Origin of the sequence: Macrococcus capreoli (genome assembly GCF_025628935.1) — a bacterium.
In the GTDB taxonomy this organism is placed as follows: Bacteria; Bacillota; Bacilli; order Staphylococcales; family Staphylococcaceae; genus Macrococcoides; species Macrococcoides capreoli.
In genome coordinates this window covers 57,672-115,342 of sequence record NZ_JAOTIS010000008.1, presented here as the reverse complement: position 1 = coordinate 115,342, position 57,671 = coordinate 57,672, and the positions used below count along the sequence as shown (strand labels likewise).

At 34.5% G+C, this 57,671-nt stretch carries 63 protein-coding genes (2 of these 63 cut by a window edge); 10 read left to right on the top strand and 53 right to left on the bottom strand.

Features of this window, described 5'->3' with window-relative positions; all coding sequences use genetic code 11:
- Positions 1–51, top strand: partial view of a hypothetical protein gene (locus tag OCL94_RS07635; protein ID WP_262996167.1) — the 3' portion only. 177 nt of this gene lie to the left of the window's left edge; the window shows 51 of its 228 coding nt (coding positions 178–228); the start codon falls outside the window, past its left edge; it ends in the stop codon at positions 49–51.
- On the opposite strand, the gene OCL94_RS07630 is transcribed toward OCL94_RS07635, so the two are convergent.
- Positions 38–859, bottom strand: coding sequence for an inositol monophosphatase family protein (locus OCL94_RS07630; RefSeq protein WP_262996165.1), 822 nt, complete (start codon positions 857–859; stop codon positions 38–40). The genes OCL94_RS07635 and OCL94_RS07630 overlap by 14 nt on opposite strands.
- A 121-nt stretch (positions 860–980) precedes the next feature.
- On the opposite strand from OCL94_RS07630, the gene OCL94_RS07625 reads away from it, so the two are divergent.
- Positions 981–1,592: a YktB family protein gene (locus tag OCL94_RS07625; RefSeq protein ID WP_262996163.1), complete on the top strand. Its 612-nt coding sequence runs from the start codon at positions 981–983 to the stop codon at positions 1,590–1,592.
- Positions 1,593–1,645: 53 nt separating this feature from the next.
- Here the strand turns inward: OCL94_RS07625 and OCL94_RS07620 are convergent, their stop codons facing one another.
- From OCL94_RS07620 to OCL94_RS07565, 12 genes are all read right to left on the bottom strand, one after another.
- Positions 1,646–2,509: a DUF4064 domain-containing protein gene (locus OCL94_RS07620; protein ID WP_262996161.1), complete on the bottom strand. Its 864-nt coding sequence runs from the start codon at positions 2,507–2,509 to the stop codon at positions 1,646–1,648.
- Positions 2,510–3,115: 606 nt separating this feature from the next.
- The gene (locus OCL94_RS07615) at positions 3,116–4,189 is read right to left on the bottom strand and encodes an ABC transporter substrate-binding protein (protein ID WP_262996159.1); all 1,074 of its coding nucleotides are present in this window, start codon (positions 4,187–4,189) and stop codon (positions 3,116–3,118) included.
- On the bottom strand, positions 4,186–4,998 hold the full coding sequence (locus tag OCL94_RS07610; RefSeq protein WP_262996157.1) for an ABC transporter permease: 813 nt from the start codon (positions 4,996–4,998) through the stop codon (positions 4,186–4,188). The genes OCL94_RS07615 and OCL94_RS07610 overlap by 4 nt, the downstream gene beginning before the upstream one ends.
- Positions 4,995–5,801 carry an ABC transporter permease gene (locus tag OCL94_RS07605; RefSeq protein WP_262996155.1) on the bottom strand — a complete coding sequence of 269 codons (807 nt, stop codon included), beginning with the start codon at positions 5,799–5,801 and terminating at the stop codon, positions 4,995–4,997. Before OCL94_RS07605 ends, OCL94_RS07610 begins: the two co-directional genes overlap by 4 nt.
- A gap of 1 nt (position 5,802) precedes the next feature.
- Entirely contained in the window at positions 5,803–6,885 is a 1,083-nt protein-coding gene (locus OCL94_RS07600; protein ID WP_262996153.1) for an ABC transporter ATP-binding protein, read from the bottom strand.
- Positions 6,886–6,894: 9 nt separating this feature from the next.
- Positions 6,895–7,437, bottom strand: coding sequence for a helix-turn-helix domain-containing protein (locus OCL94_RS07595; protein WP_262996151.1), 543 nt, complete (start codon positions 7,435–7,437; stop codon positions 6,895–6,897).
- 102 nt (positions 7,438–7,539) lie between these two features.
- Positions 7,540–7,821: a UPF0223 family protein gene (locus OCL94_RS07590; protein ID WP_262996150.1), complete on the bottom strand. Its 282-nt coding sequence runs from the start codon at positions 7,819–7,821 to the stop codon at positions 7,540–7,542.
- 67 nt (positions 7,822–7,888) lie between these two features.
- Complete coding sequence (gene lpdA / locus OCL94_RS07585) at positions 7,889–9,295, bottom strand: dihydrolipoyl dehydrogenase (RefSeq protein ID WP_262996148.1); 1,407 nt, start codon at positions 9,293–9,295, stop codon at positions 7,889–7,891.
- Positions 9,296–9,299: 4 nt separating this feature from the next.
- Positions 9,300–10,586: a dihydrolipoamide acetyltransferase family protein gene (locus OCL94_RS07580; RefSeq protein ID WP_262996146.1), complete on the bottom strand. Its 1,287-nt coding sequence runs from the start codon at positions 10,584–10,586 to the stop codon at positions 9,300–9,302.
- A gap of 112 nt (positions 10,587–10,698) precedes the next feature.
- Entirely contained in the window at positions 10,699–11,676 is a 978-nt protein-coding gene (locus tag OCL94_RS07575) for an alpha-ketoacid dehydrogenase subunit beta (protein ID WP_262996144.1), read from the bottom strand.
- A 3-nt stretch (positions 11,677–11,679) separates the two neighbouring features.
- Positions 11,680–12,795, bottom strand: a complete 1,116-nt coding sequence (gene pdhA / locus OCL94_RS07570) for a pyruvate dehydrogenase (acetyl-transferring) E1 component subunit alpha (RefSeq protein ID WP_262996142.1) — start codon at positions 12,793–12,795, stop codon at positions 11,680–11,682.
- A 192-nt stretch (positions 12,796–12,987) separates the two neighbouring features.
- Positions 12,988–13,620 (bottom strand): YkyA family protein, encoded by a 633-nt coding sequence (locus OCL94_RS07565; protein WP_262996140.1) that lies wholly within the window; start codon positions 13,618–13,620, stop codon positions 12,988–12,990.
- A gap of 121 nt (positions 13,621–13,741) precedes the next feature.
- Between OCL94_RS07565 and def the strand changes: the two genes are divergently transcribed.
- Positions 13,742–14,296, top strand: coding sequence for a peptide deformylase (gene def / locus OCL94_RS07560; protein ID WP_262996138.1), 555 nt, complete (start codon positions 13,742–13,744; stop codon positions 14,294–14,296).
- A gap of 100 nt (positions 14,297–14,396) precedes the next feature.
- Here the strand turns inward: def and OCL94_RS07555 are convergent, their stop codons facing one another.
- On the bottom strand, positions 14,397–15,173 hold the full coding sequence (locus tag OCL94_RS07555; RefSeq protein ID WP_262996136.1) for a Cof-type HAD-IIB family hydrolase: 777 nt from the start codon (positions 15,171–15,173) through the stop codon (positions 14,397–14,399).
- A 234-nt stretch (positions 15,174–15,407) separates the two neighbouring features.
- On the opposite strand from OCL94_RS07555, the gene OCL94_RS07550 reads away from it, so the two are divergent.
- A complete protein-coding gene (locus OCL94_RS07550) occupies positions 15,408–15,620 on the top strand; it encodes a DNA-dependent RNA polymerase subunit epsilon (RefSeq protein ID WP_262996134.1) in 213 nt (70 codons plus the stop codon).
- Positions 15,621–17,309 (top strand): ribonuclease J1, encoded by a 1,689-nt coding sequence (gene rnjA, locus OCL94_RS07545; protein WP_262996132.1) that lies wholly within the window; start codon positions 15,621–15,623, stop codon positions 17,307–17,309.
- Between the two features lie 182 nt (positions 17,310–17,491).
- Here the strand turns inward: rnjA and OCL94_RS07540 are convergent, their stop codons facing one another.
- Genes OCL94_RS07540 through OCL94_RS07530 form a run of 3 tightly spaced genes read right to left on the bottom strand, consistent with a single transcriptional unit; the run spans position 17,492 to position 20,529 of the window.
- Positions 17,492–18,154, bottom strand: a complete 663-nt coding sequence (locus OCL94_RS07540) for a potassium channel family protein (protein WP_262996131.1) — start codon at positions 18,152–18,154, stop codon at positions 17,492–17,494.
- A 12-nt stretch (positions 18,155–18,166) separates the two neighbouring features.
- Entirely contained in the window at positions 18,167–19,186 is a 1,020-nt protein-coding gene (locus OCL94_RS07535; protein ID WP_262996129.1) for a cytochrome d ubiquinol oxidase subunit II, read from the bottom strand.
- Positions 19,186–20,529 carry a cytochrome ubiquinol oxidase subunit I gene (locus tag OCL94_RS07530; RefSeq protein ID WP_262996127.1) on the bottom strand — a complete coding sequence of 448 codons (1,344 nt, stop codon included), beginning with the start codon at positions 20,527–20,529 and terminating at the stop codon, positions 19,186–19,188. The genes OCL94_RS07535 and OCL94_RS07530 overlap by 1 nt, the downstream gene beginning before the upstream one ends.
- 168 nt (positions 20,530–20,697) lie before the next feature.
- Between OCL94_RS07530 and OCL94_RS07525 the strand changes: the two genes are divergently transcribed.
- Together OCL94_RS07525 and OCL94_RS07520 are read left to right on the top strand one after the other, a co-directional pair.
- Entirely contained in the window at positions 20,698–20,964 is a 267-nt protein-coding gene (locus OCL94_RS07525) for a glutaredoxin family protein (RefSeq protein ID WP_262996125.1), read from the top strand.
- Entirely contained in the window at positions 20,957–21,787 is an 831-nt protein-coding gene (locus OCL94_RS07520; protein WP_262996123.1) for a metallophosphoesterase, read from the top strand. The genes OCL94_RS07525 and OCL94_RS07520 overlap by 8 nt, the downstream gene beginning before the upstream one ends.
- 45 nt (positions 21,788–21,832) lie before the next feature.
- Here OCL94_RS07520 and ptsP read toward each other — a convergent pair whose 3' ends face one another.
- The 5 genes from ptsP to auxA form a co-directional block, all read right to left on the bottom strand.
- Entirely contained in the window at positions 21,833–23,542 is a 1,710-nt protein-coding gene (gene ptsP / locus OCL94_RS07515; RefSeq protein WP_411268492.1) for a phosphoenolpyruvate--protein phosphotransferase, read from the bottom strand.
- The gene (locus OCL94_RS07510) at positions 23,542–23,808 is read right to left on the bottom strand and encodes a phosphocarrier protein HPr (protein WP_262996121.1); all 267 of its coding nucleotides are present in this window, start codon (positions 23,806–23,808) and stop codon (positions 23,542–23,544) included. The genes ptsP and OCL94_RS07510 overlap by 1 nt, the downstream gene beginning before the upstream one ends.
- A gap of 198 nt (positions 23,809–24,006) precedes the next feature.
- Entirely contained in the window at positions 24,007–24,546 is a 540-nt protein-coding gene (locus OCL94_RS07505; protein WP_262996119.1) for a DUF697 domain-containing protein, read from the bottom strand.
- Between the two features lie 83 nt (positions 24,547–24,629).
- On the bottom strand, positions 24,630–25,799 hold the full coding sequence (locus tag OCL94_RS07500) for a class I SAM-dependent rRNA methyltransferase (protein WP_262996117.1): 1,170 nt from the start codon (positions 25,797–25,799) through the stop codon (positions 24,630–24,632).
- A gap of 238 nt (positions 25,800–26,037) precedes the next feature.
- A complete protein-coding gene (gene auxA, locus OCL94_RS07495; protein ID WP_262996115.1) occupies positions 26,038–27,312 on the bottom strand; it encodes a lipoteichoic acid stability factor AuxA in 1,275 nt (424 codons plus the stop codon).
- Positions 27,313–27,450: 138 nt separating this feature from the next.
- Between auxA and OCL94_RS07490 the strand changes: the two genes are divergently transcribed.
- The gene (locus OCL94_RS07490; protein WP_262996113.1) at positions 27,451–27,603 is read left to right on the top strand and encodes a hypothetical protein; all 153 of its coding nucleotides are present in this window, start codon (positions 27,451–27,453) and stop codon (positions 27,601–27,603) included.
- A 99-nt stretch (positions 27,604–27,702) separates the two neighbouring features.
- Here OCL94_RS07490 and purD read toward each other — a convergent pair whose 3' ends face one another.
- The 11 genes from purD to purE are packed head-to-tail and all read right to left on the bottom strand — an operon-like array spanning position 27,703 to position 38,829.
- On the bottom strand, positions 27,703–28,938 hold the full coding sequence (gene purD, locus OCL94_RS07485; RefSeq protein ID WP_262996111.1) for a phosphoribosylamine--glycine ligase: 1,236 nt from the start codon (positions 28,936–28,938) through the stop codon (positions 27,703–27,705).
- Positions 28,939–28,947: 9 nt separating this feature from the next.
- A complete protein-coding gene (gene purH / locus OCL94_RS07480) occupies positions 28,948–30,426 on the bottom strand; it encodes a bifunctional phosphoribosylaminoimidazolecarboxamide formyltransferase/IMP cyclohydrolase (RefSeq protein WP_262996109.1) in 1,479 nt (492 codons plus the stop codon).
- A 10-nt stretch (positions 30,427–30,436) separates the two neighbouring features.
- The gene (gene purN / locus OCL94_RS07475; protein WP_262996107.1) at positions 30,437–31,003 is read right to left on the bottom strand and encodes a phosphoribosylglycinamide formyltransferase; all 567 of its coding nucleotides are present in this window, start codon (positions 31,001–31,003) and stop codon (positions 30,437–30,439) included.
- Position 31,004: 1 nt separating this feature from the next.
- On the bottom strand, positions 31,005–32,036 hold the full coding sequence (gene purM, locus OCL94_RS07470) for a phosphoribosylformylglycinamidine cyclo-ligase (RefSeq protein ID WP_262996105.1): 1,032 nt from the start codon (positions 32,034–32,036) through the stop codon (positions 31,005–31,007).
- 2 nt (positions 32,037–32,038) lie between these two features.
- Positions 32,039–33,457, bottom strand: a complete 1,419-nt coding sequence (gene purF / locus OCL94_RS07465; protein ID WP_262996103.1) for an amidophosphoribosyltransferase — start codon at positions 33,455–33,457, stop codon at positions 32,039–32,041.
- A complete protein-coding gene (purL, locus tag OCL94_RS07460) occupies positions 33,436–35,616 on the bottom strand; it encodes a phosphoribosylformylglycinamidine synthase subunit PurL (protein WP_262996101.1) in 2,181 nt (726 codons plus the stop codon). Before purL ends, purF begins: the two co-directional genes overlap by 22 nt.
- Before the next feature lie 2 nt (positions 35,617–35,618).
- Positions 35,619–36,281: a phosphoribosylformylglycinamidine synthase subunit PurQ gene (gene purQ / locus OCL94_RS07455; RefSeq protein ID WP_262996099.1), complete on the bottom strand. Its 663-nt coding sequence runs from the start codon at positions 36,279–36,281 to the stop codon at positions 35,619–35,621.
- Complete coding sequence (gene purS, locus OCL94_RS07450; protein ID WP_262996098.1) at positions 36,281–36,541, bottom strand: phosphoribosylformylglycinamidine synthase subunit PurS; 261 nt, start codon at positions 36,539–36,541, stop codon at positions 36,281–36,283. The genes purQ and purS overlap by 1 nt, the downstream gene beginning before the upstream one ends.
- A 2-nt stretch (positions 36,542–36,543) precedes the next feature.
- Complete coding sequence (gene purC, locus OCL94_RS07445) at positions 36,544–37,245, bottom strand: phosphoribosylaminoimidazolesuccinocarboxamide synthase (protein ID WP_262996096.1); 702 nt, start codon at positions 37,243–37,245, stop codon at positions 36,544–36,546.
- Positions 37,242–38,360 carry a 5-(carboxyamino)imidazole ribonucleotide synthase gene (gene purK / locus OCL94_RS07440; RefSeq protein ID WP_262996094.1) on the bottom strand — a complete coding sequence of 373 codons (1,119 nt, stop codon included), beginning with the start codon at positions 38,358–38,360 and terminating at the stop codon, positions 37,242–37,244. Before purK ends, purC begins: the two co-directional genes overlap by 4 nt.
- A complete protein-coding gene (gene purE / locus OCL94_RS07435) occupies positions 38,347–38,829 on the bottom strand; it encodes a 5-(carboxyamino)imidazole ribonucleotide mutase (RefSeq protein ID WP_262996092.1) in 483 nt (160 codons plus the stop codon). Before purE ends, purK begins: the two co-directional genes overlap by 14 nt.
- Before the next feature lie 210 nt (positions 38,830–39,039).
- Here purE and folD point away from each other — a divergent pair, with 210 nt between their 5' ends.
- Positions 39,040–39,891 (top strand): bifunctional methylenetetrahydrofolate dehydrogenase/methenyltetrahydrofolate cyclohydrolase FolD, encoded by an 852-nt coding sequence (gene folD, locus OCL94_RS07430; RefSeq protein ID WP_262996089.1) that lies wholly within the window; start codon positions 39,040–39,042, stop codon positions 39,889–39,891.
- A 145-nt stretch (positions 39,892–40,036) separates the two neighbouring features.
- On the opposite strand, the gene OCL94_RS07425 is transcribed toward folD, so the two are convergent.
- The gene (locus OCL94_RS07425) at positions 40,037–41,185 is read right to left on the bottom strand and encodes a globin domain-containing protein (protein WP_262996087.1); all 1,149 of its coding nucleotides are present in this window, start codon (positions 41,183–41,185) and stop codon (positions 40,037–40,039) included.
- Positions 41,186–41,359: 174 nt separating this feature from the next.
- On the opposite strand from OCL94_RS07425, the gene OCL94_RS07420 reads away from it, so the two are divergent.
- A complete protein-coding gene (locus tag OCL94_RS07420; protein WP_262996085.1) occupies positions 41,360–41,770 on the top strand; it encodes an RrF2 family transcriptional regulator in 411 nt (136 codons plus the stop codon).
- A 149-nt stretch (positions 41,771–41,919) separates the two neighbouring features.
- On the opposite strand, the gene OCL94_RS07415 is transcribed toward OCL94_RS07420, so the two are convergent.
- From OCL94_RS07415 to OCL94_RS07325, 19 genes are all read right to left on the bottom strand, one after another.
- Positions 41,920–42,525, bottom strand: coding sequence for a PIN domain-containing protein (locus tag OCL94_RS07415; protein ID WP_262996083.1), 606 nt, complete (start codon positions 42,523–42,525; stop codon positions 41,920–41,922).
- The gene (locus OCL94_RS07410) at positions 42,515–42,670 is read right to left on the bottom strand and encodes a hypothetical protein (protein WP_262996081.1); all 156 of its coding nucleotides are present in this window, start codon (positions 42,668–42,670) and stop codon (positions 42,515–42,517) included. Before OCL94_RS07410 ends, OCL94_RS07415 begins: the two co-directional genes overlap by 11 nt.
- Positions 42,671–42,675: 5 nt before the next feature.
- Positions 42,676–43,251 carry a hypothetical protein gene (locus OCL94_RS07405; RefSeq protein WP_262996080.1) on the bottom strand — a complete coding sequence of 192 codons (576 nt, stop codon included), beginning with the start codon at positions 43,249–43,251 and terminating at the stop codon, positions 42,676–42,678.
- 235 nt (positions 43,252–43,486) lie between these two features.
- Positions 43,487–44,188 (bottom strand): papain-like cysteine peptidase, encoded by a 702-nt coding sequence (locus OCL94_RS07400; protein ID WP_262996078.1) that lies wholly within the window; start codon positions 44,186–44,188, stop codon positions 43,487–43,489.
- An 18-nt stretch (positions 44,189–44,206) separates the two neighbouring features.
- Entirely contained in the window at positions 44,207–44,689 is a 483-nt protein-coding gene (locus OCL94_RS07395) for a YdcF family protein (RefSeq protein WP_262996077.1), read from the bottom strand.
- Between the two features lie 121 nt (positions 44,690–44,810).
- Positions 44,811–45,950 (bottom strand): DegT/DnrJ/EryC1/StrS family aminotransferase, encoded by a 1,140-nt coding sequence (locus OCL94_RS07390; protein WP_262996075.1) that lies wholly within the window; start codon positions 45,948–45,950, stop codon positions 44,811–44,813.
- Positions 45,951–45,982: 32 nt separating this feature from the next.
- On the bottom strand, positions 45,983–47,026 hold the full coding sequence (locus OCL94_RS07385; RefSeq protein ID WP_262996073.1) for a GNAT family N-acetyltransferase: 1,044 nt from the start codon (positions 47,024–47,026) through the stop codon (positions 45,983–45,985).
- On the bottom strand, positions 47,019–47,660 hold the full coding sequence (locus OCL94_RS07380) for a sugar transferase (RefSeq protein WP_262996071.1): 642 nt from the start codon (positions 47,658–47,660) through the stop codon (positions 47,019–47,021). The genes OCL94_RS07385 and OCL94_RS07380 overlap by 8 nt, the downstream gene beginning before the upstream one ends.
- Before the next feature lies 1 nt (position 47,661).
- Positions 47,662–48,102, bottom strand: a complete 441-nt coding sequence (locus tag OCL94_RS07375; protein ID WP_262996069.1) for a GNAT family N-acetyltransferase — start codon at positions 48,100–48,102, stop codon at positions 47,662–47,664.
- A 15-nt stretch (positions 48,103–48,117) separates the two neighbouring features.
- Positions 48,118–49,278, bottom strand: a complete 1,161-nt coding sequence (locus tag OCL94_RS07370; protein WP_262996067.1) for a glycosyltransferase family 2 protein — start codon at positions 49,276–49,278, stop codon at positions 48,118–48,120.
- A gap of 78 nt (positions 49,279–49,356) precedes the next feature.
- Entirely contained in the window at positions 49,357–50,520 is a 1,164-nt protein-coding gene (locus OCL94_RS07365; RefSeq protein WP_262996065.1) for a hypothetical protein, read from the bottom strand.
- On the bottom strand, positions 50,504–51,484 hold the full coding sequence (gene rfbB, locus OCL94_RS07360; RefSeq protein ID WP_262996063.1) for a dTDP-glucose 4,6-dehydratase: 981 nt from the start codon (positions 51,482–51,484) through the stop codon (positions 50,504–50,506). Before rfbB ends, OCL94_RS07365 begins: the two co-directional genes overlap by 17 nt.
- A complete protein-coding gene (rfbD, locus tag OCL94_RS07355; protein WP_262996061.1) occupies positions 51,484–52,335 on the bottom strand; it encodes a dTDP-4-dehydrorhamnose reductase in 852 nt (283 codons plus the stop codon). The genes rfbB and rfbD overlap by 1 nt, the downstream gene beginning before the upstream one ends.
- On the bottom strand, positions 52,332–52,898 hold the full coding sequence (rfbC, locus tag OCL94_RS07350) for a dTDP-4-dehydrorhamnose 3,5-epimerase (RefSeq protein WP_262996059.1): 567 nt from the start codon (positions 52,896–52,898) through the stop codon (positions 52,332–52,334). Before rfbC ends, rfbD begins: the two co-directional genes overlap by 4 nt.
- Before the next feature lie 11 nt (positions 52,899–52,909).
- Positions 52,910–53,788, bottom strand: coding sequence for a glucose-1-phosphate thymidylyltransferase RfbA (rfbA, locus tag OCL94_RS07345; RefSeq protein WP_262996056.1), 879 nt, complete (start codon positions 53,786–53,788; stop codon positions 52,910–52,912).
- A gap of 17 nt (positions 53,789–53,805) precedes the next feature.
- Entirely contained in the window at positions 53,806–55,218 is a 1,413-nt protein-coding gene (locus tag OCL94_RS07340; protein WP_262996054.1) for an MATE family efflux transporter, read from the bottom strand.
- The gene (locus OCL94_RS07335) at positions 55,208–56,107 is read right to left on the bottom strand and encodes a glycosyltransferase (RefSeq protein ID WP_262996052.1); all 900 of its coding nucleotides are present in this window, start codon (positions 56,105–56,107) and stop codon (positions 55,208–55,210) included. Before OCL94_RS07335 ends, OCL94_RS07340 begins: the two co-directional genes overlap by 11 nt.
- A gap of 12 nt (positions 56,108–56,119) precedes the next feature.
- Positions 56,120–57,388, bottom strand: a complete 1,269-nt coding sequence (locus OCL94_RS07330) for a UDP-glucose dehydrogenase family protein (protein WP_262996051.1) — start codon at positions 57,386–57,388, stop codon at positions 56,120–56,122.
- Positions 57,385–57,671: the 3' end of a glycosyltransferase family 2 protein gene (locus OCL94_RS07325; RefSeq protein WP_262996049.1), read on the bottom strand. It continues 511 nt past the right edge of the window; 287 of the gene's 798 nt are visible here — the last part of the coding sequence; the start codon falls outside the window, past its right edge; it ends in the stop codon at positions 57,385–57,387. The genes OCL94_RS07330 and OCL94_RS07325 overlap by 4 nt, the downstream gene beginning before the upstream one ends.

The window sequence follows — 57,671 nt, the reverse complement described above, 5'->3', positions numbered from 1 at the left end:
TTATTTCCGAAATCACGAAAAAAGCAACTGCAACAGTTTAACGTTTCATGAATTTGTCTTGATGTAATTGCTCTAATTGTGCCTGATACGGACTTAAATATTGCGTTAACAGTTCATGATGTAATGCTTTATTGGCCACAACGATTGAGTTGGCATTTAACATGTTGAGTGGCTGGCCTAACTGATTCGTAACTACACCGCCTACTTCTTCAACGATAATTAATCCGCCGGCAAAGTCCCATGGATGAAGACGTAATGTAATATAAGCGTCAATCTTGTTCGAAGCAACGTAAGCAAAGTCGAGTGCTGCTGAACCATAACTTCTGGCACTTCTTGCATCTTTGACGATTGGAATGTACATATCACGTGTGAAATCTTTCGTTAACCAGTTTGGATTCATCGAAATAATAGAAGTGCTTAATGGTGTGTCATTAATCGGTGCTAACTTTTCTCCATTTTTGTATGCACCACGTCCTGCTTTAGCTTCGTATAATACGTCACGCATAACATCATAAACGACGCCGGCATATTTATTACCATCGATAAATATACCGATTGAAATGGCAAAGTTCTCTTGTTGATGGACAAAGTTTAATGTCCCGTCAATGGGATCTATAATCCAGATAACACCATCCAGTGATTCAATATCTTTACCACTACCTTCTTCACCAATAATACGGTGTTCTGGATAAGTGGACTGGATGCGTTCAAATAAAAATTGCTCAGTCGCTTTATCCATGTTCGTTACTAAATCATTCGCGTTAGATTTCGTTTCAATTTCGAGTGGCTCATTTAACTGTGTTCTAATATTTTCTCCAGCCTGTAAAGTAATCTCTTTTAAAAATTCATATAATGCCATATGCACTCCTCCTGTTGCATATATTATACACAAGAACAAAACGATGCAAAAATGTTTTCTCTTGTCATACATTCGTGTAATGTAATAGTTAAGATTAAAGAATTAGAATGTGAGGATTAATATGACAAAATATAAATTTACTAAAAAAGATTTCGATGTATTTAAAGTCGACGGATTAGCACCTCGAATGGAAGCATTAATCAATACGACACGACCAAAACTTGAAGCGCTTGGTGATCATTTCAGCGGATATTTATCTGAACAGACAGACGAAACATTTTATCCGCATGTAGCGAAACATTTACGCCGTAAAACAAATCCACCGAATGATACGTGGGTTGCGTTTGCGACGAATAAACGCGGCTATAAAATGTTGCCCCATTTCCAGATTGGATTATTTGGCAGTCATGCTTTCGTGTTGTTTGGTGTCATTTATGAATCGCCTGATAAAGACCGTATGGCTAAAAAATGGAAGAAGCAAATGAAAGCGATACAAGCATTAAATGATGACTATATTATTAAAGGCGATCATATGAAAGAAGAATTTACGTACATTAAAGATCTAAAAAAGAAAGATATTGAAAGCTATATCAATCGTTTAGTAGACGTGAAAAAAGGCGAATTAATGTTTGGTAAAGTATTTTATCCTGGGGATGAAGCATTAAAAACAGATAAGGCATTTATTAAAGAAATTGAACAGACATTTTTTGAAATGTTACCGCTCTATCAATAAATAAAAGCAGGATCTCTGAATTAACCAGAAATCCTGCTTTTATTTATTATTGATTATTGATTACGTTTATTATAATTGTCACGACGCTCGTCAACTGCATCTTTAGTCTTATCAACATACGTTACACGATCATGGTCATTGACAAGATTTTTGTCAAATGAATCACGCGTATTAGCTGCGTTGTAATCGTGGTCAATATTCGTTTGTTCATGATGTTCTTTAATTGTTTCTTTGTCAATTTCAACAGTTGGGCTATTATCAACAAAAGTGTTGTCATTGTTTCGTTGATTGTACACCGCTTCACGATCATTTGCATCATAAACATAATCGTTGTTGCGTTCACGTTCGATATGCTCATCGCGCTCTACATACTCAGGCGCTGCATTTCTAGGACGATTTACTGTTTCAACTTCACGGTGATTGTCATAATAATCAGCGTTTGTAATCACTTTATCTTTACGCGCAAATAATAAAATTGCTGCGATAAAGAAGAATAATGGGATGAAACCGAAAATAAATGTAAAGAATAAAGGTGTAGTAAGTAATCCTGCAATAAGTAACATCACACCAGCTAAAATACGTTTTTTCATTTTAAGTAATCCAATTAAACCAAATATTAATGGTAAAATTAAATAAGCAAGGATACCCCAAATTGCATTCATGATTTGTGGAATAATTTGATCAACTGTTAAATTATTTGTATCTAAATAATCTTTAAATTCTTGATTTTTCTGTATAGCTTGATTAAATCCTTCTTTTAACTGCGCAATAAAATCTGGGTTATTACCATTTACTAATAACTGATAAAGACCTAAAATTGCACCTACAAATAATGATAACCATGCAAGCCATCCAAATATTTTTTCTGGAACACGACTCACGGGTTGAACGGTTTGCGTATACTCTCTGCGACTCATATATTCATCTCCTTGTAACTGTATTTATGTTCATTATACCCTAATGTAACTTATATATGCATGATTGAACGATTTAATTGATATTTATTTAATAAGGAGATCGCTTATGTTTTAGTTCATAATACTCTGAAGTATTGCGAACTAACTCAGCATATTTCTAGTCTTTTTGGACTATTTACCCTCCATTCTTACACCGTTAGTTCGCGATACTATGCAGTATTGCGAACCAACGCAGTATATTTCTACTCATTCAGCACTATTTTCCTTCATTCTTATACCATTAGTTCGTAATACTATGCAGTATTGCGAACTAACTCAGCATATTTCTAGTCTTTCTGGACTATTTACCTCCATATTAATCCGTTAGTTCGCGATACTATGAAGTATTGCGAACCAACACTCATCCACAAAAAAAATCACCCTAAACCCATAAAGGATTTAGAGTGATAAACACCCTTTCGACTGCCTCTCTTAAACGGCCTCTCAAGGGCAGACGCATGTTAAACTTCAACAAATCCATCGAAATCAAAGAACGATTTCTTGGATTTGTCTCCAGTTTACTTGCGTCTTAACACCCTTTCGACTGCCTCTCTTAAACGGCCTCTCTTAATTCAAGCTCATTTTAAATCTCAAGAACAGCTCGTTATATTTTTTAATATTTTCATAGCCTAAATCTTTATAAACTTCTAATTTCTTCTGTACTTCTTTATCTGGATAGAATCGTTTATCTTTACGCGTTTCTTTATCTAACAATTGATAACTTGCAGCGTTCGGCGTAGCATATCCTACCCATTCGGTATTTTGTTTACCAATTTTAGCATCCAGCAAGAAATTAATAAATTCATGTGCACCGTCAATATTTTGAGCGGTCTTCGGAATAACGATATTATCAAACCATAAGTTCGATCCTTCTTTCGGTACAACGAAATCAAGCTTTTCATTCTCATTCATAATATCAGCACCCATACCACTCCATACAACAGCAACATCGGCTTCTTTCTGAACCATCATCGTATTAATTTCATCCGCGACGATTCCTTTAACATTCGGCCCTAATTTTTCGAGCTTTTTCTCTGCTAATTCTAATTTATGCGGATTCGTTTCATTTAATGATTCTCCCATACTATTTAAAGAAAATCCTAACGCTTCACGCGCGCCATCAACAATTAACACGTTATCTTTCAACCGTTTATCCCATAAACTGTTCCAGCTTGAGAAATCAATACCTTTCGTTTTCTCAGGGTTATACAGTATTCCTACTGTTCCCCAGAAATAAGGTATTGAATATTGATTGCCTTTATCAAACGGTAAATTCAAATAATCCGGATTGATATTTTTTAAATTCGGGATTTTTTTATGATCAATCGGAATCAGCAAATGATCTTTTTTCATCTTTTGAATCGCATATTCACTCGGTACTGCAACATCATAATGCGTGCCACCATTTTTAATTTTAGCGAGCATCGATTCATTCGAATCAAATGTTTCCAGTATTACACGAATCCCATGTTCTTTCTCAAATTGCTTTAGTAAATCGGGATCGATATACTCTCCCCAGTTATACACATACAATATATTCCCTTTACCACTTTTCGGTGGTGGATCGATAAATCGTGTAGAGAAAAGTAAAAGCACTGCAACAACGAGTGACGTAATAATAAGCTGCATTAATTGTTTCATTTCGCTACACCTGCCTTTATCTTTCTTTTCTTCACATGATTATTCGATACAAAGTAATATACTAATATAATCGTCATCACAAGTAAGAATAACAATGTACTAATCGCGTTAATTTCCATTGAAATCCCTTTACGCGCCATCGAATAAATTTCAACTGATAATACGCTAAAGCCGTTTCCGGTAACGAAGAAACTCACCGTAAAGTCATCTAAGCTATACGTTAATGCCATAAAGAATCCAGCAAACGCTCCAGGTAATATATGCGGAATAATCACTTTCGTAATCGTTTGATACGTACTTGCACCTAAATCATAACTCGCATTAATCAGTGATTGATTCATGTCATACAGTTTCGGCAATACAAGCAACACAACAATCGGTACACAAAACGCAATATGTGAAATCAATACAGACCAGAACCCTAATCCTAGTCCCGTAAAGTGACCAATCACTGTAAATAATATTAAAAATGATGAGCCAATAACAACGTCACTGCTAACCATTAATATATTATTTAATGTAAGTAAACCTACTTTTAACTGCTTATTGCGCATGTAATGAATCCCTAACGCTCCACAAATACCAATTACTGTGGATACACTTGCTGCAATCAGTGCAACTGCTAACGTATTAACGATGATAACCATTAATCGTTTATTCTGAAACACCGCTTTGTAATGGTCTAACGTAAATGACTTAAAGTGGTTCATATTCCCAGCCGAATTAAACGAATAATACATTAAATAGAAGATCGGAAAATATAAAATGAAAAGTGCGACCGCTAAAAATAGTTTAGATCTTAATTTCATTTGACTTCCTCACTTCCTTCTTTCGACTTCGTAATTATCATAACGAGCGCCATCGCTAAAATTAAGAACACCGCAATCGTAGAACCCATACCAAAGTTCTGCGTTACTAAAAATTGCTCTTCAATTGCTGTCCCTAAATTGACCACTTTATTCCCGGCAATTAAACGGGTAATCATGAATAGGCTCAATGCAGGAATAAACGTGACTTGTATTCCTGTCTTAACCCCTTCCCATGATAATGGCATAATAACTTTCCTGAACGTCGTCATTTCTGTCGCACCTAAATCACGAGATGCCTGCAGTAAATTCTCTGGAATAGCATTCATACTATTGAAGATTGGCAATATCATAAACGGAATATAAATATAAACCGATACAAAGATAAATGCTGCATTTGTAAATAACAGACTTGTTGCCGGCAAATGCATCCAGTTTAACAAATCATTAATCGTCCCTTGTTTACTGAAAATACCGATAAATGCATACGTTTTAAGCAATAAATTTATCCACGTCGGCAATATAATAATCAGTAACCAGAATTGCTTGTTTTTCGTACTGCGTAACACCATCGCTATCGGATACGAAATAATAAGACAGATCAATGTGATAATGAACGCATAAACAAATGAACTGAGCGTCATTTTAAAATACGCCATCGAGAAAAAATCTTGATAATTTTGAAGCGTAAAATGCCCGCTGTTATCCGTAAAGCTTGTGTAAAAAATCATAACGAGTGGTGCAATGATAAAAATAACAATCCATATCATATACGGTATTAAAAAATATTTTTTCGCTTTATCCATATTACACCTCGTATGACTCGATACGCGCATCAAATTCTTCTTCTGTCTCACCCGGTAACATAATATGAATCGCTTCTTCATCAAACGTTAAGCCAACGTGTTGACCAGGTTGAGCGCTTTTCGTTGATTGAATAATCCATTCATTACCCGCTTCGTCGAAACAACAAATTTCGTAATGTACGCCTCTAAATAATTGAGAATCCACGACTGCTTTCACTTTCCCTGCTTCTGGCGTCGTAATTTCAATATCTTCAGGACGGATCACTACATCGACTTTCGCATTCGGTTTAAACCCTTTATCGACACATGCATATTCATTACCGTACATTTCAACAACATAATCACGTTTCATAATGCCCGACACAATATTCGACTCGCCAATAAAGTCAGCGACATAACGGTTAATCGGCTCATCATATATATCAGTCGGCGTCCCACTTTGTTCAATCTTCCCTTTATTCATAACAAATATATAGTCACTCATCGCAAGTGCTTCTTCCTGATCATGTGTCACGAAGATAAACGTCTTCCCTAAACGTTGCTGAATTTCACGTAATTCATACTGCATTTCAGTTCTTAACTTTAAGTCTAATGCTGATAACGGCTCATCCAGTAAGATGATTTCAGGCTCATTCACAATCGCACGGGCAATTGCAACACGTTGACGTTGTCCCCCACTCATATCTTTGATTTCACGATGTTCAAAGCCTTCTAACTTTACAAGCTTTAATGCATCCATTACTTTCGTCTGAATATCTTTCTGATTCACTTTCTTAATGCGCAAACCGAACGCGACATTTTCGAATACATTTAAATGTGGAAATAACGCGTAATCCTGAAACACCGTGTTCACACGACGTTTGTTCGCCGGAATATCATTAATACGATTGCCTTCAAAGAATATATCACCATTTGTTGGTTTTTCGAAGCCAGCAATTAATCTTAAGATTGTCGTCTTACCACAGCCAGAAGGTCCTAACAACGTATAAAATTTACCTTCTTCAATTTCAAAATTAATATTATCTAAAACTTTATTGTCGCCGTAAGATTTTGATACATTGTTAAATTGAATAAATTCTTTCATAGCACTCTCCTATAAGTAAGATTCCGTTGCAACGATTAATACACGTGCATCTTTTTTAAATTTATTAAACAGCTGATGCGATTCATTCGCTTTAAAATAAAAGGACTCCCCTTTACGTGCAGTAAATTCCTTTCTTCCGATACGAATACTTGCAATCCCGTCTAATACGTATATGAAACTGTCCGATAGACTCGGTTCAAACTTCTTATATTCAGAATCTGGCTTTAACGTAATAATGACAGGCTCCATATCAAATTCATTCGAATCCGGTACGAGCCACTGAATTAAATAGCCATTATCATATTCATCATAAAATGTTTGTTCCGATTTCGGATAATAAATACGTTGTTCATGCATCTTCTCGTTGAAAAAGTCTGATGGTTCTGAACCTAATACTTCAAGAATATTAAAAAACGTCTCCATAGATGGTGAACATAAATTACGCTCTAACTGCGAAATATATCCTTTTGATAAATCTGTTCGTTCGCCTAGCTCTTCCTGCGTTAAATTCTTTTGTCTTCTTAAATCTTTAATTTTTTTCCCTATATCCATTGCGTCACACCTTAGTTTAATAATTGTAAACATTTTGTTTAGAAGCATTTTTAATATAGCAGAAAAAAAGTCAAAAAACAACAGTCATACTAAATTTTTATGTTATTTTGATACGCTAAATGTCTTTTCATTCGCTTTACGTGCCGCTTGAAAACGTTGTGTCACTAAGTATCCATCATAAGTCGATACTTCTTTAAATGCTTTATAAATTTTATTTTCATCGGACTTCATTGGTGCTACATTTTTAAATGCACGATACACGACTGCATAATCATCCGTGTTCACTTTCGACTCATATGCATCTTCTACTAAAGCAAGAAAATTCACGACATCAATGATTTCTTCCTGTGTCCAGTCCGGATCAATTGGATAACTATAACTCATCATTTGACCTCCGTAAAAAAAGCACTATTCATCTCTGAATAGTGCTTCGTATGTTATTGTATTGCAATTACATTGTGTGGATTGGGCTACCTAATGCAACTTCAGCAGCTTCCATCGTAATTTCACCTAAAGATGGATGTGCATGGATTGTTAAAGCGATATCTTCAACAGTCATACCTGTTTCGATTGCTAAACCTAATTCAGCGATCATGTCAGATGCACCAGAACCAGCGATTTGCGCACCGATTAATAAACCATCTTCTTTTAATGAGATTAATTTTAAGAAACCATCTGTTTCACCGATAGATAATGCACGGCCGTTAGCAGCGTATGGGAATTTAGATGCTTTGAAATCTAATCCTTCTTCTTTCGCCATTGCTTCTGTATAACCTACAGTTGCAAGTTCAGGCTCAGTGAAACATACAGCAGGAATCGCTAAGTAATCTACTTCAGATTTTTCACCCGCAATAACTTCAGCAGCAACTTTACCTTCGTAAGATGCTTTATGTGCTAATGGAGGACCAGCAACGATATCACCGATAGCGAAGATGTTCTCAACTGAAGAACGTCCTTCTTCGTTAACTTCAACTAAACCACGTTCAGTTAATTTAACACCTAATGATTCTAAACCAATTTCTTCTGTGTTTGGACGACGACCTACAGTTACTAAACAGTATTCTGCTTCGATTGTATGCGTTTCGCCTTTCGCTTCATAAGTTACTGTAACACCAGTTTCAGTCTCTTCAGCAGATTTAGCCATTGCTTCTGTTACAATGTCAACACCTTTTTTCTTAAGACCTTTTTTAACCACTTGTGTCATTTGTTTTTCGAAGCCGCCTAAAATGTCTTTCGCACCTTCTAAAATTGTAACTTTCGTACCGAAGTTAGCATATGCAGTTCCTAATTCAGAACCGATGTATCCTCCACCAACAACGACTAAGCTCTTAGGTACTTCCGTTAATGATAAAGCACCAGTTGAATCGATTACACGTTTGTTGAATTTGAAGTTTGGAATTTCAATTGGACGTGAACCTGTTGCGATGATCGCGTGTTTGAAAGTGTATGTTTGAGATGATTTCTCAGTCATAACTTTTAAGTTGTTTTGGTCAACGAAGTAAGCTTCACCTTCAACGATTTCTACTTTATTACCTTTTAATAAAGCACCAACACCGCCTGTTAATTTTTGAACAACGCCGCCTTTGAATTCTTGAACTTTAGAGAAATCAACTGTAACGTTCTCAGCTTTAATACCGAAGTCTTCAGAATGTTTCGCAGTCTCATATTTATGAGAAGCTGATAATAATGCTTTAGATGGAATACAACCTACGTTTAAACATACGCCACCTAAACTACCTTTTTCTACGATTGTTACTTTTTGTCCTAATTGTGCTGCACGAATTGCTGCAACGTATCCACCAGGACCTGCTCCGATTACTATAGTATCTGTTTCAATAGGAAAATCTCCAACTACCATGTGCTTATCCCTCCATTAATAATAATTCTGGATTATTTAATAAACGCTTAATATGATTCATAGCATTTTGGCCTGTAGCACCATCGATTTGACGGTGGTCGAAACTTAATGATAATGCTAATACTGGTGCTGCAACGATTTCTCCGTCTTTAACGATTGCTTTTTGTGCAATACGACCGATACCTAAAATTGCAACTTCAGGGTGGTTGATGACTGGAGTGAACCATTGTCCACCAGCTGAACCTATATTACTAATTGTACATGATGAACCCTTCATTTCGCTAGGAGAAAGTTTACCATCACGTGCTTTTACTGCTAATTCGTTAATTTCATCAGAAATTGCGAAGATTGATTTACGATCTGCATTTTTAACAACAGGTACTAATAAACCACGTTCAGTGTCTGCTGCGATACCGATGTTGTAGTAATGTTTGTGTACTACTTCTTCTGTTGCATCATCTAATGAAGTGTTTAATGCTGGGTAAGCTTTTAATGCTGAAACTAAAGCTTTCACAACGTATGGTAAGAATGTTAATTTCGTACCTTGTTCAGCTGCGATTTCTTTAAATTTCTTACGGTGATCCCATAATGCTTGTACTTCAACTTCGTCCATTAATGTTACGTGTGGTGCAGTATGTTTAGAGTTAACCATTGCTTTCGCGATCGCTTTACGCATTGCAGGAATTTTCTCGCGTGTTTCAGGGAAATCTCCTTCTGGCGCTGCGATTGGTTGTGGTGCTGCTTTTGCTGCTGCTGGTTGTGCTGCAGGTGCTTCTTGTGCTGGTGCCGCTGCAGTTTGTCCACCTTCTAAGTAAGCTAAAATATCGTCTTTTAATACACGACCATTTTTACCTGTACCGTTAACCGCTTTAATGTTAACACCTTTTTCACGTGCAAGTTTACGAACTGAAGGCATTGCAATAACGCGACGCTTTTCATCCACTTCAACTGCTTCTGTTTTCGGTGCGTCTGCTTTTGGTGCTTCTGCAGTTACTTCTTCTTTCACTTCAGCAGGAGCTTCTGATTTCGCTGCTGCTTCTTGTGCATGTGCATCGTCAGAATCGATTGTTACGATAACGTCTCCTAAGTTTGCTACAGTACCTTCTTCAGCTACGATTGTGTTAATCGTACCTGATACAGGTGATGGAATTTCAACTACTGATTTATCATTTTGTACTTCACATAAAATATCGTCTTCTGCAATCGTGTCTCCAGCTGCTACGAACCACTTTACGATTTCACCTTCGAAAATCCCCTCACCAAGAGCGGGTAATTTAAATTCAAATGCCACAATAAATTCCTCCTAAGAATGTATTAATTTATTCTTTATTAATATAAATGATGAAAAGTAACAAAGGCAAAGCATTGTTACTTTTCATGTTGTGCGCGTCAAAGCTTAAATACTAGAATTCTAAAGTCTTTTTAGCTGCTGCAATGATGTCTTCTTTATTAGGTAACCAAACATGTTCAGCTTGTGTAAATGGGTAAGCTGTATCTGCTGCTGCTACACGTGCAATCGGTGCTTCTAATGAAAGAATCGCGCGCTCTGAAATTTCAGAAACAACATTTGCACCAACACCCGCTTGCTTTTGTGCTTCTTGCACAACAACAACGCGTCCTGTTTTTTCAACTGATGCAATAATTGTATCGATATCTAAAGGTTGAATTGTACGTAAGTCGATTACTTCGATTGAGTGACCATCTTTCGCTAATTCTTCTGCAGCTTTTAATGATTCCTGAACCATTGCACCGTAAGTGATGATTGAAAGATCTGTACCTTCTTGTTTCACTGCTGCTTTACCAATTTCAACAGTGTACTCTTCTTCAGGTACTTCTTCACGGAATGAACGGTATAATTTCATGTGCTCTAAAAATACAACTGGATCGTTATCACGAATTGCAGAGATTAATAAACCTTTTGCATCGTATGGGTTTGATGGGATAACAACCTTTAAACCAGGTGTTTGCGCCATTAATCCTTCTAAGTTATCCGCGTGTAATTCAGGTGTATGCACCCCACCACCAAATGGTGAACGAATAACTACAGGAGCTGATTTAGTACCACCTGAACGGAAACTTTGACGTGATAATTGCGCTGCTAACGAATCGAATACTTCGAATACGAAACCGAAGAATTGGATTTCCATAACTGGACGGAAGCCTGTTAATGTGAAACCAACAGCTAAACCACCAATACCAGATTCAGCAAGCGGTGTATCGAATACACGATCTTCACCGAATTCTTTTTGAAGTCCTTCAGTCGCACGGAACACACCACCATTGACACCAACGTCTTCTCCGAATACAAGAACGTTTTCGTCATTTTTAAGTTCAGTTTGAAGTGCATTATTTATTGCTTGAATCATTGTTAATTGTGCCATGACTTACTTCGACTCCTTCTCTTTATAAATTTCATATTGCTCTTTTAAGTTATAAGGCATTTCTTCTGTGTACATTAATTCAATTAATTGTGTCACAGTTTGCTTAGGTGCAGCATCTGCTTCTTTAATTGCATTTTTAATATCTTCTTTTGCTTTTTCGATGATTTCGTTTTCTTTTTCTTCAGACCATAAACCTTTGTTTTCTAGGAACTTACGGAAACGTACTAATGGATCTTTTTTCACCCATTCAGCATCTTCATCTGAAGTTCTGTAACGTGTTGGGTCATCCCCAGCCATTGTATGTGGACCATATCTATACGTAATTGTTTCGATTAATGTTGGACCTTCACCAGCAATTGCTCTGTCACGTGCTTCTTTCGTTGCAAAGTAAACCGCTAAAGCATCCATACCGTCTACAACGATACCCGGGATACCTGCAGCAACTGCTTTTTGCGCTAACGTTTTAGCTGCAGTTTGTTTGCTACGTGGTGTAGAGATTGCGTAGTTGTTGTTTTGAATAACGAATATTGCAGGTGCTTTATACGCAGATGCAAAGTTGATACCTTCATAGAAATCACCTTGTGAAGTACCACCGTCACCAGTGTACGTAATTGCAACAGCTTGTTTACCGCGCTTTTTAAGACCTAACGCAACACCCGCTGTTTGTACGTATTGTGCACCGATAATGATTTGAGGTGCTAAAGCATTCATACCTTCAGGCATTTGTGAACCTAAGAAGTGTCCTCTTGACCATAAGAATGCTTTTGTTAAAGGTAATCCTTGCCAGATTAATTGAGGTACATCACGGTAACCTGGTAAGATAAAGTCTTCTTGTTCTAAAGCATAGTGAGAAGCTAATTGAGATGCTTCCTGACCTGCTGTAGGTGCGTAGAATCCTAAACGACCTTGGCGGTTTAATGAGATTGAACGTTGGTCTAACACACGTGTCCAAACCATTCTCTCCATTAATTCTACTAATTGTTCGTCCGTTAATTCAGGCATATATGCATCATTAACTACATTTCCGTCTAAATCTAATACTTGAACTACTTCAAATTTTTCTTCGATTTCGCGTAAATTTGAAACAGCATCGAATGGGGCTTTTTTATTAAGAGCCATTCTGTTCACCAAACCTTTCGTTTATGTTTTAATTACATCATCTATCATATCACACATGTGTACTACAGATAAAGAAAAAGATTTTACATAAAAAACAGCGTCACAACAAGGGTTGTGAACGCTGTATTACCACAATATCAAAACTGTTATATATCAGAAAGCGTTTTCAAATTTACAATATTTGCAGTATATTTACGCTTCGTTTAATGTCTTTACAATTGGCTTTCTTGCCTGATCCACTTCGCGCTGTGCTTTCGTATAATCATCCGTTTTCTTCTGGAATCCTTCATATAACTTCGTCACAGCAGCAATCTTTTCATTTACAACTGCTTTATCAATCGTATCTTCTTTTAAGTAATCAAATAAAGCCTGCTCCTGTTTTAGGATTTCATGATATGCTTTCATTAATGAATCGTGCTTGTTGTACTTTTCATCTAAAGCTGTAACAAGTTTCTCAACTTGTTGTTTTTGTGTTTTATCATCGACTGATTTTGCTTCATCTTTAGCATCATCATATGTTTTCTTTGATTGCTCCATCACTTTAACTTCTTTGTCAGCGGCAGCTTTACGTTTATCTGTATTTTTCGTTAAATCTTCAGCAATACCTTTAAGCTGGTCTAGTTTTGCTTTATCAACTTTATTAAATAATTGAAGTTTGTCGTTTTCTAATTTTTCAAGCTCGCTACTTGTTTTTTCAATATCTTTTTCAATTTTACTACTTTCTTCTACTTGATTATAAAATGCTTCTAAGTTGGCTGTCTTATTCGAACATGCAACAAGTAATACCATTAAGCTCATCATAATGGCAATTTTAAATTTTTTCATGCGTCAATTCCTCCTCTATTCCTGGTTATTATGTTATCCCTTTTCCCTTTTTATTTCAATGTATATAATGCAAACCTACGCGTAATCTGATATATTTTAAAGTAATAAAGGAGTTGTTGTTATGTTAACGATGAATGATATTATAAGAGACGGACATCCGACATTAAGAGAAAAAGCACAAGAAGTCGCATTACCGTTATCAGATGAAGACCGTAAAACCATCGATGATATGTTATCATTTTTAAAAATGAGTCAGGATGAAGTATTAGCAAAAAAATATAAGTTGAGAAGTGGCGTCGGTATTGCAGCACCGCAAATCAACGTGAGTAAACGTATGCTAGTGATTTACTTCTTTGATGAAAAAACAAATCAATATGTAGAACATCAGTTAATCAATCCGAAAATTGTCAGCCACAGTGTTGAGAAAGCCTATTTACCGACCGGTGAAGGCTGTTTAAGCGTTGATGAAAATATTCCGGGACTAGTACATCGTTATGCACGTATTACAGTAAAAGCATTTAAACCAGATGGAACAGAAGTAAAACTACGTTTAAAAGATTTTACTGCCATCGTCGCTCAACATGAAATCGATCATTTAAATGGTGTAATGTTTTATGACCATATTAATAAAGAGCATCCAATGGAAGTACAACCGAATGCCATTGCAATTCAATAGAAAAGGTGAACCAGTTTGTTTTGGTTCACCTTTTTTACGTTGTAGGAATATCAAGCTGTCGAGTAAGTGTTAAACTTTATTTGTCGCTTACTCGCTACTATTAATCTATCAATTTATAATGTTGAAATGCTTTCGTTAACCCTTCTGAATGGACATCATCTGTTACATAATCCGCGACAGCTTTTAATGCATCAACACCGTTCCCCATAACAATTCCAAGGCCGACTCCTTCAATCATTTCAAGGTCATTCGCACCGTCACCAATAGCAATACAATCTGCTATCGGGATATTTACTGCTTCACTTACTTTCTTGATCCCTTCAAATTTAGATCCACCTGCAGGAACAACATCACGACTAACTTCATGCCAACGAATAAATTTAATCTTGTCGTATTGGTTATCGTACTTTACATCTTCATCTACTGTGTTGAAGATTAACGTCTGATAAATTGGTTTGTCTATATAGAAATCCGCTTCATGTCTCGGATGTTCAAACTTTAATGAACCCATACTTTCTTTAATATGGTCATGATATTCTATATTGGATACCATTTCGTGTTCATTCAGAAAGACTAACGGATGACCATTCGCTGCTGCATCTTTTTCAAGCTGCTGTAATGTCGCTAAATCTAATGGATTTTCATAAATCACTTTTCCGTTCATTTTTGCAAATTGACCATTAAATGAAATATAGTTCTCAATTCCTGTTTCGTTTAACACATCCTGCAACATAAACGGTGCACGTCCTGTCGCAATCGCGAGAATATGTCCCTTCTCTTTTAATTTTTGAAGCGTTAATTTCGTAGCTTCACTCATTACTTTATCATCATTATAAAGCGTACCATCAATATCAAAGAATATTAAATGCTGTTTCATCATTATGCCTCCGACCATTTATTTAATTTTAGTGTACCTTTTTCTACGCTTTAATTCAAAAATGTATTATTATATATAAAAGAAGTTGCATGCAAAGACTTTACACTACTATATTAATTCATGTAAGATAATAGTACTTATACATTTAATATAAATGTCTTGTACGGTTTATGTTTAGCCCTAGACTTCTAGGGCATTCTTTATGTATATAAAATTTGAGGAGGCTATTGATCAATGGCAATTTTTAAAGTATTTTTTCAAGAAGACAAAAGTGAAGTAATTATTCGTGAGAACACTAAAGTTAAATATTTCGAAGCTGTAAGCGAAGAGCAAGTAAGAAGATATTTATTAGATCGTCCTTATAACATTGAATTTGTTCAGGAATTAAAAGGTGCTCACCTTGAGTACGAACAAAAAGCTGAAAACTACAGCGTGGAGACTATCTAAATGAAGCCTTTACAAACGAATGAAGTCGGCGTATTTGCCCTCGGTGGTATGGGTGAAATCGGTAAGAATACTTACGCCGTTGAATATAAAGACGAAATTATCGTTATTGATGCAGGTATCAAGTTTCCCGAGGACGAGTTACTTGGTATCGATTACGTCATTCCTGACTATACGTATTTAGTACAGAATCAGGAGCGCATTAAAGGGTTGTTCATCACACACGGTCATGAAGACCACATTGGTGGCGTACCTTTCTTATTAAAACAATTAAATATTCCGATTTATGGCGGCCCGCTAGCATTAGGGTTAATTCGTAATAAATTAGAAGAACATGGTTTACTGCGTACTGCAAGTTTAAATCCGATTACTGAAGATAGTGTGTTTGAATTCAAACATTTAAAAGTCTCATTCTATTTAACAACACACTCAATTCCTGAAGCTTACGGTGTAATTGTAGATACACCTGAAGGTAAAATTGTGCATACTGGAGATTTCAAATTCGACTTTACACCCGTTGGAGAGCCAGCTAACATTGCAAAGATGGCACATTTAGGTGAAGAGGGCGTATTATGTTTACTTTCAGATTCAACGAACGCCGAAGTACCTAACTTTACAATCAGTGAACGTGAAGTCGGTCAAAATGTTGAACAGATATTTAGAAAATGTACAGGTCGTATTATTTTTGCGACATTTGCATCAAACATTTATCGTGTGCAACAAGCGATTGAAGCTGCCGTAAAATTTGATCGTAAAATCGTAATATTCGGTCGTTCAATGGAAAACAACATTAAGATTGGTACAGAACTTGGTTATATTAAAGTACCACCTGAAACATTTGTAGAAGCAAATAAAATTAACAGTATTCCAAAGCATAAATTATTAATTTTATGTACAGGATCACAAGGCGAACCGATGGCAGCATTATCTCGTATTGCGAATGGAACACACCGTCAAATTTCGATTATCCCGGATGATACGGTTATATTCTCATCTTCACCGATTCCAGGGAATACATTAAGTGTTAACCGTACTATCAATGCATTGTACAAAGCTGGCGCTGACGTTATTCATGGTAAATTATCAAATATCCATACGTCAGGACACGGTTCACAAGAAGAACAAAAATTAATGCTACGTTTAATGAAACCGAAATACTTTATGCCAATTCATGGTGAATATCGTATGCAAAGTTTACATGGCCAATTAGGTGTGGATTGTGGCGTACACCCTGATAACGTGTTTATTCATGAAAATGGTGATGTACTTGCTTTAACGAAAGATAGCGCACGTTTTGCCGGACGCGTAACATCAGGTAACATATTAGTGGATGGTAGCGGAATTGGCGATATTGGTAATGTCGTGATTAAAGACCGTAAAATCTTATCTGAAGAAGGATTGGTTATTGTCGTTGTAAGTATCGACTTCAATACAAACCAATTATTAAGCGGACCGGACATCATCTCTCGTGGATTTGTGTATATGCGTGAATCAGGTCATTTAATTTATGATGCAAGTCGATTACTGAAAAAGAAAGTCATCGAAAAATTAAATTCAGGTGAAGATTTAGAATGGCATCATATTAAAAATGTGATCTCTGAAACATTATCACCATATTTATACGAAAAAACGAAACGTAAACCAATGATCTTACCGATGATTATGGATGTTAACAAAAATAATGAACAATAAAAAAAGACCCGGCTGGGTCTTTTTTTATTGCGTTGACAATTGGTGGGTAATGAAAGTGAATCCGGCTGTATTTTTCGAATAAAGCCGCGTGCTCTGACACAATAACCAACAATAAGCGGTAGTATTACCAAAATACTACCGCTTGCGCCTTCTCACTACCCACTACGCGCTATAAACACTATCTAATCATTAATAATCTTCTTCTCAAATCGGTTCAGATCGTTGTCATGGCCGATCATAATCAGAATATCACCATTCTCAATTTCAACTGTTGGGTCTGGTGATACGATAATATCTTTACCACGTTTCACGGCGATAATATTAATCCCGTAATTCGCGCGAATGTCCATTTCTAATATCGTATTGCCTGCAAGGGTTTCACCCGCACGTATTTCCACGATTGAATGCTGATCCGATAACTCTAAATAATCTAACACTGAAGCACTTGCTACATTATGTGCGATACGTCTTCCCATATCACGCTCAGGATGTACGACAGTATCAGCCCCAATTTTATTTAACACTTTTGCATGATAATCATTCTGTGCTTTAGCAGTAACTTTCTTAACACCGATATCTTTTAATATTAATGTCGTCAATATGCTCGCCTGAATATTATCACCAATCGCTACGATGACATGATCAAAGTTACGAATCCCTAAACTTTTCAATACATTCTCATCTGTCGTATCTGCAATCACGGCATGTGTCGCGATATCTGCATATTCATTTACACGTGCTTCATCTGAATCGATGGCCATAACATCCATATCTAACGCATTTAATTCTTTAACGATACTGCCACCAAATCGGCCTAATCCAATGACTACGAATTCTTTCTCCATATTACCCCTCCATTATTTCTTCTTCCCTTTAACATATTCTTTATCAAATACGAATAGTCTCAATAATAAATATAAAGAAGGGAGTAATAAAAGTAAACCTAAAATAAACACAACGACTAATGCAAAGGCCATCGTATCATTGACGACTGCTTTATCGATATTAACATATGGATATAAAATGTACGGTAACTTCGATAATCCGTAGCCATAAAATGCCGAAGCAAACTGTAAAATAACCATAATTAACGCAATTTCGATATGTTTCTCAAAATAATACAATGCAAATGCAATCAGGAAAAATACTATACTTAAACCAAATATCCACCAGTATTGACCTGTCGCCACTTCAAAGTGAGATTGATTATGCTGACGTAAACTTAAGAACGTAAACTGACAAATAATCAACATCGGTAACGCCCAGATTAAAAACCACGTACGAATTATTTTATAGGCAGCGAAATCTTTCGCTTTATGCGCATATACTGTTAAAAATGCTGATGAAATATACAACACTGAAATGATACATAAAAATACGACACTCCATGCAAACGGACTCATCAGTAATTCAAACCACTTTAATTCGACACCTTTAGCCGTCTTCGTAATAAAGCCACCTTCAGATATTGTGAGTACTGTCGAAAAAGCTGCTGGAATTAATAAGCCCGAAATACCGTATAAGGCAACCCATGCAAGCTTAGAATCTTTACCATACGTTTCAAATGCATAAAACGAACCACGAATTGTTAACAACAATAACGCAACACTCACAGGTAGTAATAACGTTGATCCGAAATAATATGCTGTGTCAGGGAAGAATCCGACAATTCCAACGAAGAAGAACACTAAAAACACGTTTGTAACTTCCCACACTGGATTTAAATAACGCGAAATGACATCACGCAATTCATTCTCCTGTCCTGTGACTTTCGCATACAGAATAAAGAATCCTGCACCAAAGTCAATCGCACCTAAAATAAGGTATCCGAATAAAAATGTCCATAACACTAATATGCCGATATGTTGATAATCCATTATTCGGTACCTCCTTTAGCATATTGTTCAACATCAAGTTGTGCTGGTTTATCTTTATACATACGTATCAATACGTAACAACATGAGAACCCTAATATTAAATAAAGGACACCAAATGCTACGAGCACTAAACTTACACCATCTGCATGCGTCGCACCTTCAGCGACTTTCAAATAGCCGCGTAACAACCATGGCTGACGTCCCATTTCTGCAAGGAACCATCCAAATTCAATCGCTAACATACATAACGGTCCGCATAACGCAATAGCATAGAGCATCAGCGAACTCGTTGAAACTTGTCGTTTAACTTTATGCATGATGACATACAACACACTTACAGCGAAGCTAAACATGCCGAAGAATACCATTAAATCAAAGAAATAATGAATAATTAATGGCGGTTGCTCATCTTTTGGAATTTCATTTAACCCTTTTACTTTCGTATCAAAGCTATTATCCGCTAAGAAACTTAACATACCAGGAATTTTGATCGCACCTTTTACTTCCTGTGTCTTCTCATCAAGAACACCAAACAACACTAAATCTGCTTTACTTTCACTTTCAAAATGCCACTCCATTGCTGCCAATTTCTCTGGTTGTGCATTGTGTAAAAATTTAGCTGATAAATCTCCCGCTAATATTGTTAATAAACTAAAGACGAGTCCGACAATCATCGCCATCTTTAATGCTTGCTGATGATAGCCTTTATCTTCAGGGAACTTATTACGTAATAATTTTACCGCTGCAACACTCGCTATACAAAACGCAATCGTCATCCCACCCGTTGTTACGACGTGGAATGAACGTACGAAAAATGATGCATTCAACATCGCCTGAATTGGATCAATATCCACTAATACGCCATTTTTCACTTTAAATCCTTCAGGTGTGTTCATAAAAGAATTCACACTCGTAATAAATAACGCACTCATCGTTGAACCGATAATAATCGGAATATTTAATGCCCAGTGTGTCCATTTATTTTTAAAGCGGTCCCACGTATATAAATAAATACTTAAAAATATCGCTTCAAAAAAGAATGCGAATGTTTCCATAAATAACGGTAACGCGATGACTTGTCCACCGAGCTGCATAAACGATGGCCAAAGCAGTGATAACTGCAAGCCGATAATTGTCCCAGTAACAACACCGACTGCTACTGTAATTGTAAATGTCTTCGCAAAGCGGCGCGCCATTGCGGTGTATTTCGCATCGTTATACTTGATGCCTAATCCTTCTGCAATCATGATCATTAACGGCATACCGACACCAATCGTCGCGAAAATAATATGAAAACCTAACGTCATTGCGGTTAGCAATCGACTCATAACTATACCATCCATCATGTTCCTCCTTTTGTGATTGTACTCACATTTATTTAAGTTTAATATACTCATAGTTGAATATAAAGCAATATGACCGCTTGTTTTGTGACAAATATGTGAGCAAAATTGATAAAATAGAATGCCAGAAATGGATGAAGATTGATAGGCCATACGTTTGAAGCTATAATGAAGAATATCATTGATGAAAGGAAACATAAGATGAACATTGAAATTTACACTCAAGATGCATGCCCGCCGTGCACATTTATTAAACAGTATTTCGATAACAAGAACATACCGTACACAGAAAAAAATATTAAACATATGCCATATAAAATTGAAATGATTGATTATGATGCGATGAGTACACCTTTAATTAAAATCGACGACCAATTATTCTATACACCTGATACTGAAGCTATTGCACAATATTTGGATACGCACCATGCTTAAAACATTGATGTTTGAGATAATCGACCGTTTCGGTAAATCACTCGTACCTTATTTTCATCGTGCACCATCACACGTTCAGATGAATGAACTCAATTTAAAGGGCTTGAAATCAACGCATGACGCGCCATTATCAATCGTTCATATTTCAGATTTACATATCGGATTTCAATATGATTATGATGATCTGATCACGCATATACAGTATATTAATGCATTAAACCCGCATATTGTTGTCATAACTGGTGATTTATTTGATAATATCGCCAAATATAAAGGGGATCCGAAACAATATATTCCGTTACTGAAGACGATACAGGCATCTCTCGGGACATATTTCGCCTATGGAAATCATGATCAACGTAATCCGTTAACGCATGATATCGCCGCTATATTACGTGATAGCAACATTGAAGTGTTAACGAATACCGGACAGTTCATTCATTATGACGGAGAACAAATTTACCTTTGTGGTACTGATGATATTATTAATGCTTCCGGGAATATTGAACAGGCATTAAAAAATAAACAAAACAAACAATGTTATACGATTGCACTTGTGCATGAGCCCGATTACGCGGATTTCGTCAAAAAATTTGACGTGGATTTACAACTTTCCGGCCATAGTCATGGCGGTCAAATTTATATCCCGATTATCGGTGCACCGATTCGTCCCTCACTCGGCCGTAAATATTTGAAAGGTTTGTATCGCTTAAAATATCGACGACATGTGATGTATTTACACGTATCAAGAGGACTCGGGACAACGCATTTACCAATACGCTTCTTGTCGAAGCCACAAATTACGAAGATTAATATAAAATAACAAAAAAAACTGAGCAAATCATTGATCTGCTCAGTTTTTTGTTATTTATAAGTAAGCATCCACTAATGCAACAACTTCTTCCTGTGTTGCACAGTTTAATGCTTGTTCTGCAACTTTCGCCATTTCAACCTGGCTTAAGTTCTTAATTTGACGACGCGCACGTAAAATACTTGTCGCACTCATTGAGAACTCATCTAAACCTAAACCTAATAATAATGGAATCGCAGTAGTATCTCCTGCCATTTCTCCACACATACCTGTCCATTTACCCTCTTTATGACTTGCGTCAATCACTTGTTTCACTAAACGTAAAATCGCTGGGTTATATGGCTGGTAAAGATAAGAAACACGTTCAGACATACGGTCTGCTGCCATCGTATATTGAATTAAGTCATTTGTTCCGATACTAAAGAAGTCCACTTCTTTCGCGAATACATCAGCCATTGCAGCTGTTGACGGAATCTCAACCATAATACCTAATTCAATGTTATCGCTAAACTTAATATTTTCTTTCGTTAAGTTTGCTTTTTCTTCTTCTAACATCGCTTTAGCCGCACGGAATTCATTAATCGTTGCAATCATCGGGAACATAATACTTAAGTTTCCGTGAACAGATGCACGTAATAATGCTCTTATTTGTGGTCTAAAGATTTCAGGTTGTGCTAAACATAAACGAATTGCTCTGTAACCTAAGAACGGATTCATTTCTTTCGGTAAGTTTAAGTATGGTAACTCTTTATCTCCACCGATGTCTAACGTACGTACAACAACACGTTTACCGTCCATAGCTTTTAATACTTTCGCATATGCTTCGTATTGCTCATCTTCAGACGGCATATTGTCGCGACCCATGTATAAGAATTCAGTACGGTATAAACCGATACCTTCAGCTCCATTATTAATGACACCTTCTAAATCTTCAGGTGTACCAATGTTCGCTGCTAACTCCACATGTTTCCCTTCAGATGAAACAGTCTTATCGTTCACAAGTTGCTTTAGTAATTCTTTTTCTTCAATAAATGCAGATTGCTTTTGTTTATACGCTGTAATCGTTGCCTCGTCAGGATTGATAATCACTTCACCAGCGATACCATCAACAATTACGAAATCACCTTGTTTCACTTGTTCAGTGACGTTCTTCGTTCCAACAACAGCTGGAATTTCTAATGAACGGCTCATAATTGCAGAGTGAGATGTACGTCCACCAATATTAGTTGCAAAGCCTTGCACAAATTGTTTATTAAGTTGCGCTGTATCAGAAGGTGTTAAATCTTCTGCAATAATCACTACAGGCTCATCAATTAATGTTGGGTTCGGTAATGTCACACCTAAAATATGAGATAATACGCGTTTAGATACGTCTTTAATATCTGCTGCACGTTCTCTCATATATTCGTTGTCCATCGATTCAAAAATCGTAACGAAGTTTGTTGAAACTTCAGTTAATGCACTTGCTGCATTAGATTGATTGTTTCTAATATTCTCTTCAATCGGGTTAATAAGTTCTGGATCTTCTAACACTAATAAATGCGCATCAAAAATAGCCGCTTTATCCGCACCTAATGCAACTTCTGCGTTATTTCTGATTTGCGTTAATTCTACTTTTGATTGATTGATTGCAGCTTTAAATTTCTCAACTTCAGCGTCTACATCTGATACTTTGTCCGCTGAAAAAGATAAATCCGGCTCAATCATCAAATATGCTTTCGCAATGGCAACACCGTCAGATGCACCAATACCTTGTAAATGTGTCATTATTTACTTAAACCTTCTTTAACTAATACGTCAGTAATTGCTGCAATCGCTTCTTTCTCATCTGAACCTTCAGCGAAAATTGTGATTTCAGCATCTTTACCTACACCTAAACTCATTACACCCATAATTGATTTTAAATTAACTTTTTTAGCGTTGTATTCTAATTGAATATCAGATTCAAATTTACTTGCTGTTTGTACTAACATCGTCGCTGGACGTGCATGGATACCTGTTTCGTCGATAATTACGTAAGATTGTTGTTCCATAATAAATAATCTCCTTTAGTTGCATATGCAACAGTTTATTTTTATATATAACTTTATAGTCTATACGATGAATAATATATCAGATTAACCGTTTAACTTCAATCAAATGACTGTATTATTACAAACATTTGTGCCTTGAATACGAAAAGTGTCTGAAATTTGTAAAATTTATATATAATCAAACAATTTTGTAAACGATTACATTAACTCTCTTGCTACTTTTTCACATTTATCGATATGCGCACTACCGAGTCGCTTCATCATGTAATAACTAATCGTACCTGAAACGGCCTGTCCAATAACAGGAACCCATTTCGATTGTTTCAATACTTCACGACGTAACAACGTTTTAAATAGGATTGTTACTAAGCCAGTCGTAATCTTCTTACCGATGAAATCACTACCTGTCTTGGCAGCTGAGAACATGATCTTCTGTTTCATCTCATCTGTGTAACCACTTACTTGTTTATGACTTAAACCATATTCAGCGTTAATTTGTTCGATAATATCTGTCATTAATTTCATATCCGTCGTAACATCTAAACCTGGAATAGGTACAATCGCTGCCGCAGAACTCATTAACGATTTATTATGAATCAGTTTTTCAGCGCGTTCTCTGCGCTCAATTAAATCTGCTTCACTTTTCGGCAATTGATTGACTACTGTTTTTGATTGATTTTTATTATAATCAGTGACGGCATTTGTCGCCATTGAAATTGCTGAATTTAATAATCCCATGTTTGTTCACCTCAACATAATTTATCAATAATATAAAAAGCTATAGCTATTTATTCCCTAATCTTTATTTTTTAATCAATATTTTATGAAGGCAGAATTTTAACCGTTATCACTTTTAAATATTTAGATGGTTTATATTTATCAGTCGTTTTGAAATCTTTCGGTAAGCCCATCACTGATTCAATTTCATATTGGCATAACGGCGATAATGTCTCTTCAATCATCGCTTTAAATTGCTTTAATTGTATGTTTGACGCATTCGTCGAAAGTATCAAATAGCCATTGTAATTGACTAACGGGACTGCCGCTTCAATTAACTCATGATAATTATCTTTAACTGAGAATACTTTCTTCTTCGTTCTCGAAAAACTTGGCGGATCAATAACAATACAATCAAACGTCTTTAAATGACGCGCAAAGTATTTCAGTGCATCGAAAGCGTCAAGGGTATAAAATGTTTGATCTTCAAGCGCAATATCATTAATCGCAAAGTTCTGTTCCATTAATTCAATCGAACGTTTCGCAATATCGACATTCGTCGTATGATATCCGTTTGTTGCTGCTGCGACTGAAAAACCACCGGAATAGGCAAATAAATTTAAAAATGCATTCCCTTTTGTATTCAGTTTAAGTAATTTCTTACGCACATCACGTTGATCGAGGAATAAACCAGTCATCGCACCGTCCGTTAAATCAATCATATAGTTTAAATTATTCTCTAAAATCATGATTGGGAATTCAACTTTTTCTTCTGTGATTTGATGCGTTGATACATTTTTGTCGTATCTTAACTTTTCAAAAATACTTTCATAGTCAAACACTTGCTTTATCGCTTCAACAATTGCAGTCTTATACTGATAAATACCTTTTGAATACCACTGGATGAGTAAGTGTCCTGCATAGTTATCAATCGTGAAACCACCGAGACCGTCCCCTTCGCCATTATACAGTCGGAATGCGTTCGTATCCGTTGCATTAAACAATGATGCTCTGAATGATTTCGCTGCTTCAAATAAATTAACGAAATACGCTGTATCTAACGTCGTGACATAGGCAGGATCTACTTTCCAGCCGAAACCACGATTTTGTAAGCCGCAGTAGAACGTGCCTAAATGTTCAGCTGTATCGGACTGCACTGAGAACAATTCACCTTCATTAATATCATCTTTCTGGTAAATATCATCATTTTCTAATAATAAATAACCTTGTTTAAACTTTTCTTGTTTGTTCTTTTTGAGGGTTACTCGTTTCATCGTCGATCTCCTTTTTATTCATTATTTATTACTATAACACAGAGGCCATCTGAAATGCGTTTAGGACCGAACAAAAAAAGGTAGGTGACACTGAGTGCACCTACCGTGAATCATTTATATTCGGAAAAATAACGCCCATCCCCATGGTTGTTGTTTACACTTTAATTATATACTGAATTGTTGTAGTACACAATATAAATTTCACAATTTTAAATCACGTTGTTTTATATCACATAGATTAATAACGTTTGCGAATGTGAAGGAAATACAGCGGCATCGTAAAGATAAACATCAGGATTAAGATTGGCGGGATGAACAGCGCTAAATTAATACCTTTAAATAACATTAAGTAAATCGATGTCACAATCTTAATCGATAAAAATGAAATCGCAAACAGCTGACCAAAATAGCCTCTATCTTTCATATAAATTCTAATCGTGAAATAAATATAAGCGATAATAACAATTAATAACCCAAATAAATTAATCCATTCATAGAAGTACTGCATTTTTACGACATTGAATTTACTCGCTTCAAATAATATATTACGGTTGTTCAGTTCTATTAATGTAATAATAAACATTAAACCACTGAACAACAATTCAATTTGAAATACTTTCAGCCATTTCGGACGCTTTAACCAGCCTGGAATGTCTTCTTCCTGCAAATTGATTGTGCGTTTCATGGATTGCATGAACTTGTGGTATGTACGAACTATCTTCTCATCAAGTCGCATCGATGTTGACGATAAACGTTCAATCGTTGAATTCGTACCGTCCTGCAATTTACGATTCAATTGGAAGTCTTTCTTCTTACTGCGTCGAGATAATGGTTCATCTTGTGCTTTACCATGTAATGTACGCTTTAAGAACACGTAGTTCACCAAACATAACGTTGCAAGCACTAATAACGTAATGAAATAAAAATTAATACTCATCACATCAAGCGCCGTCACTTTATCTTTATTTAAGTTGTCGTACACTGCAAGTTGCGTCATAAAATATGCAATGGCATAAATCGCAATTAACACCAGAAAATGAAACTTACGATAATTTGCATTCAGTTTACGACGATTGATTGTAAAGTATACGAGTGCAGCGAAAAATAATAAATATAATAAAGAAAAAATACCGTATACTTCAAATAAAAAGATACTGATAGCTACAAGTATTAAGCTTGCAGTCATTAAATAAAAATATGCAATCGTCTTATCGAATATCGTTGTCTCCTTTAATTTGCGGGATACGAATATAAATGTAAACCCGACTACAATCAAAGCGATACCATACAATAAAGGGAAATGACTAATATAATGACTTAACAATTTGATTAGTTCAAAAATATATATATTAATGAAATCAAAAAAGTTATACATATGTAGCTTATTGACCGCAATATCTTTAAAGTGCGCGATCTGGTTGCGGTGATAAATAATAAATGCGCCGAGTAAAATACTGACCGCTGCAAGTAAATACCCGATTAATATTTCGAAATGCTTTTTAATCCAGTTCATAATTCCACCTCATTTTCATTATATGAAAATATAGGATAAAAGTCTTATAAAATTAAAAAAATCATCCTTAAGTATGACCATGTTTATTATTATCAATCTCGGGAATACATATATTATCAAGTATGAGGAGGAATCAACATGACTGATAAATATGAAGCATTAAAACAAAACGCAGAACAAGCGAAAGAGGAAGCGACTGATCAAGTTAATGATCAAGCACAACAATCTAAAGATGATTTAAACGAAGGTATCGAACAAACTAAAGAAGATGTTCAAAAAACATTAGAATAATAAAATTCACCCACTAGATTTTATCTAGTGGGTACTTTTTGACTTCGACAATCAAAATGATGGCCGATAAATTCACTTTATCGGCCATCATTTTAAATATCACACCAATCCTTTATTCCCAATATCTTTACGGTAGAACATACCGTCACACTGAATGTGTTCTACTAATTGATAACTATTTGCCTGTGCTTCCTGTAAACTATCTCCTTCGCCTAATGCGATCATGACGCGACCACCATTCGTCACCCACTCGCCATCTTCTTGCTTTAACGCAGAGACGATATAATCCGTCTGATAGTCATAACCTTTCACAACATGCCCTTTATCATAGCTACCAGGATAGCCATTAGATGCTAACACAACGCCACAAATCGTTTTATTGCGCCACATTAAATCTAACGGTTGTTTGTTCTCTACCGCTTCAATCAACTCAATAAAGTCTGTCTCTAAACGACGTAATAATACTTGTGCTTCCGGGTCTCCGAAACGTGCATTAAATTCAATAACTTTCGGGCCTTCAATCGTAACAATAGCACCTACATAAAGAATACCAAAATAATTTAATCCTTCTTTATGCATCGCCTGAACAACCGGATAAACGATTTCCTGATTTGTACGTTCAATCATGTCATCACTAATATGACTGACCGGACAGTACGCACCCATACCACCCGTATTCGGCCCTTTATCACCATCGTATGCACGTTTATGGTCTTGCGCAATCGTATCGAATGGAATACAGAAATCATCATTCACCATTACCATTAATGAGAATTCTTCACCTTCTAAATATTCCTCGAAGACAACTTTAGCATGTTCCTCAGTATAGAAGTCATTGATTGCATCCATCGCTGTTGCTTCGTCCATTGCAACGACAACACCTTTTCCCGCTGCGAGTCCATCATATTTAATGACAATCGGTGTACCGTGCTGTTTCACATATTGAATGGCATCTGCTTTATTCTCAATTGTTTCGTATTGCGCTGTCGGAATATTATATTTCGCCATTAACGCTTTCGCGAAATCTTTCGACCCTTCCATTTGCGCAGCGCTACTATTAGGACCAAATGTCTTAATGCCCGCTGCCGTTAATCGATCGCTTAAACCATCAATTAATGGTTGTTCTGGACCAACAACGACTAAGTCAATGGCTTGTTCTGTCGCAAATTGTACGATTGCATCGTGATCATGTTCTGCAATATCCACGATTGTCGCTTCACGTGCCATCGCTTCGTTTCCACGAATAACGAATACTTCTTCTACACGTGAAGACTTGCCAATCTTACGTACTAACGCATGTTCTCTTCCACCAGAACCGATAACTAATACTTTCATAACTGCCTCCTAGTGTTTGAAATGACGTACGTCCGTCATTACCATCGCAATGCCAAATTCATTCGCTTTATCAATTGAATCCTGATCTTTTATTGAACCGCCAGGCTGAACAATACATCTAATTCCAGCCGCATGTGCAGTTTCAACTGTATCACTCATCGGGAAGAAACCGTCACTTGCCATCACGACATTCTCGTTCATTTCAATCGCACGTTCAATGGCAATCTTCGCAGCACCGACACGGTTCATTTGTCCTGCACCGATACCGACCGTTTGTTTGTCGTTCGCTAATACGATTGCATTTGATTTCACACTCTTCACAACTTTCCAGCCGAGTTCAATCGCTTTCCACTGTGCTTCAGTCGGTTGCACATTCGTCACGACACGCATATCTTCTTTCTTCACGTTTAATAAATCTTTATCCTGAACTAAATAACCACCAGACACTGAAACGAATTCTTTCTCGTTTGCTTCTACAGTCATATCAATTTCAAGTAAACGTAAATTTTTCTTTTGTGTTAATATGTTCAGCGCTTCTGCACTAAATGAAGGTGCAATAATCACTTCTAAGAAAATGGAATGCATCTTCTCAGCGGTTGCTTTATCGACTTCACGGTTCACTGCAACAATACCACCGAATATACTTTGGCTATCCGCATCATATGCATGCTGGAATGCTTCAGCAATTGTTTCACCTGTACCAACACCACATGGGTTCATATGTTTCACTGCAACTGCAGCTGGACCATCAAACTGCTTCGCTAAGAAAAGCGTCGCATCCGCATCTTTAATATTATTAAAGCTTAACGGTTTACCGTGTAATTGTTTCGCACCAGCTAATGTGTTGTTTGCGTCACTCGTCTTTACAAATTCAGCCGTTTGATGTGGGTTCTCACCGTAACGTAACGTTTCTTTATTGTCGCTAAAGAAATTGACAATCGCCTCATCGTAATGATTTGTATGCGCAAATACTTTCACCATTAACGATTTACGGAATGCGTCATCCACTTCATCTGCTTTAATACGCGCAATAACTGTATCGTAATCAGCCGGATCCACAACCGTAATCACATGCTTAAAGTTTTTAGCAGATGAACGTAACATTGTCGGTCCACCGATGTCGATATTCTCAATCGCATCCGCTTCTGTAACATCTGGATTTGCAACCGTTGCTTCAAATGGATATAAGTTTACTGCCACTAAATCAATCGGTGCAATGTTATGTTCTTTCAGTGCTGCAACGTGCTCACTATTATCACGGTCGGCTAATATGCCACCATGAATGTTCGGATGTAACGTCTTCACACGACCGTCCATAATTTCTGGAAAGTGCGTTAATTCACTGACAGATTTAACGGGAATATGATTGTCTTCTAACGTTTTTTTCGTTCCGCCTGTAGAATACACTTCGTAGTCATTTGCCACTAACTGTTCAGCAAACGCTACGATACCTGTTTTATCTGAAACGCTTAATAATGCTTTTTTCATTGGAGACTCCTTATTGAATGATTTTTTTTATCACACGTGGATATAATTCATATTCAAGATTCTGAACACGCAGTTGTAATGACGCTTGCGTATCATCTTCTAATATCGGACAGCTCATTTGATCAATGATCGTTCCGGTATCCATTCCGCTATCAACGTAATGCACTGTTGCACCCGTTACACGTACACCGTAACGTAATGCCTGTCCGACTGCATCTTTTCCTGGAAAGCTCGGTAATAATGACGGATGAATATTTAACATACGCCCTTCATATACATCAAGCAATGTTGGACCAACGAGCTTCATATAGCCTGCTAGGATGATCCACTCGACGGCATCTTTCTTAAGTTGCGCGAGTATCGCTTGTTCATAAGCAGTTTTATGCTCAAACTGTGACAATTCAAATAGATGCACTGGTGTACCGAAACGCTTCGCGCGTTCAATCGCGTATGCCTCACGCTTATCCGTATACAACCCGACAACATTAATATTTGTTAACTGTCCTGCCTGAATATGTTCCATAATCTTCTCGTAATTCGAACCATTACCTGACGCAAATATCGCAACGTTCTTCATATTAAACTCCTGTAATCACGATGTCTTCCTCACCTGCGACAACGCGACCGATCGTATAAATTTGCTCGTTGAACTGTGTCTGCATAACTGATTGAATCTTTGCTACTTCACTTGCATTCACGATAAAGATAAAGCCAATCCCCATGTTGAAAATGTTATACATTTCTTTCGCGTCGATTTGACCTTTATCCTGTAATAAATCGAATATTGGTAATTTCGGAATCGCTGTCACATCGATTTCCGGATAAACACCTTCAGGGAAGACACGTGGAATATTCTCGATAAATCCGCCACCCGTCACATGACACATACCATTCACTTTCGCATGCGCCAGCACTGCTTTTGCCGCTTTAACATAAATACGTGTCGGTTCTAATACTGTATCTAACAGCGTCTTACCATCTGTAAATTCAGCAGTTAAATCTAATTGATTATCTTTAATAATCTTTCTAACTAAGCTGTAACCATTAGAATGAATACCACTAGAAGCTATTCCTAATATCACGTCACCTTCAGCGATGTTAGAACCGTCAATATAGTCCGCTTTCTCAACAGCACCTACTGCAAAGCCAGCAATATCGTAATCACCAGTATGATACATATCGCCCATTTCAGCCGTTTCACCACCGATTAATGCACATTCACTTTGTACACAACCTTCAGCTACGCCTTTAACAATTTGCTCAACGATAACAGGGTCCACTTTGTTTAACGCTAAATAATCTAAAAAGTATAACGGCATTGCACCTGTTGTTAATATGTCATTCACACACATTGCCACTGCATCAATACCGATTGTGTCATGTTGATCTGCATCAATTGCTAAACGTAACTTCGTACCGACACCGTCAGTCCCTGAAACAAGCACGGGCTGTTTCATATTCAGTTGTGATAAATCAAACGCTGCACCGAAACTCCCTAAACCGCCAAGTACTTCTTTACGCATAGTTCGATCAACGTGCTTTTTCATTCTTTCTACTGCTTCATACCCCGCATGAATATCTACGCCAGATTGTTTATAACTTTCAGCCATCGTTAGACTCCCTTCTTCTTCTTCTCTTTGTCTTCAGGTAATAAGTGGTCAACGATTTCAATCGGGTAATTGCCTGTGAAACACGCGTTACATTCACCCTTTGAATCAAATTGACTGAACACTTCATGCATCCCTTCAACCGATAAATACGTTAATGAGTCCACTTCTAAAATATCTTTAATCTCTTCAATACTTTTGTCTGATGCAATCAGTTCAGCATGTGTTGATACGTCAATACCGTAATAACATGGATGAATTAAAGGTGGCGAAGAAATAGCCATATGCACCTCTTTCGCGCCTGCATTCTTTAATGTCTTCACAATAAATTTACTCGTCGTACCACGCACGATAGAATCATCGATAACGATGACACGTTTCCCTTCAATCACATCACGCACCGGTGAATGTTTCATACGGACAGCACGTTCGCGTAACTTCTGATTCGGTGCAATAAATGTACGGCCGACATAACGATTCTTAATTAAACCTTGTTCATTCGAAATGCCCGATTGCATAGAGAAACCTTTCGCTGCCTGAAGTGAAGAGTCCGGTACACCAATCACGACATCCGCTTCAACATTCATTTCTTTCGCTAGTTGCATTCCTAACGCTTTACGCACTTCATAAATAGAATGCTTTCTAAACTCTGAATCCGGACGTGCGAAATATACATATTCCATTGAACACATATGCGATGCTGTATTTGTCGTATACGTATCTTCTGCAAGACCTTGATTGTTAAAGATCAACACTTCACCTGGTTCAATATCACGAATGTAATCTGCACCAATTGCAGTAAACGCACATGTTTCACTGGCAACACAATATGCACCGTCAACCATACCAAGCATTAACGGACGCACGCCGTTACTATCACGCGCAACAAACATTTGCTCCGGATGTAATACTAAGAAACTAAACGCACCTTTAATTTGATTTAATGCCGCTTTAAAGTTCGCAAGTTTATTATTTGATTTCGCCTTTAACAGCAGGTGACCGAGCACTTCAGAATCACTTGATGTCTGGAAGATTGCACCTTCAGATTCTAATGCCAGTTTAATTTGTTCTGCGTTCGTCAAGTTACCGTTATGTGCTAACCCAATATCCCCTTTAGAATGTTTAAAGATAAACGGTTGCACGTTCGATAATTCGGACGCACCCGTCGTCGCATAACGAACATGACCAATCGCATGATTAAAGCTGCTTAATGAATCTAACTTTACTTGGCTGATGGCTTCAGGTAATAGCCCCATTCCACGGGCACCGTATATATTCGATTCGTCAGAACATACAATCCCTGCACCTTCCTGACCACGGTGCTGTAATGAATGCAGTGCCATATATGTAAGGTCAGCGGCATTCGGGTGACCCCAAATACCGAAGACGCCACATTCTTCATTTAGGCCTCTGATGTCATACATTGTTCAATTGCCCCTTTCCAAGACGCACTGATTGTTGAGACACTTTCAGAAATTTCGCCTTGGTTTGTTTTTAATGTAAATGTAGATCCCCCAAAAGTTCCGATTTCAATTGCATTTTCAGGAACAAATCCTTCTTTAGCAATTAAAATATAGTTTCCTTGTGTTTCTGCAAAAATTTCTGCGTTTGTTGCATCAACTTGTGCATTAATGCCTGTATTGAAGTAAGCTGTGATTTGAGCTAATTTAATTGCTAATCCGCCTTTACCTACTGCTTGAACGTGTGATAATTTGCCGTCAGTAATTGCTTTACGGATTGCTTCTCCACGTTGTACTTCAGTTTCAAGATCTATCGTAGTCGTTACGTGCGATACTTCGTTATATAATAATTTCTCAATTTGAGAACCACCGAAGTCTGACTTTAATTCTCCTACTAAGTAAACTTTCTCACCAGCTTGAGGTTTGAAATCATTTAAATAGTTCACATCTTCGATTAAACCGACCATCCCTACAACAGGTGTCGGGAAGATAGCATCACCTTTCGTTTCGTTGTATAAAGAAACGTTACCTGATACAACAGGTGTATTGAGCGCGCGACATGCTTCGGCCATTCCTTTAGTAGAATCTGCTAACTGCTGATAAATTTCAGGCTTTTCAGGGTTACCGTAGTTTAAACAGTCTGTCATTGCAAGGGGTAAACTGCCGACAGCGATTAAGTTACGATACGCTTCCGCAACGACCATCTTACCGCCTTCGTATGGATTGTTAAATACGTAACGTGCTTCACCGTCTATTGTAGATGCGATTGCTTTCGTCGTACCTTCAACACGTGTAACACCTGCTGATAAACCTGGTTTAATAATTGTGTTCGCACCGACTTGCTGATCATATTGAGAATATGCCCACGTTTTTGAAGCAATTGTCGGATGATTTAACAGACGTGTAAATACGTCTTGTGCATCAATGTTGTCATAGTTATGATCAACATCAGCGAATTCTGCTGCTTTACCTTCTAATACGTAAACAGGTGCTTCGTCCGATAATGGTTGTACCGGAATATCTGCAAATACTTCACCTTCATATGTTAAGACGAAACGGTCAGTATCTGTTACTTCACCGATAACAGCTGCATCTAATTCATGGTGTTCAAATAAATCTAAGAACTTTTGTTCAGAACCTTTCTCTACAACTAAAAGCATACGTTCCTGCGTTTCTGATAACATCATTTCATATGGTGAAATACCTGCTTCACGCGTCGGTACTTTCTCTAACTGTAAGTGAATCCCTGACTCACCTTTCGCTGCCATTTCAGAGCTTGATGATGTAAGCCCTGCAGCACCCATATCCTGAATCCCAACAAGTTCCGGATACGTAATCGCTTTTAACGTCGCTTCCATTAACTTCTTACCGACAAATGGGTCACCAATTTGTACTGATGGACGTTTCGCTTCGCTTTCTTCACTTAATTCTTCTGACGCGAATGTTGCACCGTGAATACCATCACGACCTGTCTTTAAACCGACATAAATGACAGGGTTACCGACACCTTTAGCAGTCCCTTTTTGGATTTTGTCGTGATCAATAATACCGACACACATCGCATTGACTAATGGATTACCATCATAACGCGAATCGAATTCGATTTCGCCAGCAACCGCCGGGATACCGATACAGTTACCATATCCACCGATCCCTGCAACGACACCACTAAATAAGCGTTTATTCTGCTTTTCCGTTAATTCACCGAAACGTAATGAGTTGAGTAACTGGATTGGACGCGCACCAATCGATACGATATCACGAACGATACCACCCACACCTGTTGCTGCACCTTGATACGGCTCAATCGCTGAAGGATGGTTATGTGATTCTACTTTGAATACAACGGCCTGGTTATCACCGATGTCGACAACCCCGGCACCTTCACCAGGTCCCATTAATACACGTTCACCAATGACCGGAAATTGCTTTAAGAATGGTTTAGAATGTTTATATGAACAGTGTTCACTCCACATTACAGAAAAGATACCGATTTCAGTATAGTTTGGCATACGCCCTAGTATTTCAACAACTTTATCGTATTCAGCATCTGTTAAACCCATTTCAGCATATAGCTTATTCTCTTTAATTTCTTGTGCATTCGGTTCTAAAAATTTCACCATGCTTATTTCCCCCAACTTTCTAAAATGGACTGGAATAACTTCACACCATCATCTGTACCTAATAATGATTCCATCGCACGCTCTGGATGTGGCATCATACCACAAACGTTACCTGCTTTATTTACAATTCCTGCGATATCTTCAATTGATCCGTTTGGATTGTTGTTATAAGTTAAAATAATTTGATTGTTGTCCTGTAATTCTTTTAACGTTTCTGATGAGCAGTAATAGTTCCCTTCACCGTGTGCAATCGGATAGATCACTGTTTCATCTTGATCATAAAGATGCGTAAATTTCGTTGTATTGTTAACGATCTTTAATGACTCGTTCTGACAAATAAATTTATGACTTGTATTATGCATTAACGCACCTGGTAATAAACCAATCTCCGTAAGAATCTGAAATCCATTACACACACCTAATACAGGACGGCCTTCTGCAGCTAAACGTTTCACCTCAGGAACGATTGGCGCAACACGTGCCATCGCACCACAACGTAAATAATCTCCGAATGAGAAACCACCAGGAATTAATACCCCGTCAAAGCCTTCTAAAGACGTTTCTCGATAATCAACGTATTCCGCTTCAAACCCTGTGTTAAGCGCTGCATTGAACATATCTCTATCACAGTTTGAACCCGGAAATTCAATCACAGCAAATTTCATTATTTTGTCTCCTCATCTTCGATAATTTTATAGCGATACTCTTCGATAACTGTATTGGCAAATAATTTTTCGCTTAATGTGTTAACAACATTCGCTACTGCTGCGTCACTTGCTTCATCGACTGTCATAAATAATACTTTCCCTACGCGAATATCGTTCACTTGTTTGTATCCTAAATCGTGTACTGCGCGTGTTAAAGCTTCCCCTTGCGTATCTAATACTTGCGGTTGTAATGTGATGTGTAATTCGATTTTAGTCATGATTATAAAGCCTCCAGTTTATTATAAAATTTAGTATACGTATCAATTAAAGAGCCTGTGTTATTGCGGTAAACATCTTTGTCAAAGTTCTCATTTGTTGCTTTGTCCCAAATACGACAAGTATCCGGTGAAATTTCATCGGCTAACAAGATATTGCCGTCGCTATCTTTACCAAATTCAATCTTGAAATCAACGAGCGTTAAATCCATTTCATTCATGATCTTGATTAACGTTTCGTTAACGATTAAAGCCTGACGCTTTAATTCGTGAATATCTTTATCATCAGCTAACCCTAATAACTTCACATGGTCATCTGAAATAAATGGATCGTTTAGTTCATCTTTCTTGTAATAGAACTCAACGAGTGGCTTGTCAAACACTTGCCCATTATCAAAACCTAGACGCTTAACGATAGAGCCTGCAGCGACATTGCGTACAACAACTTCTAACGGAATAATCGTCACTTTCTTCACCAGTTGTTCCGTCTCACTCGTGCGCTCTATAAAGTGCGATGGTACACCTTCTTGTGTCAAGCGTTCGAAGAAATAACTTGTAATTAAGTTATTTAAACGCCCTTTCCCTGCCATCTTATCTTTCTTTGCACCATTACCTGCTGTTACTTCATCTTTGTACTCAATACGATAAATGTTATCATCTTCTGTTTTAAATACACGTTTCGCTTTACCTTCATACACTAAAGTCATTTCATCATCTCCTCATAAATAGGATAATACGTATCCGCTTTATCGTCTAACAAAAGGGTAATATGACCCATTTTGCGATTTTCTTTCCTTACAGCTTTACCATACACATGGACATGCCATTCAGGATGCTCCGGGAAATAACGTTCCATTGCATCTAAATCCTGACCAAGTAAGTTGTACATCACTGCCGGTTCGTGTAATGTAATTTGCTTCGGCAATGGATAGCCGATGACAGATAAGATGTGCGTATCAAACTGTGAATAGTCACAGGCTTCAATCGAATAATGGCCTGAATTGTGTGGACGCGGTGCAATTTCATTGACATATAATTGTCCTGCTTTATCGATAAAGAACTCCACCGTAAATGTACCAACGAAATGGATTGCAGAAATAATCTTCTCCACTTCAGCAATCGCCTGCTCCGTATATGGATGCGTGTGTTGGACTGTGGTCTTAAATAAGATTTGATTGCGATGCTCATTCTCCTGTACCGGGAAATAACAAATCTCACCTTGTAAATTGCGTGAAGCTGTAATCGATATTTCACGGTCAAGTTCGATCATTTGCTCTGCAACAAGGACTGCGTTCTCTACCATGCCGTATGCTTCTTCTAATTGTGCTTCAGAAGTTAATACAAGCTGACCTTTACCATCGTAACCACCGAATATTGTCTTTAACACAATCGGATATGATAAATCCTGAATCGCCTGATCAAGTGCAGCTTGACTGTCCACTTTACGATACGGAACGACAATTGCACCACTAGAAGCGATTGCTTCTTTTTCTGATAAACGGTTCTGCAATATGCCGACTGTTTCATACCCTTGCGGTACATGATTGACTGCACAAATTGCCTTTAACGTTTCGGCATTAATATTCTCAAACTCATACGTAATACAATCACTGATATCACTTAATCGTCTTAAACCGTCAATATCGTTATATGGTGATTCAATAAATTGATGTGAGACAAATCGTGCTGGACACGTCGGATCCGGATCTAAAATATTCACTTTAAACCCCATACGCTGTGCAGATTGAGCCATCATCTTGCCGAGCTGACCCCCGCCGATGATCCCAATCGACTGACCGAGTTTCAATTTAGTGTAAGTCACTTTGCATCGCCTCGACTTTCTCTACTAAAGACGCTTCATATGCATCCAGTTTCTCAATTAATGCTGTATTGTGAATACTTAACATACGTGCTGCAAGAATACCGGCATTCTTTGCACCTGCTGTTCCAATTGCAGTCGTTGCAACTGGAATCCCCCCGGGCATTTGAACAATAGACAATAATGAATCCATTCCTTTTAACGCTTTCGACTCAATCGGTACACCGATCACAGGGCACGTCGTCATTGAAGCAACCATGCCAGGTAAGTGTGCTGCACCACCTGCACCTGCAATAATGACATCAATTCCATTGGCACGTGCTTGTGTTGCAAAGTCCACCATTAAATGTGGTGTACGATGTGCAGAGACTACTTCCTTAATGTAAGGAATCTCGAAATGATCGAGCATATCGCACGTTGCTTTCATCGTCGACCAGTCAGAAGAAGAACCCATAATTACTGCTACCTTCACCAAACATCATCCTTTATGAATTATTTGAAAAACGCTTTCAATAAAGTGTATATTACATATATAGCATAACAATTCAATATTCATTTTTCAATGCAATTTACGAACATTTAAATACTTTTTTCAAAAACATTTAAATTTAGTTCGTATTTTTGGTTGTTTTATTGCTATAATTAAATATATCGTTCGAATAAAAAACGGAGGGAATTATTCATGACAGCAAAAGTATTAGACGGTAAACAAATTGCGAAAGATTATCGCGAAGGGTTAGCAAAAGAAGTAGAAGCGTTAAAGGCACAAGGGGTAACACCAAACTTAACAGTTATCTTAGTAGGTAATGATGGTGCGAGCCAAAGTTACGTCAACAATAAGAAGAAATCAGCAGAAAAAATCGGAATGTCTTCAGAAATTATTCATTTAGATGAATCGACAACGGAAGAAGCATTACTGAATGAAATCGATAAATTAAATAACGACGTGAATGTTCACGGTATATTAGTACAAGTACCACTACCGAAACAAATTGATGAAACGAAAGTATTAGAAAAGATTGCACCAGAAAAAGACGTAGACGGCTTTAACCCGATTAACATCGGAAGATTATATGCAGGGGTAGAAACGTATATTCCATGTACACCACTTGGTATTATGGAAATCTTGAAGAACGCGGATATCGATTTAGAAGGTAAAGACGTTGCAGTGATTGGCCGTAGCCATATCGTAGGTCAACCCGTTTCTAAATTATTAACGGATGCGAACGCGACGGTTACTTTATTACACTCTAGAAGTAATGATATGAAAGCTGTATTAAAGCGTTCTGATGTCATTGTTTCTGCAGTGGGTAAACCAGGTTTAGTAACGAAAGAAGATGTGAAACCAGGCGCTGTTGTTGTCGACGTTGGTAATACTGTTGTTGATGGTAAATTAACTGGTGACGTATTATATGATGAAGTAAGTGAAGTGGCGAGCGCCATTACACCGGTACCTGGTGGGGTTGGTCCATTAACGATTACGATGGTATTAAACAATACATTACTTGCAGCGAAGCGTATTTCAGGGAAATAAGGTCGATTTGAATCGGTTCAATATTTCACTAAATACCTCAAATTAACCTAAAAAAGTCCCGGAAACGACGTTTCCGGGACTTTTTTAAGGTCAATATGAACCACTAATCCATTAAAAAAAGCTGTCAAACTTGACAGCTCATTTATTAAATCGTAATACTCATCTTAGGACCAAATGGTTCAAAATGTACTTGAGAACGGTCGATATTCATCGCGTTAAACACTTCTAACATCGCTTCCATAAAGCCGACAGAACCACACATGTAGATCTCTTCATCACCATTCATAATATCTGCTAATTTCGCTTTATTTAAACGATCAGCCGTTTCTGAATAATTGAAGTAGAAATGCACTTTATTGTTGTTATGATACTTTGTAATCTCATCTTTAAATGGTACCGCCTCGCTATTATATGCAGAATGGATGAATTTAATATCGCGACCTTTCGCAATTTCATCTTCTAACATAGCCATAATTGGTGTCATACCAACACCACCACTGATCAATACAATCGATTTATCAGCGTCAACGTCAACAACAAATTCACCAGCTGGCGCAGATAATAAAATCTCATCGCCCACTTTCACGTTGTCATGTAAGAAGTTTGAAACCATACCCTTCTCTTCACCCGCAACGTCACGTTTAACAGCGAATTTAAGACCGTTTGTAATATCAACTGAGCAAATAGAATAATGACGTAACGCATCATTCTCTTCACCATCAGGATGAACTTTCACTGTAATATATTGACCCGCTTTAACAGGTTTCACTGTGACAGCATCACTTTGAACTGTGAATGATTTAATATCAGGCGACTCTTGTTTAATTGCAACCACTTTGAACTTCGCAAAGTCTTTCCAGTCTGCCTCGTCGTATAAAGCAGCTTCCATCTTGATGAATACGTCAGCGATGACGCCATAAGTTTGTGTCCACGCATCTACGATTTCAGGTGTAGCAGCATCCCCTAATACATGTTGAATTGCCCAGATTAAGTTCTCACCAACGATTGGATAATGCTCAGGTTTAATTTCTAACGCTCTATGTTTATGTGCAATCTGATTGACGTTTGGAATAATTGCTTCTAAATGATCAATATGTTTCGCAGCAGCGATCACTGTTTGTGCTAAAGCAGTTTGTTGACGCCCTAATTTTTGATTTGTCTTATTAAATACATTCAGTAATTCTGGATGTTCAGCAAACATATGTTTATAGAAAGCAGATGTGATTGCTTCACCGTGTTCTTCTAATACTGGAATTGTAGATTTAATAATACTTTTTGTTTCTTCAGTTAACATGATAATTCCCCCTAAAAGTTGTATCTAAAATACATGTTTAATAACAACTTTAATAATACAACTTCGAAATGAATAATACAACTGATATACGGTAAAAATGTCATGATTTATATAAAAAAATAAATATTAATTACAAATATTTAGTCTATAATAAATGTTGAGGAGAGGATTACGATGAGATTAACACTATACTCTGATTATTCATTGCGCGTTTTAATGTTTTTAGCGAGAAGAGAAGAACGAACGCAAATTGATGAAATTGCGCAATTTTATCATATTTCGAAGAACCATTTGACGAAAGTGGTGAATAATTTAGCAACGATGGGTTATATTGAAACGACGCGTGGGCGTGGTGGCGGTATGACGCTTAAGATGGCGCCAGAAGAGATCAATATTGGTGGATTGATAAGAAAGACGGAAGAACATTTTACGTTAGTGGAATGCTTTGATCCTGAAACGAATACATGTCCGATTGCAGGGATATGTGGTTTGCAGAACGTGTTAGGTGAAGCGTTGATGGCTTATTTGAATGTACTGGATCAATATACTTTGCAGGATGTGTTGTTTAAGAAAGTGACTATATAAAGAAATCCGGGCAGCAAGACTGTGCCCGGATTTTCTTATGATAAAAAGCAATATAACAATGCGATGATGAAAACGATGAGCAGTTTGATAAGTAATCGCAATAGAATCACCCTTGTTATATATCGAAGAGTACAAAAAAAATAATAATTTTAATCAAATTTCAAATAAGTTGTCGGAGGATTACTCAAAAATGCGTCGTGAATTGCTTTAGTAGATCCATAGATATTTAAATTTTCTGCTGCTAAAAAGTCTTTGTCATCTGTTAATATGCTATGTATACCATTAGTTTTAGCAATAGCAATATGTTTAGAATCTGGTACAACCATTCCTGTATTTAATGACAATTGAATCTTCATTTTATCCACTTCTTCAGTTTCAAAAGTTATTTTATTTGATATTTTACTAAGAATATCAGATTCAAAATTTTTAACCTCATTATAAACTTGAGAAAAAATTTGTTTCCCTTCATCCTTTGAGATTTCCTTAGTATTATTAAGCTGATTCAATAATTTATATTGATTCTGATAGTTTTTATGTAATACAGTAGTCATTTCATCTAAACCGTGTTGAGAATAATATAATACTGAATTATTTGCATTAACCTCAGAAATGAACCGTTTGATATTATTTGTTGTATGATTATTTCGGTTATCATATAAATTCATAATAGTATTTGTGTCCATATAAATATCTTTATCAATCAATTTAGAATTTACAGGAAACCGCGTTGAAATAAATACAGAATTATTTGTCACGTCTCACACCATCCTTATCTGTTAAGTACACTAATGGTTTATGTTTTTCAAATAATTCATTTATTTCTTTCAAGTCTTTATATTGTTTAGATTTTTTTACATTTCTCTTTTTTATCTCTTTTTTAGAATATGCTTGCATAAACATAGTCATCACTCATTTTCATTAATATAATTTTCCAGAAGCTTTTCATCTATAATAGTGATAATTCTAAGTGCTTCAGATAAATCGCTTCTTAAATTGTTGATGTTATAAATACCATGTTTTGATCCCAAAATATGCGTTTTGTATACGTCACCTTTTTTAATTGGCGTATAGTTCGGTTCGTATTTAAAACGTATTTCAAAATTGTCATCATTATATCTGTATTCTTTACCTACACCAATAATATGTCTGTCAATTTCACTTAATTCATTTTGAATCTTTTCATTTTTTATATTTTTCTCGATAATATCCGTTAATAATAAATCTATATGATAATAATTCTCGATTAATAAACTTTCCAATATTAATTTAAATATATCACTCATTTTTTTTAAAAAATCATCATTTCTAAGAACAATATCATTGATATTTTGGAAGACTATTGTAATTCGTTCATGATTTATATCAATATTTACGCCTTCATGAAATAAGCTGTCAATTTCAGCTTTTTTATTCATTACATTTTTTTGTTTTAAAGTACTTAATTCCCCAATATTAGCTGACAATGTAATAATTAACTCCATAATATACCTCCTAAGATAATGTTCTTTATTACATAATATCATAAATTGTCAAGTATATAATAAATATTGAGTCATTTATTAATAGATTACTCAATCAATTTACGCTATTTTTTTACTGTATTTTTATTCCTAACCTTAATGAAAGCGATGAGTAGTTTGATAAGAAATCGCAAAAGAATCACCCTTGTTATATATATCGAATTGATGATAATAACTAGGGTGATTTTCATATTAACTATTTGTAAGTATATCCATGTCGATATGGCTTTTTAAATTTATTCTTCATTTTTTCAGCAATTGATTGTTTTTTTATAGATTTACTTTGAAAATATTCTAAATTACTTTTTCTAATTCCGTTGTCAAATTCTTTGTTAAGATAATCGACTAAGTCTGGTAAATAATCTAAAGGTTTTCTGCATACAGAATCATTTACATCTTTTTTTACTTTATATTGATGTTGAATGATTGAGCTTGATAAATCATCATTTATTATATAAATAATTTCATTTTCTTTATTGAATGATTTATATAAAGATTCGATTGCAAAATAATTCTCGTTAATATAATTCAATTCGTTTTCGTCTTCAATATATCTTAAAAAAATAGTTGGTGCTTTAATAGTTGAATAAAATTTTTCTATTCTTCTTTTATACTTGTTCTGTACATTTTCTAATTGCTCAGATAATGGTAAAAATCTATCAAAATCATGGAAGAATTGTACATTATATTTTTTATTTTTATAATAACTTCTATTAACTTCGTTCTGTAATAATAATGATTCATCTAAAAATTGAATAAAATTATTTTGAACAAGCTCATTTACACCTTTAAAATCTGAAATTAACCAGTCAAAAGGGAAACTACTGGATCTAAATCCGTATTTCTCAAGCTCTTGTGCAGGCCCACAAAAAAATCCTAATGAAATTATATTTTTCATAAGCATCTCCAAATCAAATTATTTTTCATCAATAAAATTATACAAGTGTAAACGATATCCCATCATCTTTTTAAATTCTGAAATCCAAATATCAAATCTATCAGTTCTCTCATACCATCTATTTCCAAACTTATCAAGTGATGTAACAAAATGAAATTGAAAATTGTATTTATTATTTTCATCGAACACCATCATTGTTCTCTTCATATGATAATCACTTGTAACTACAATTGCTGATTTAAATTTATTGTAAATCATTATTTTATTAATAGTATCTACAGTATTAAAAGTACTTGTAGATTTATTCTCAACAATAATTGCTGATAAAGGTATTCCTAGTTTAACTGCATTTAATACTGATAAACCATCTTTAGAATCGCTAACAGGTGATAATATTACCCTATGGGCTAAACCTTCTTTATATAATGCCGCACCTTTTTCTAATCTACCTTCATCTCCACCTAAGATTAAAATAGCATCAGATTTTATTTTTTGATTCATCGTTGGATGTATCAAACTATCAATTAGAAAAATATTAAAAATTGAAAAGGTGATTATTAATACAAACACTAAAGAGTGAAATGAAAATATATTCCTTATTTTATCGATAAATAAATACATTTTAATGTGCTAAAAATTTTCTAATTTTTAAAATAATCATATCTTGAATTTCATCTGTCATTTTACTATCAGAAGGTAAACAAATACCATGGTCAAATAAATATTTTGATACATCCATTTGCTCATCTTGAATGAAATCACAACCTTCAAATACAGGTTGTAAATGCATTGGTTTCCAAACTGGACGTGCTTCAATATTATCTTCTGCAAGCATATTAATGACATCTAAATAGTTTTTACCTGTAACTTCATGGTCAATTAACATTGTAGATAACCATCTATTACTAAATGTATCTTCAAGCTCTTCCATAAAAGAAATACCCTCAACATCCTGTAAACCTGCTTTATAGCGGTCAAATATTTCTCTTTTCTTAGCTACACGATCATCTAATACTTCCATTTGACCTCTACCAATACCTGCAGAAATATTACTTAAACGATAGTTATAACCTACTTCACTATGTTGGTAATGAGGCGCATTGTCGCGCGCTTGAGTAGCTTTCTTTAGGGCATGAGCTATTGCTTCTTCATCATTTGAAATAATCATCCCACCGCCTGAAGTTGTGATGATTTTATTACCGTTGAATGAGAAGATACCAAATTTACCGAATGTACCACTCATCTTACCTTTATATTTAGAACCTAAGCTTTCTGCAGCATCTTCAACTACAGGTACGTTGTATTCATTACAGATCGCCATGATTTCATCCATTTTAGCAGATTGACCGTATAAGTTAACAACCATAACAGCCTTAGGCAATTTTCCTAAGCCAGCATATTTTTCAAATGCTTTCTTCAATGCATATGGAGACATATTCCAACTTTCAAGATCTGAATCAATAAATACAGGTTTAGCACCCAAATATAATATTGGATTTGCTGTTGCTATAAATGTTAAAGAAGAACAGAATACAATATCATCTTGGCCTACATCTAATAAATCTAAAGCTAAATGTAATCCACCTGTTCCACTTGATAATGCACAAGCTGCTTTTATTCCCGTGTAAGATTTTACAGCGTCTTCAAATGCATTTACGTTTGCACCTAGCGGTGCTACCCAATTCGTATCAAATGCTTCCTGTACATATTTTTGTTCAGTTCCACCCATATGTGGTGATGAAAGGAATACTCTTTCTTGCATGTTTATCGTCTCCTTTTAATTTAAGTAATTGATTATGCTCTGTACTCTGGAAAGAATGATTTTTGCGATTCAAAATTTCTAATTTTAACCAATTCATTATACATTTCTTGATTGAATATCTTTTTTCCGATACTAAATCGTAGATTCGAATTTTTATTAAATTTCTTTTTATAATTTAATAATTCATCAGTCGAAGAACCTAGTCCCCCACCTAAGTGAAACAGTTTATAACCATTTAAACTACCCCATAATGCTGTATTTAATAAAACATTGTTATTCGGTGCTAAGTTATTAAAAGATTGTCGAGTACCAGAAAGATGATAATGTAAAATTTGATTTCCTAATAAAATGATGGCAATCGAAATAATTTCTCCATCTTTTTTTGCGTAACAGAAGAGAAAATTATATTTTAAATCGTTTACGATGCTCTCATAATACTCTCTATTAAAAAAGTAATAAGAATCAGCATTATTTTTATTCATCGTTTCCTCATAAATATCAATAAAAGTATCTAGTAAGGCTCTGTCGTTTGAAAAATATATTTCTACACCATCTTTATTTGCCTTTCTTATCTTGTTTCTCATTCTTGATTGAATATTTGACCAGACAATATCTTCACTTGATAAATCTAATGCGATTGTTTCACCTAGTGTTATAATGTCGTATTCATTATTAATTAAATCAAAATTATTTTTTATCGGATGAAATCGTACAAATTCTGATACAATCTTATTTTTAATACAGTAATTATTATATTCTTCAAAATAGTTGTTAATATCACTATCATTTGATGATTGTATTAATGTACCACCATAACCATATGGTGAAATAAAATCAAAATATCTCCCCGGTTTCAATACTTCAGAAAATCTTTTGTCTGCATGAATATCTCGTTTGATTACTACATTAATAATTTCTGTAGTATCAGTTTTGAAATAAAATAATAATGGATCTCCGTCTCCATTTAAATAATATCCATTTAAATAGCCCCAAGTATGATATACATCTGTTAAATCAGAATTATTTACAATTTGATCCCACTCATCTTTATTTTGATGTTTTATTACTTTAAACATTTTTAACAACTCCATTATTGTTTAATTGGCTTCTTTCTACATCAAAATCTTCCATCACATGTTCACTACCTACAACTATATCTGCTCTTTTAACAACTTTCTCAGCTGTTTTTATTAAAATTTTAAAGTCATTAATAAATGTAATATTTTCAACATATTGTACATCAAGTTCTAATCGTTTATCCCAATTTAATAAATTGCGTCCATTAACTTGAGAAAGTCCTGTAAGTCCTGGTCTTACGGTATGACGCTTCTGTTCTTTTTCAGTATAATAAGGTAAATATTTTACTAAAAGTGGTCTAGGACCAATAAAACTCATATCACCTTTTAAAATATTAATTAAACTAGGTAATTCATCAATACTCGACTTTCTTAAGAATTTGCCGAATTTCGTTAACCTTTCATCATCAGGTAATAGATTACCAAATTCATCTTTTTTATTTGTCATAGATCGAAACTTGTACATTTTAAAAACTTTCTGATTTTTTCCAGGTCTGTCTTGAGAGAATAAAACCGGCCATCCATTTATTAAAACGATTAATATACTTACAACAATTAACAACGGCGAAAGTAAAAATAAAAGAATGAATGAAAAAGAACTGTCTAATATTCTCTTAATAAATTTTCTATACATTTTATTCAACACCTTCAATCTTTTTAGACAATAGAATCTTTTCTGGCATGAAATCCAATTTTTCATATAACGCCATTGCGACTTTATTATCTGGAGAAACATTTAAATCAATCATTGATATCTTTTCTTTAATAGATATTTCATGAACTTTATTTATTAGTTCTCTTGCAAAGCCTTTCCCTCTATAATCAGGATTTGTTGAGATATAAGATATATGAAATCTAATAATTCCATTAAAGTTTCTTTTAAAAAACCATATAAATGAAACTAGTTTTCCTTCAAAAACATGCCCATAAACATAAGTATTTTCCGAATAAATATATTGTTTTAATAGTTCAACATATTTATTTACACTTTGATTTTTATCTTCTTGAATATAGTCAATTAATTGCACAATATCATCTTTATAGAGCTTTATATTTGACTCATTTATTTTAATCATAATATACCTCTTAAATTATCTAGTTGATTCAGCTTTCTCCCAAAATGGTTTTCGTTTCCCAGTAAAATAATTCATCATTCCATGTAATTGAGCCACAAGTGTCATACAGTAATAATAAGGTAATTTAAAAAGTTTAAATGGATTAAATCTTCCAATAATTGCAAAAACATAGAATAACGTTTGTAAAAATAATGATAATTTATAAAATAATTTAGGATTCTTTAATACTAATATTGTGTTAATAATAAACAATAAAATATGGTTTATCGCTAATAAATATCTTAATGTTCTATGACTTAGCATTTGAATTGTGAAAAATTTGTATTTAAAAATATTAATAAAGAATAGTGATTCGAAAATACTTTCGAATATAACTCGATTCATTCTCACTTTTCTTTTGTACTCATCCTCATCGTTTTCTCCAGCTTTCTCGTAAGCAATAGCATGATTGTTAGTGATTGCTTTATATCCCCTTAACACAGCTTCTTTTGGCATTTTACTATCATGAGAATGAATTAATGGTACTTCTACATATAAATCTTTTCTAATTGCGTATAAAGCTCCATTACCTGCAGTAATACTAGATAAATTAGATTCAATATTTCTAATTTTTTTATCAAGATTCCAATATGTATTTTCCGCATCACTTGTAGGATTGTCTGCAGCGTTTGTATAAACTAAATCTCCAGATACATACATAATAGAATCATCATAAAAACTAGATACTAGTTCTTGAATAGCTCTTTGATCTAACATTGAGTTAGCATCAGTAAATACCAATATTTCACAATCCGTTGTTTTTACTGCTTCATTTTGAGCGTTAGTTTTACCTTTTCTCTCAACTACATTATAAAGTCTAGTCTTAAATTTGGGATTTGAATTTATAAATGACTCAACTATATTTGCTGTACTATCATTACTATTATCATTGGCAACAATAATTTCAATTTTGTCATTAGGATAATCTAAACTCATTAAATTCTCGAGTTTCTTCAAGATTACCTTTTCTTCATTATGTGCTGGAATTATCAAACTTACCTTAGGAGTTTGTTCTTTTCTGGGATGATCTTCTAATTTAATTAATTTATCTAATAAAATTAAAAAATAATTATATCCAATCATTGGCCAAACTATTAGAAAAGTGAGTAAATAAAAAAAACTTTTAATTGTTTTCAAAGTTCATCATCCTTAGAATTATTTTAATATGACCCATATGAAAAATTACATGGGATAAACCTGAATTACCTATATTGATTATTTATCATTTAAGTATTGATAACTTTTATTTTTCACCAAATATACTAATGAAAAAATTGTAAAAAATAATGAAATATTTGTTAAGAAAAATATCTCAAATAGAGAATGAACTAATAAGGAACAATATGCAACTAATATAGCAATCATTTCATTAGAATAGTCTCTTATCTTTCTTGAAAAAAAGAAAAAAATTGGAAAGAACAATATCATAATAAATATTGGGCCTACAATAAATCCTAAATCTCTGAAAGACCTTATTATTATATTATGAGGATCTCCTATCCAAACTAAACCGCTACCAAAGGGATGCTGAAGAAACTTGCTCCATGCTTCTTCACCCAATACGTCTCTGGCATGCATAGAAGTTGCCTTAAGTCCAAATCCTAAATGAAAAAGAAATTGCTTACCAATTGCAGTATTTTGAATTGCAAAATACAGTAGAACAATTGCAATAATCATGTAGAAATATGTCTTTATGTTATTACTAGATTTATTTATTATTGAAATAACAACAAAAATACTTAAGCAGATAAATAAAGATAAAAACCCTGCTCTAGACATTGAAAATACAACACCTATAATTCCTATAACCACAAAAAATGACCAAAATTTATGTCTTGAAATCAATTCATACAATACAAGAAAAACAAAATAAAAAGATATGGCATTAGAGTTCCCAACAAATGTAGTTGCATTCTCTTTTGCTAAATAGAAAGATAAGCCAGCACTCATAAAAATGGGTAGCATATTAATTATTAATTGTATTGCAATTGAAGAGACAAATATACGAACTGCCCAACGAAAAAAATATTTATTGTTATTGTTCAATACTACAGAACAAATTAAATATATTATCCCTAGAAATATTACTAAGGAACCTTGTAAAGATGTTAACTGTTCATCTGAAAAAAATGAAATAAACATTGAGTAGACTAATATTATTACTAAACCCAACGCTAATAAATTTTCTGAGGTAGAAAATTTATTAGTAAAAATATTAGGTAATAGTAAAATTAAAACAAGTAATGTTATCGCAAAAATATCTATCCAATAGATACTCATTGATGCACCCAATATTGTAATTTGAGTAAAAGCACCTAATGACATTGCAAAAAACATTATTAATCCATATATAAATAAAAATTTATTTGTTTTCGTCAATACTCTCAATCCAATCTACATTATCTTTATACCATTGAATAGTTTGAGTAATACCATTATCAAAATTATACTTTGGCTTCCAGCCTAAGTTTTCTAATTTAGTTGGATCAATCGCATATCTTTTATCGTGACCTTTTCTATCTTCAACAAACTCAATTAAATCTTCTGATTTATTTAAAGCAGATAGAATAGTTTTTACCACTTCAATATTTGTGCGTTCGTTGTGACCACCAACATTATAAACTTCTCCAATAGTACCTTCGTGTAATACTAAATCAATAGCACTACAATGGTCACTTACATGCAACCAATCTCTAACGTTCAAACCATTCCCATAAACAGGGATTTTCTCATCGTTATTTGCTCTCTTAATTGTTAACGGGATTAATTTTTCAGGGAAATGATATGGACCATAATTATTTGAACATCTCGTTATATTAATAGGCATATTGTAAGTTTCATGATATGCACGTACTAATAAATCTGAACTAGCTTTACTTGCACTATAAGGAGAATTTGGATTTAAAGGTGTTTGTTCAGTGAAGAAAGTAGATTTATCAAATGGTAATTCACCATAAACTTCATCGGTTGAAACATGCACAAATTTTGTAACATTATTTTTAAGTGCTGCATCTAATAATACTTGTGTACCTAAAACATTTGTTTTAATAAAGATTGAAGGATCTTCAATTGATCTGTCAACATGGCTTTCTGCAGCAAAATGAACAACGTAATCAAATTTTTCTTCATCAAATAAATCAAAAATCGTTTTTGAATCAGCGATATCTGCATGTACAAAGTTATATCTTTCATCATTTTCAACATCTTTATGTTTCGTTAACTCACCTGCATAAGTAAGTTTGTCTAAATTATAAATTTTATAATCTTCGTATTTATCTAACATATAGTGAACAAAATTCCCACCAATGAAACCTGCTCCACCTGTTACTAAAACTTTCTTCATTATTTAACACCGTCCAATTCTTTTAAGTATCTTTCCAAACTCTCTTTCCAATGTGGTAAAGTTGTAAATCCGTTTTTTACTAGTTTATCTTTCGACATTCTAGAATTTAAAGGTCGTTTAGCTGCTGTTTTATACTCACTAGTAGATATTTTATTTACATTAATATCTATATTTTTTAGTTTGAATATTGTAGTAGCTAATTCATTCCAGCTACAATATCCTTCATTTGTCGCATGGTAAATTCCAAATCGATCACTTAGTGAAAATTCATAGATTAATTTTGATAAATCCGATGTAAACGTTGGAGAGCCGACCTGGTCATCTATTACTGATAAAGTATCCATTTTTTCACTTAACCTTAACATTGTTTTCACAAAGTTCTTTCCATTGATACCTATAACCCAAGAAATCCTTACGATAAAATATTTTTGTAATTCGCTTATTACAATATCTTCTGCCAAACTTTTCGATTTACCATATTCATTAATTGGATTTTTTTTATCAGTTTCAATGTATGGTAAGTCCTTTTCACCATCAAATACATAATCCGTACTAATATAAATCAATTTAGCATTATGCTTTTTCGCAATTTCTACTATATTTTTAGTTCCTTGAACGTTCACTTCGTAGTTAATGTCTTTATTACTTTCTGCATCATCTACAGCAGTATATGCAGCACAATGTATGATTACATCAAGATTAATATCTGTTAAATATTTATCCATTAGCTCGACATTAGTAATATCAAATTCTTTACTTGAAGGCGATAAAACTTTTGCACCTTTTTCAAGGAAATAATTTGTTACATCATAACCTAGTTGACCGTTTCCGCCTGTAATTAAAGCAATCATATTTGTTCACCGTAAATGAAATTATTATCCGTATCAATAATTGATTTCGCATTTTTATCTTTTTCCGATAAAATTACATTTTCATTTATAGGCCAATCAATATTAATATTTGAGTCATTCCAAATGATGCTTCGATCATTTTCAGGGCTGTAAACATTATCAACTTTGTATTGTACTTCAACATCTTCAGACAATGTTACAAAACCATGAGCAAATCCCCTAGGTATAAATAGCTGTTTTTTATTTTCTTCAGTTAATTCTACGCCTACCCATTCTAAATAAGTTGGACTGTTCTTTCTAATATCCACAGCAACATCAAAAATTTTACCTTTCGTACAACGTACTAATTTAGCTTGCGCAAATGGTGCTTTCTGAAAATGCAAGCCTCTTAAAGTACCAATTTCTTTAGAAAAAGAATGATTATCCTGGATAAAATCACAATTTATATCTTGATCGATAAATTTTTGATGATTATAAGTTTCCATAAACCACCCGCGGTCATCACCAAAAACTTTAGGAACTATGACTTTTACTTCTTTTAATTTTGTTGAAATTATGTCCATTTGATTTCCTCCTAGTATTTAATGTCTCCGTTGGCTACTTTTAATAAATATTGACCGTAATTTGTTTTTTTCATTGTATTTGCTTGCTCAATTAATTTATCTTTTGAAAGCCAACCATTAATATAAGCGATTTCTTCTGGAGATGAAATTTTTATATCTTGATGTTCCTCTACTGTTTTTACAAAGTTAGTTGCAGATACTAAAGATTCATGAGTACCAGTATCTAGCCAAGTGAATCCTCTTCCTAATAAACTTACTTTTAAATTACCTTGATTTAAATACATTTCATTTAACGTTGTAATTTCTAACTCACCACGTTCTGAAGGTTGAACTTTTTTTGCAAATTCTACAACATTATTATCATAAATATATAATCCAGTTACAGCATAATTTGATTTTGGCTGATCGGGTTTTTCCTCAATACTAATAACATTCTCATTCTCATCAAATTCAACAACGCCAAACCGATTTGGATCTTTTACATGATAAGCAAAGACAGTACCACCTTGATTATTGGCCACAGAATCTAACAATATTTTTCTTAACCCAGAACCATAATAAATATTGTCTCCTAATATCATCGTCACTGAATCATTACCAATGAATTCTTCGCCTAATATGAATGCTTGCGCTAAACCATCTGGAGAAGGTTGTTCTTTGTATTCAAGTTTGATTCCAAATCTTGAACCATCTCCAAGTAATTCTTTAAACCTCGGTAAATCTGATGGCGTTGAAATAATTAATATTTCATTAATGCCAGCCAACATTAAAGTTGAAAGTGGATAATAAATCATCGGTTTGTCATAAATTGGTAATAACTGTTTGCTCGTAACCATTGTGAGTGGGTATAGCCTTGTTCCTGATCCACCTGCTAATATTATACCTTTCATGCAAAAAATCCTCCTAATTAATGACTTATTTTTGAGATTAAATAGTTAAATGATTCAATATTTTTCTTTCTATTTAAAATAACAAAAAAACTCCAAATTATTAAGTAAAACAAGAATGCTTTAAAAGTAGTAAATTTAAGTGCAGTAATAATAAAGCATATTGCAAGTATTCCTTCTTTCACATTATCTATCATGATTGATTTATTTAAGAATTGTGAAGTAATATATTCACCTATAAATGTTCTAATAAACAGTATTAATGTAATAGCCATTACAAAAACTTCAACTGGTGATTTAAAGAATAATAAAATCGCTGTAATCATAAAACTAATCAATAATGAAATTGTATTGATATACAATAACTTTCTTTCTTGTCTTATATTTTTTAAGAACGTATTAATAAGTAAAATATTTTTTGATTCAAATAATAAAATCGGAAATAATATACCCGCATAAGCTAAACTATCACTATACTTTTGCAAATGAAAACTTAAAAAATAGGTTAATGGGAAATATAAAATTAATGATAAAGATACAAAAATCATTAAGACATTTCTTAGGCTCAAATAAAATTTTTCCATTTCATGCTGATCCATTCGTCTCATTAACGGAAAAAGTACAATACCAATTGCAGTTATAAAAATCATTAAAAAATTAGCTAATGAAAGTGTAAGTGAAACCTTACCAAACGTCTTTACTCCATTGTTATACTCTATAGCAAATCTAACGATTCCTATGATTAACATGCTCGCAATATTTGCAAACATTAAATTAATACCCATGGCAATGTAATTTTTAAAATCACTAATATTAAGCAAATTATTTTTTTGGCTATTTACTATTATATCTTTGCATATATATAGAACAAATAATAAAGAAAATCCTTTACTTATCAAATCTGCATAGACAAAATTACTAATTGTTTTTGGAAAAAAGAATATAACACTAAGAATTAAGACAATATATAAAATTCTCTCAAGCATAACTGAAGTTGAATATTGCTTAATTCTACTAGTAGATTGCAATAAGAACTGAAAATACATTTTTATATTGACTAATATCATACTAATCAGCGTCATATTTATTAAATAATATTTAATGTTATCGTGAATAGTAAATAAAGTTATTATTGAAATTAATACTGCAATTGTAATTTGCAATATAACTAATTGAATAAATTGTTGTTTTAAGTGTGCCTTATTAAGTTCTTCATAATTTGCTCCACCATACTTTAAATAGATTCCATCAATGTGCCCAAAATGCATGAACCCAACATATGAAGTATAAAATAAATAGAGCTGCCAGTATCCATATTGTTCAATTGATACAAATTTTGGTACAACTAATACAACGATAATCGATATTATAATGGATATTAAATTAGCTGAAATCACTGAAATGATGTCACTGAGTGTTTTGTTATTTTTCATTTTTGTTACTTCTACTCTTAATATATTTAATATAGAAATACTTCTCTATCGTTCCTAACTTAAAAATAATATTAAATATTTTAAGCTGTAACGGACTTATATTTAAAGCTTTTGTTAAATATATTGTGGCACTATCATGCATAAATCTAGCTTTTTTAAGATAAGAACCATAATTTTTAGCAACACTTATACCTTCAAAATGTACTATTTTTTCAGGTAATAACACTGCGTTTTTGAATCCTAAATTATTTATCTTTTTAAAAAGTAAATTTTCTTCATGATATAAAAATGTAGACTCATCAAAATTTTTTATTTCTTTTAATACGTCATTTCGTATCATAAAGAAACAACCTGACAATACTTCAACATCTTTATGTCCTTGTAATACTGTTGGTTTTTTATAAAACATATATTCAGGGTTAAGTGTATTGTATATTTTGTTGAGTACTAAACTTGAACTAAACATAATATCTAAGTATGATGGTTGTTTCCATGCATAGTTTTTAACAATATCATCATTTAAGTTTCGAATGAGTCCTGTTACACTTGCATATTCGCTATTATTATCCAAGAACTTTGTCATTTCATTGATTGATTCATCGCTAACTATAATATCAGGGTTTGAAATAATAATATTTTCAGCAGTATATTTCGAGTTTACATAATTGATGCCAAAATTATTCCCTTTTGCGTATCCTTCATTTTTAGGATTATAAATCACATCGATTTTTTCAGATGCATATCCTTTTAATTTTTCAAAACTTAAATCAGGTGAAGCGTTATCAACAACAATCATTTTATCAATAGATTTGTAATTAATTATTTGCTCAATATATTTTTGAGTCGTTTCAAAATCATTATAATTAAGAATAATAATAATATTTTTCAATTAAATCCCTCATTATCTACCAATTCTATAATATTTAGAATTATTTGGTACCGTATCAACATCTAATATATTTCTTCCGTCATAAATCTCATATTGTTTATTTGGGTTAAAATTCAATTGCTTAAATTCATCCCATTCTGTAACAATAAAAATAACATTTACAGTTTCCAATAACTCCTTTGCACTTGATAATACTGTTACCTTATTTCCAAGTCTTTCTTGAGCCAATTCACCAGAAACTGGGTCATATGCATATACCTTTTTCCCCATACGATTTAACTTCTCAATGATTGAAAGTGATGCAGCCTCTCTCAAATCATCAGTATTCGGTTTAAATGATAATCCTAGTAATCCAATTGGTTCATCTTTATATTGAGTAAACTTCTCATACTTCTCAACTAATGATAATTTTTGTCTTTCATTTCTTGTAATAACGCTGTCTATAATGACTGGTTCGAAATCAAGTTGCTTTGATAAGTGCGACAGAGCTTTTGTATCTTTAGGGAAGCAAGAGCCTCCGTAGCCAATTCCGGCATTTAAAAACTTGCCACCAATACGACTGTCAAGACCCATCCCTTTAGAAACATCTTGAACATCCGCTCCTACTCGTTCACAGATGTTTGCTATTTCATTTATAAAACTTATTTTAGTAGCAAGAAAAGCATTACTTGCGTATTTAATCATTTCAGCAGATTCCCTAGTTGTCTTAAAGATTTCAATTCCAAATGGTTTATTTATTTCTTCAATGATATTAATTGCTAAGTCAGATTCTCCGCCTATAACAATTCGATCACCATTAAATGCGTCATAAAATGCTGTGCCTTCTCTTAAAAATTCAGGATTTGAGATGACTTCAACATTGAATGGTTGCTCAGATAACATATTTTGAATTTTGCTATTTGTACCAATTGGTACAGTACTTTTTACAACAACAATTTTATCTTCATTAATATGTTGCTTTAATTCATCAACAACATTATAAATGTATGTTAAATTTGCTGAACCATCTTCATTCTCTGGTGTACCAACTGCAATATAAATGACTTCACTTTTTTCAACAGCGTCTTTATACTCTGTTGTAAATGATAATCGATTTTCTTTAATATTTTTTGACAAATATTCTTCTAGTCCTGGCTCATAAATTGGTGTTTTTCCTTGCTTTAAAACTTCTATTTTATTACTATCTACATCTAAACAAGTCACTTTGTTACCAATTTCTGCGAGTGATACGCCAGTAATTAAACCAACATATCCTGTACCTATAACTAATACTTCTTTCATAGTTGTTGCTCCTTATTTAAGTATGATTTTTTATAATAGTTAAATCCTCTTGTATAAATGATTAATTTTGATAAAGTTGTTAAATCTCCTTTATTTTTAAAACTTTTTAGCATCACAATTAAGCCCATGATATAACCAAACTTTAAATTAAAAGATGAGAATAACGCGCCTTTATCAAAAAAGAACTTATCATTATATCCTTTAAACCATGTAGATTCCCTTACATCATTTATTGTGGCAATGGTTTCATTGCATGCAACAATATTGAGGTGATTTTTTAAAC

Excerpts from the sequence above, each read along its gene's own strand:
- OCL94_RS07630 (WP_262996165.1), bottom strand. The coding sequence starts at position 859 with ATGGCATTATATGAATTTTTAAAAGAGATTACTTTACAGGCTGGAGAA.
- OCL94_RS07625 (WP_262996163.1), top strand. The coding sequence starts at position 981 with ATGACAAAATATAAATTTACTAAAAAAGATTTCGATGTATTTAAAGTC.
- OCL94_RS07620 (WP_262996161.1), bottom strand. The coding sequence starts at position 2,509 with ATGAGTCGCAGAGAGTATACGCAAACCGTTCAACCCGTGAGTCGTGTT.
- OCL94_RS07615 (WP_262996159.1), bottom strand. The coding sequence starts at position 4,189 with ATGAAACAATTAATGCAGCTTATTATTACGTCACTCGTTGTTGCAGTG.
- OCL94_RS07610 (WP_262996157.1), bottom strand. The coding sequence starts at position 4,998 with ATGAAATTAAGATCTAAACTATTTTTAGCGGTCGCACTTTTCATTTTA.
- OCL94_RS07605 (WP_262996155.1), bottom strand. The coding sequence starts at position 5,801 with ATGGATAAAGCGAAAAAATATTTTTTAATACCGTATATGATATGGATT.
- OCL94_RS07600 (WP_262996153.1), bottom strand. The coding sequence starts at position 6,885 with ATGAAAGAATTTATTCAATTTAACAATGTATCAAAATCTTACGGCGAC.
- OCL94_RS07595 (WP_262996151.1), bottom strand. The coding sequence starts at position 7,437 with ATGGATATAGGGAAAAAAATTAAAGATTTAAGAAGACAAAAGAATTTA.
- OCL94_RS07590 (WP_262996150.1), bottom strand. The coding sequence starts at position 7,821 with ATGAGTTATAGTTATCCAATTGATCCGGACTGGACACAGGAAGAAATC.
- lpdA (WP_262996148.1), bottom strand. The coding sequence starts at position 9,295 with ATGGTAGTTGGAGATTTTCCTATTGAAACAGATACTATAGTAATCGGA.
- OCL94_RS07575 (WP_262996144.1), bottom strand. The coding sequence starts at position 11,676 with ATGGCACAATTAACAATGATTCAAGCAATAAATAATGCACTTCAAACT.
- pdhA (WP_262996142.1), bottom strand. The coding sequence starts at position 12,795 with ATGGCTCTTAATAAAAAAGCCCCATTCGATGCTGTTTCAAATTTACGC.
- OCL94_RS07565 (WP_262996140.1), bottom strand. The coding sequence starts at position 13,620 with ATGAAAAAATTTAAAATTGCCATTATGATGAGCTTAATGGTATTACTT.
- def (WP_262996138.1), top strand. The coding sequence starts at position 13,742 with ATGTTAACGATGAATGATATTATAAGAGACGGACATCCGACATTAAGA.
- OCL94_RS07555 (WP_262996136.1), bottom strand. The coding sequence starts at position 15,173 with ATGAAACAGCATTTAATATTCTTTGATATTGATGGTACGCTTTATAAT.
- OCL94_RS07550 (WP_262996134.1), top strand. The coding sequence starts at position 15,408 with ATGGCAATTTTTAAAGTATTTTTTCAAGAAGACAAAAGTGAAGTAATT.
- rnjA (WP_262996132.1), top strand. The coding sequence starts at position 15,621 with ATGAAGCCTTTACAAACGAATGAAGTCGGCGTATTTGCCCTCGGTGGT.
- OCL94_RS07540 (WP_262996131.1), bottom strand. The coding sequence starts at position 18,154 with ATGGAGAAAGAATTCGTAGTCATTGGATTAGGCCGATTTGGTGGCAGT.
- OCL94_RS07535 (WP_262996129.1), bottom strand. The coding sequence starts at position 19,186 with ATGGATTATCAACATATCGGCATATTAGTGTTATGGACATTTTTATTC.
- OCL94_RS07530 (WP_262996127.1), bottom strand. The coding sequence starts at position 20,529 with ATGGATGGTATAGTTATGAGTCGATTGCTAACCGCAATGACGTTAGGT.
- OCL94_RS07525 (WP_262996125.1), top strand. The coding sequence starts at position 20,698 with ATGAAGAATATCATTGATGAAAGGAAACATAAGATGAACATTGAAATT.
- OCL94_RS07520 (WP_262996123.1), top strand. The coding sequence starts at position 20,957 with ATGCTTAAAACATTGATGTTTGAGATAATCGACCGTTTCGGTAAATCA.
- ptsP (WP_411268492.1), bottom strand. The coding sequence starts at position 23,542 with ATGACACATTTACAAGGTATTGGTGCATCTGACGGTGTTGCCATTGCG.
- OCL94_RS07510 (WP_262996121.1), bottom strand. The coding sequence starts at position 23,808 with ATGGAACAACAATCTTACGTAATTATCGACGAAACAGGTATCCATGCA.
- OCL94_RS07505 (WP_262996119.1), bottom strand. The coding sequence starts at position 24,546 with ATGGGATTATTAAATTCAGCAATTTCAATGGCGACAAATGCCGTCACT.
- OCL94_RS07500 (WP_262996117.1), bottom strand. The coding sequence starts at position 25,799 with ATGAAACGAGTAACCCTCAAAAAGAACAAACAAGAAAAGTTTAAACAA.
- auxA (WP_262996115.1), bottom strand. The coding sequence starts at position 27,312 with ATGAACTGGATTAAAAAGCATTTCGAAATATTAATCGGGTATTTACTT.
- OCL94_RS07490 (WP_262996113.1), top strand. The coding sequence starts at position 27,451 with ATGACTGATAAATATGAAGCATTAAAACAAAACGCAGAACAAGCGAAA.
- purD (WP_262996111.1), bottom strand. The coding sequence starts at position 28,938 with ATGAAAGTATTAGTTATCGGTTCTGGTGGAAGAGAACATGCGTTAGTA.
- purH (WP_262996109.1), bottom strand. The coding sequence starts at position 30,426 with ATGAAAAAAGCATTATTAAGCGTTTCAGATAAAACAGGTATCGTAGCG.
- purN (WP_262996107.1), bottom strand. The coding sequence starts at position 31,003 with ATGAAGAACGTTGCGATATTTGCGTCAGGTAATGGTTCGAATTACGAG.
- purM (WP_262996105.1), bottom strand. The coding sequence starts at position 32,036 with ATGGCTGAAAGTTATAAACAATCTGGCGTAGATATTCATGCGGGGTAT.
- purF (WP_262996103.1), bottom strand. The coding sequence starts at position 33,457 with ATGTATGACATCAGAGGCCTAAATGAAGAATGTGGCGTCTTCGGTATT.
- purL (WP_262996101.1), bottom strand. The coding sequence starts at position 35,616 with ATGGTGAAATTTTTAGAACCGAATGCACAAGAAATTAAAGAGAATAAG.
- purQ (WP_262996099.1), bottom strand. The coding sequence starts at position 36,281 with ATGAAATTTGCTGTGATTGAATTTCCGGGTTCAAACTGTGATAGAGAT.
- purS (WP_262996098.1), bottom strand. The coding sequence starts at position 36,541 with ATGACTAAAATCGAATTACACATCACATTACAACCGCAAGTATTAGAT.
- purC (WP_262996096.1), bottom strand. The coding sequence starts at position 37,245 with ATGACTTTAGTGTATGAAGGTAAAGCGAAACGTGTATTTAAAACAGAA.
- folD (WP_262996089.1), top strand. The coding sequence starts at position 39,040 with ATGACAGCAAAAGTATTAGACGGTAAACAAATTGCGAAAGATTATCGC.
- OCL94_RS07425 (WP_262996087.1), bottom strand. The coding sequence starts at position 41,185 with ATGTTAACTGAAGAAACAAAAAGTATTATTAAATCTACAATTCCAGTA.
- OCL94_RS07420 (WP_262996085.1), top strand. The coding sequence starts at position 41,360 with ATGAGATTAACACTATACTCTGATTATTCATTGCGCGTTTTAATGTTT.
- OCL94_RS07410 (WP_262996081.1), bottom strand. The coding sequence starts at position 42,670 with ATGTTTATGCAAGCATATTCTAAAAAAGAGATAAAAAAGAGAAATGTA.
- OCL94_RS07405 (WP_262996080.1), bottom strand. The coding sequence starts at position 43,251 with ATGGAGTTAATTATTACATTGTCAGCTAATATTGGGGAATTAAGTACT.
- OCL94_RS07400 (WP_262996078.1), bottom strand. The coding sequence starts at position 44,188 with ATGAAAAATATAATTTCATTAGGATTTTTTTGTGGGCCTGCACAAGAG.
- OCL94_RS07395 (WP_262996077.1), bottom strand. The coding sequence starts at position 44,689 with ATGAATCAAAAAATAAAATCTGATGCTATTTTAATCTTAGGTGGAGAT.
- OCL94_RS07390 (WP_262996075.1), bottom strand. The coding sequence starts at position 45,950 with ATGCAAGAAAGAGTATTCCTTTCATCACCACATATGGGTGGAACTGAA.
- OCL94_RS07385 (WP_262996073.1), bottom strand. The coding sequence starts at position 47,026 with ATGTTTAAAGTAATAAAACATCAAAATAAAGATGAGTGGGATCAAATT.
- OCL94_RS07380 (WP_262996071.1), bottom strand. The coding sequence starts at position 47,660 with ATGTATAGAAAATTTATTAAGAGAATATTAGACAGTTCTTTTTCATTC.
- OCL94_RS07375 (WP_262996069.1), bottom strand. The coding sequence starts at position 48,102 with ATGATTAAAATAAATGAGTCAAATATAAAGCTCTATAAAGATGATATT.
- rfbB (WP_262996063.1), bottom strand. The coding sequence starts at position 51,484 with ATGAAGAAAGTTTTAGTAACAGGTGGAGCAGGTTTCATTGGTGGGAAT.
- rfbD (WP_262996061.1), bottom strand. The coding sequence starts at position 52,335 with ATGATTGCTTTAATTACAGGCGGAAACGGTCAACTAGGTTATGATGTA.
- rfbC (WP_262996059.1), bottom strand. The coding sequence starts at position 52,898 with ATGGACATAATTTCAACAAAATTAAAAGAAGTAAAAGTCATAGTTCCT.
- rfbA (WP_262996056.1), bottom strand. The coding sequence starts at position 53,788 with ATGAAAGGTATAATATTAGCAGGTGGATCAGGAACAAGGCTATACCCA.
- OCL94_RS07340 (WP_262996054.1), bottom strand. The coding sequence starts at position 55,218 with ATGAAAAATAACAAAACACTCAGTGACATCATTTCAGTGATTTCAGCT.
- OCL94_RS07330 (WP_262996051.1), bottom strand. The coding sequence starts at position 57,388 with ATGAAAGAAGTATTAGTTATAGGTACAGGATATGTTGGTTTAATTACT.